Consider the following 41,773-nt stretch of genomic DNA (forward strand, 5'->3'; position numbering starts at 1 on the left):
GATGTTAATTTCCCGCTTTCACCGACTACAAGATCACCGTCAGTTGTAAGTTCACCTTCATGCTGTCCATCAATCCGAATAGTCCCTTGGGACGTAATATTGCCTTTAAAAGAAGTTTCCTTTCCAATAATAGTGGCTACTTGATCACCAATGGGGGCGGCTTGTTTCTTGCTGCAAAACATTAGCTCTTACCTCCTACAAAAAACTGGATGGATTAACAGCCGTACCGTTAACACGGATTTCATAATGCAAGTGTGGCCCGGTACTATAACCAGTACTTCCCATACGGGCAATTAATTGTCCTTTTTTAACCTGCTGCCCGGGAGTAACAAGATTTTGGGAATTATGACCATAAATAGTTACAATACCATTACCATGATCAATTTCTACCATATTGCCATAACCTCCATACCAACTGCTGTTTACAACTGTTCCATCAGCGGCGGCGGTAATCGGTGTACCTATATCATTCGCAATATCAATTCCAGGATGCCAATCGCCGCTCCCTGAACCCCAAGGTGAGCTACGCCAGCCAAAACGTGAGGTCACTTCACCATTTGTCGGCCAAATAGAAGGAGTCGAGGCTAAACGTTCTTTTTTTTCGGTTAAAGAACTCTTCAGGTTAATCAAACTATTTTCTCGTTCATTGGCTGCTGCTTTAAGCTCTTTGACTAAGTTCTTCAAATCAGCAGCATTTGGTTGTATACCAGGACCGCCTTGACCATTATAGTTTGTTAGTCTAGGCGGAGCCGAACGGGATGTGTCTACAATCTCCTCACTACTCACAATGCGACGAAGGTCATTATCCAATTGATTAAGACGATTCATGTCCTGCTGAAGATCTGCTGTAGCTTTCGATAGTTCTTGCAACTCGGCATTCTGTTTGCTGTTGACTACCCGCAATTGATTCAACTCATATTTTTCCTGGGCGGCGATATTGGTTTGATAACGATAATTTAGCATTGTTCCGGAAAGTATTGTTAGACAAATACCCAGTGTCACAGCTGTATATTTGACAAATTTCATCGGTATACGAATACTGAATACAGATTTGCCATGGTGAGGCACAATCATCAAAGTATATTCGCGTCTGTCAGGTTTTGGCGTGCTTTGCTTCAAATGATCACCTTCTCTTATATTCTTACACGTTATATACGCCGAACTATGGTTATATTCGCCAAAACCTACAAAATTCCTGCCTATTTATGATTTTTTTCCAAAGATTTGCTTAAAGCTGCTTTTTCTTCCGCTGTAAGATGATAGGTAGACTGACCATCCAAAATAGGCTTAGCATATACCCTGGATTCATTGCGCCCATAAATGCTTGATAATACTACGCCATTCTTATTTTGGTCAAGCAATGCCAAGGCAAAACTAAGATCACTACCAGTATCTTCAAAGGCATTAAATCGCACTATTCCCAGGTTTTGAATAGCCGTTGTTGTAACAACATCCAGATGGCGACATTTTTCGTCCAGATTTTTTACCTTAGTTACAGCTTGACGAACCTCTTCGATATGTTTTAATAGCAGACTTTCGATATTTGCGTTTTCCATTCCAAACATCATTTTACGGTAGCGTTTATTAAGCCTGCTCATTTTAATACTAACACTAATAAATATAATTAATGCTATAAAAATCAATATTGTCAAAACTGCTAATATATATGGTAAATTAGCAGTAATAAATAATGTATACTGTGACAAGTCCATATCTGTCCTTGTACCACCTTTCATTTTTCACTTATAACAATATATATATAGTGCCGTCACTTTTCTTATGTCTAATATATATATGGGCTATATTGGCCAATAATAAGCAATTACAGCTGCTGCTGGTATTGCTGGCAATAAATTTGCCAGTTTAATATTCTTTATTTCCAGCATTAGTATGCTCACTCCGACAATAAGAATCCCACCAGTCGCCGTTAGCTCTGTAACTACCTGCTCAGACAACACAGCACTAAAAAATCCAGCAAGCTGCGTAATTAGTCCTTGATAGACCAATACACTTACACTGGAAAAGGCAACTCCAATCCCCATGCTTGAAGTAAATACTACTGAAATAATGCCATCTAACAAGGATTTCGCATACAAGATACTAGTATCACCTGTCAAGCCGTCTTGAATTGAGCCAACAACAGCCATAGCCCCAATGCAGTACACTAGACTAGCCGTAACAAAGCCGCGCCCTATATTACTTTTCCCAGTTTCATCTGGGCCGCTTAGCTTCTCAGACAGCCATTCACCAATTTTATTTAGTCCGCCGTCAATATTGAGCGCTTCGCCGATAATGGCACCGACAGCTATTCCCAAAATAACAATAAGCACATTTTGTGTCTTTAATGCCATTTGCAAGCCAATAACCCCTACAGCCAAGGACATGCCGTGGATAAGCGTATTTTGGTATTTTTCAGGAATCCCCTGTTTAAGGGCTAAACCTACTCCAGACCCTATGATAACTGCGGCTGCGTTCACTAGCGTTCCTTTCATTTCTTATCCTCCCTGAGCAACAAGTTCCCTGACTGCAATAATCGTCTGTCCAATTTCTTCTTCTGTATTGAAATAACCAGGACTAAGCCTTACTGTCCCTGTCTTTACTGTTCCAATTGTTTGATGAGCCCAGGGAGCGCAATGCAGCCCTGAACGACAGGCAATATTATAGTTTTTGTCAAGGAGATGCGCAATCTGACCACTATCTCTTCCAGCTAAGGTAAAAGACACGACAGAGGTACGGCCATGAGCAGTCTGCTGCCCATATACTGTTGCCTCCGGAATCTGTCTCAACCCCTCCAACAATAAGTTCGTTAATTCCATCTCTTTGGCTTGAATTTTACTGCGCCCAGTAGCCAAAATAAAATCCACTCCGGCTTTAATACCGGCAATACCAGGAGTATTGGGCGTCCCACTCTCCAATCTATCAGGCATAAATTCAGGTTGTATATCTGATTCAGACATACTGCCTGTACCGCCTACCCGTAGCGGCCTTATACTAATTGTCTCCTGTACATAAAGGCCGCCTGTGCCTTGCGGTCCCAGGAGGCCCTTATGGCCGCTAAAGGCCAGGATATTGATACCCATAGCCGTCACATCAATGTCTTCTACGCCTGCTGTTTGAGCCGCGTCAACCAGTAAGGTTACACCTAGTTTTTTAGTTAGTTTACCAACCTCTGTTACCGGCATAATTGTCCCTGTCACATTAGAAGCATGGGTCATAATAACGGCTTTGGGCTTCGCTCTAATGGCTGCTTCCATCTCTTCCATCGCTAGTTGACCTGTAGAGGTACAAGGTATAACTTTAACCGTTACGCCTTGGGACTGAGCAACACGAACAGCCCGGGCTACCGCGTTATGTTCCATCGCTGTCGTTACAATGGTATCTCCAGGACCCACTATTCCGAATACGGCCATGCTGATGGCGTCGGTCGCATTATGAGTAAACACTAATTGATTGGCATCGGCAATACCAAACAACTCTGCTAATGCCTCGCGCGTCTCATATACCAGCATACTAGCCGCCCGCGCCATACTATGGCCACCCCTTCCCGGGTTGGCTCCCATGGTACGCAAGCAGGTATCAACGGCCTGATAAACACACTCTGGTTTGGGCCAAGTCGTAGCCGCATTATCAAGATATATCACAATTAGTTCACCCTTATTCTTCAAGAATCATCTGTGCCAAAGGAAAAGGTGCCAGGGCCCGATACAAAATACCGTGAATTTGAGCAATCAAGAGTCCATAATTGACAATAGGTATCCCCGCTTCTCTAGCCATAGCCAGCCGATATAACATCTCTCGCCGGTTAAGCATACAGGCCCCACAATGCACAATCAATTTATATTTTGCCAAATCTGCCGGAAAAGTACCACCTGATACCCAGTCAAAGTCAAGTTCACCGCCTACTGCTTGCCTTAGCCAGCGGGGAATCTTCACTTTACCAATATCATCTGCCTGACGGTGATGTGTGCATCCCTCTGAAATCAGCACCTTATCACCTGGTTGCAGACTTTCAATAGCTTTAGCACCAGCTACCAAGGTTTCTAAATCTCCTTTATGACGTGCCAATAATATAGAAAATGATGTTAACATTACCCCTGGCGGAGTATCTGCTCCAACTTTCATAAATTCCTGCGAGTCGGTAACAACTAAGCGTGGTGGATTTTTTAAATTTTCTAAGGCTTCTTTTAACTCTCGTTCCTTGACTACAACTGCGCATACATCATTATCCAATAGATCGCGAATAGTCTGAACCTGCGGTAAAATCAGCCTGCCCTTAGGTGCCGCTAAATCAATTGGCACTACCAAAACAACGGTATCTCCTGGTGATACTAAATCACCAATTAGCTGAGGCCCTTCCCAATCATCCGGGGCCAACTTAATCATCATGCGTTTCAGTTCTTCAATGCCCTGCCCTGTTTTAGCACTAATCGTAAGTAGTGGCAAATCCAAGGCATCACTCCAGGCAGCAACTTTGTCAGGCGCTACTGCCATAAGATCGCTCTTATTGATTACTCCGGCAATAGGCACATTGCGCTTTCTTATTTCTTTAATGAGCTCTTCTTCAAAATTTGTCACACCATCTTCTGGCTCAATAACAATTACAGCTAAATCAGTTTTATTTAGCACCTGCATTGTCCGTTCGACCCTCAATGCACCCAAATCACCGACATCATCAATGCCTGCTGTATCAATGATCATAACAGGCCCTATCGGCAATATCTCCATAGCCTTATATACCGGATCAGTAGTAGTGCCAGGAACATTAGAAACCAATGCAATATCCTGACTTGTTAACGCATTAATCAAACTAGATTTGCCGGCATTTCGCCGCCCAAAAATAGCAATATGCAGCCGTGATCCCTTTGGCGTTTCTTCCATACCTTTCCTTCCTCCTATTTTGGCATTCCGGCAATTCCCGGTCGGGTCATTGCCCGAGGATTCAAAGCAGCGTCAATTCTCTCTTCCGGCAAAACAGACAGTTGCATTGCCGCCTCCCGTACGGTAATATTATGCTCCATAGCATTTCGTGCCACCTTGGATGCTAAATCATAACCAATGTGTGGCACTAAAGCGGTAACACTTACTTGGCTATGATTTAATAAAGCTGTACAACGCTCACTGTCTGCCATTATCCCTTGAATACAAAAATCATTTAAAATTTTGACCGCATTTGTTAAGACAGCTAAACTTTCCAATAAATGATGGGCAATTAACGGCATAAAAGCATTCAATTCCAGTTGTCCTGATTGTGCAGCCATAGCAATTGCCATATCAGAAGCCATGACATGAAAGGCCACTTGGTTAACCGCTTCTGGAATTATTGGATTAACCTTACCAGGCATAATTGAAGAACCCGCCTGGCGTTCAGGCAGTTGTATCTCACCAATACCGGCCCGTGGGCCAGACGACATAAGCCGCAAATCATGGGACATTTTTCCCAAATTTACGGCTAATGCCTTCAGTAACCCAGATACTTCAACAAAGACATCGGCATTTTGAATGACATCAATCATATTTTCCGCTCTAGCTAAGCCGATACCAGCATATTGTCGTACCCGGTCATTAACCATAAATATGTATTTCTTATCAGCATTCAAACCTGTGCCAATTGCGGTGCCCCCTAAGGCTGCCTGCCGCAAACGTTCTTCAACCTTATACAGTCGCCAGCGGTCACGGGCAATGGCTCCTGCATACGCACTAAATTCCTGACCAAGCATAATTGGCACAGCGTCCTGCATTTCTGTCCGTCCAACTTTTATTATTCCAGCGAATTCTGCTTCCTTTTCTTGCAAAGACTCTTGTAAAACTGCACATCCATCACTTAATGGTTTGAGCAGCCAAATAGCGGCAATCCGCAACGCTGTCGGATAAACATCATTAGTAGACTGGTGCATATTCACATGGTTAAGCGGATGCACCAGACTATATTCACCACGTTGTCCTGATAGCAACTCAATCGCCCGATTTGCCAGTACCTCGTTAACATTCATATTGGTAGAGGTTCCTGCCCCCCCTTGCAATGCATCAACAACAAACTGATCCCGCCATTTTCCGTCCATTATCTCATCTGCAGCAACCATTATGGCCTGGGCTAGTTCTTTTGGCAAATACCCTAATTCTGCATTGACCTCAGCAGCAGCTTTTTTAATTAGTGCAATTGCCTTAATAAGAACAGCCGACACCCGATAGCCTGAGAGAGGAAAATTTTCCAATGCCCGTAAGGTATGGATACCATAGTATACTTCTAACGGTACTTCTCGCTCACCCAACAAATCTTTTTCTATCCGCACTTTTCCTCACCTCTGTTACCAAAGAATCCCTGTCAAATGTTTCACGTGGAACATTTGCAAATTTAGACCACCAGTTGTCCCTGAAACTTAGAAGCAGCGTTCTGCTGCTCCCTCGACAACATTTCCATAATCCGTTCTAAATCTTCATTTGAATAGTATTCTATTTCAATCTTACTTTTTAATTTACCAGGTTTAATTCTAACCTGCGTACCTAATATTAGCTTTAGTCTATCTTCAAATTCATTCATGAAAAATTGATTGTCTTCCTCTATTATCTCAGGTTTTGCCTCAACCGGCTTGCTTGGTCGTTTGGATGACAGTCGCCGAACCAATTCTTCCGCATCACGGGCTGATAAATCTTCATCAATAATTTGATTAGCGGCACTAATTTGCATTTCAGGAGATTCTAAAACTAGTAATGGTCTTACCTGTCCCATCGTCAATGTTCCACGTGAAACAAAAGCTTGTACTTCAGGTTGAAGATTAAGCAACCGTACAATATTGGCAACCATGGAACGGCTACGACCAATTTTTTGAGAAACCTCCTCCTGGGTTAAGCCAAACTCCTCAATCAGCCGCCGAAAGGCTATAGCTTCTTCAATAATATTAAGGTTTTGCCGTTGCAAATTTTCAACTAGCGCTATCTCCATCATTTCTGCGTCAGTATATTCACGCACCACAGCCGGGATCTGCTTTAATCCCACTAATTTAGATGCACGCCACCGCCGTTCCCCAGCCACTAATTCGTAACAAGTAAGCGTCTTTCGGACAACAACCGGTTGTATAATTCCATGCTGTTTAATCGATTGAGCTAACTCAGCTAGCGCCTCTTCATCAAAATCACGACGCGGCTGATGTGGGTTAGGAATAATCTCCTGAATAGCAATTTCATTAATAGGTTCACTACTCTCAATAGCTTGCCCCGCATTTGGCTCACCAAACAAAGCATCTAGTCCTCGTCCTAAGCCACGTTTACTCATCACCAATCACCTCACGCGCTAAATCAAAATATACTTCTGTACCCTTAGATTTAGGATCATATTTTATAACAGGCTTCCCATGGCTAGGTGCTTCACTTAACCTAACATTCCTAGGAATAATAGTTTGGTACACTTTATGACGAAAATGATTTTTCACCTCATCCACTACCTGAATGGACAAATTAGTACGAGCATCAAACATGGTTAACACTACCCCTTCCAGAGTAAGAACTGGGTTAAGATTTCTTTGTACCAAATTAATCGTATTCATCAACTGTGTCAAACCTTCCAACGCATAAAACTCACATTGAATAGGCACAAGCACTGAATTCGCGGCTGTCAATGAATTGATAGTAAGTAATCCTAATGACGGCGGACAATCAATAAGAACAAACTCATAGCTGAATTTGGCCTTATCCAATGCACGCTTAAGTTTGCCCTCACGCGACATCATCGATACCAATTCAATTTCTGCCCCTGCCAATTGAATTGTAGCCGGCAAAAGCTTAAGATTTGGAATTTCAGTTTGTACAACAATTGATTCCACTGGAACATCATTAATTAACGCATCATAAACACAATGTTTAATTGTACCTTTATTACAGCCCAAGCCACTAGTCGAATTACCCTGTGGGTCGATATCAATCAGCAATACCTTTTTTCCTAACTCTGCCAAACAAGCTGCAAGGTTGACTGCAGTAGTCGTCTTCCCTACTCCTCCCTTTTGATTGGCAATAGCAATCACTTTAACCAAACTATTTTCACCTCAAAAATAAATTACTTCCATCTTTCCATTCCACATATCTATGTGATTTCCTGCCAAAAAATACAGAAAAATAGCTATGTTAACATAACTATTAATTAAATATAAAATATACATCTTAGCTTTAACTAATTAGAAAAATATACTATAATGCTAATAATACCTCACTTAATTAAGGAGGTTTCCTATAATGCCTTTTTATTATCCTCGCCTAACCATTGTTGACCTTGATGAAACCAGACGCTATGCTGGTCTAGGCCGTAAAGTAGACTTCTCAGCAACTTTGCTTAGCGAAGCATGTACACAGGCTCAATTACTATCCATCCCCAAAGGAGTTTGGCAGCTATACACCTATGACCAGGATGCACATACCATTCTGGCAAATGAACCTGTTGTGTTAACCGCTAACAGCATCATTAAGCATCTAACCGGAGCAGTCGAAGTAGCCGTAATGGCAGTAACTATTGGTCTGCCATTGGAAGAAGAAGTATCTACTTTGTTTTTGAAAAATCAATATACATCAGGACTGCTGTTAGATGCCGCTGGAACAACAGCAGTAGAAATGTCTTGCGCCGCAGTCTGTAGCGTAATTGCGCAGCAAGCTGGCCAAGCCGGTTTAGCAGCCGGCAGACGCTTTAGCCCCGGCTATGGCGACTGGCCGGTCGAGCTTCAGCCTGAGATATTGGAGTTGGCAACAGGAGCAAGTATCGGCCTTAGCGTCACCGATACCAAAATGCTCGTGCCACGCAAGTCGGTTACCGCTATTATTGGTTTATACCCTTATCACCATACATTGAACCTATCACATCAGCAAGAACTGCCTTGTGACAAATGCAATCAGATTGGCTGTCAAGCACGAAAGGAGACAAATGAGTAGATGATTTATCTATTTGACGGTGCTATGGGAACAATGTTGCACCAGGCCGGCCTGAAGCCAGGCCAATGTCCTGAGTTATGGAATATCGAGGAGCCTGCCAAAATAACAGCTATTCACAGCCAGTATGTGGCAGCAGGCGCCAATATCATTGAAACAAACACTTTTGGTGCTAACCGTATAAAGCTATCTCATTATGGCTTAGAAGCCAAAGTCGCTGCCTTAAATATAGCAGCCGTAACCGCTGCCCGCAAAGCCGCCGGTACTCATGCCAAGGTAGCCGGGTCAATTGGTCCAACAGGTAAATTTATTGCGCCGCTAGGGGAACTTACCTTTGATGTCGCTTATGAAGTTTTTTATGAACAGATCACAGCTCTTGACCAAGCCGGTATTGACTACATAATCATTGAAACAATTATTGATATCCAAGAAATGCGGGCCGCCCTCCTTGCAGCCAAGGCAGCCACATGTAAACCAATTATCTGCCAGCTATCCTTTGATGCTGACGGCCGGACTGTCACCGGCACTGATCCCCGCACAGCAGCCATCACCTTGGAAGCCTTAGGAGCCAACGTGATTGGCGCCAACTGCTCATTAGGGCCAGCACAACTCTTGCCAATAATTGAATCATTAGCACAAAATTGTTCCATCCCCCTTAGTGTGCAACCAAATGCCGGGATGCCACAATTGGTCAATGGACAAACCATTTTCCCCATGACAGCAACAGAAATGGCTGGCTGGATTCCAAAACTAGCAGCTGCCGGTGCTACCTATATTGGTGGCTGTTGCGGCACCACGCCATCCCATATTAAAGCTATTCGCCAAGCAATTGATGCCTTGCCCCAGATAAAGATACAACGAAATTCAGCTTTTACCGCTCTAACGAGCCGCACCCGGGCGATAAGTATCGGCGCACAATTTGCTCCTGTGATTATTGGTGAACGCATCAATCCCACTGGCCGTAAAGCATTAGCAGCCGACATAAAAGCTGGCAATTTTATTACCGTAAAAAAAGAAGCCCTAGCTCAGATAAAAGCCGGTGCCGGTATTTTAGATATAAATATGGGTGTACCAGGTATTGATCAGGCCACTGCCATGAAACAGGTTATTGAGGACTTATCCACTCTAGTTGATGTGCCGCTAGCCATTGATACCACCGACCCAATAACGCTTGAGGCCGGTCTAAAAGCCTATCCCGGTCGGGCACTTATTAACTCAGTCACTGCCGAACCCGAGCGTTTGGAATCCTTCCTCCCGCTTGCCAAAAAATACGGTGCCGCTGTATTATGCCTGCCAATAGCCGACAGCGGAGTGCCATTAACAGCAATAGAGAGGGTTGCAGTAGCTAAAAAATTAGTAGACCTTACTCAGGAATATGGTTTAAACCGTCATGATCTACTGCTGGATGCGCTGGTTATGACAGTGGCAACTGACGCTAAGGCTGCTGCAGAAACTCTGTTAACCCTCAAATTATATCGTGAACAACTCGGATGCCCTGCTGTCATGGGTCTTAGCAATGTCTCATTTGGTCTGCCGCGGCGCGATCTAATGAATGCATCCTTTTGCGCTATGGCTGTAGATGCCGGCCTTGACGCACCAATCCTGAATCCATTTGATCCATTAATGCAGGATGTTTGGTCCGCCGCAGTTACATTAAGTGGGCGCAACCCACAAGCCGTTGTTGAATACAGCAAAAAACATGTTGATCTGCCAGCCTTGACAACAAATATCACTACTGCTATTGATATATTATCTCAAATTCGCCAGAGCGTCATTAATGGTGAAACAACCGGAGTGGCACCACTAGTGCGCCAGGCACTAACCGAAAACCACACTCCACTGGCTATTACTGACCAGGCATTAACAACTGCCATGAATGAAGTGGGCCAGGCCTTTAGTCAGGGACGTTGCTTCCTGCCCCAGGTGCTGCTATCTGCTGAAACTATGCGTACGGCCTTTAACACAATTAAAGAAGTACTACCCGCCCATCAAACCCAAAGCCTTGGCACAATACTCCTCGCTACAGTAAAAGGAGATATTCATGATCTAGGGAAAAATATTGTGGCAGCCCTAATGGAAAACAACGGCTTTACTGTTATTGATCTGGGTAAAGATGTTGCCCCTGAAACCATTGTAGCAGCCGCCCAAAGACACCAACCACAGCTTATCGGCTTATGTGCACTAATGACTACCACTCTGCCGCAAATTGATAATACGATTGCAGCTCTCCGCGCGGATGGTTTTACTGGTAAAATCATCGTAGGCGGGGCTGTACTCACTGATAGCTATTCCCGGCAGGCGGGCGCAGACGCCTACGCTGACAATGGCGTAGCTGCCGTCAATATTGCCAAACACTTGCTTGCCACCGGTAAGTGAAACAGGCATTAACTAACAAATTACGATAACTATAAGAAAAGCCGCTAACGAGGTCCTTTGTCTTACGTTGAGTCATTGAAATACAAGGATAGGGGTTTTACTTTTGGCATTGCCCCGAAAGTAACAAAAGGTCTAGGCCCCAAGCCTCCAAAAGCTGAAAAGCCGGGCGATATTCCCAAAATCCGTAAACTCGCTACGCTCAAACAGTACGGATTTTTTAACGGAATACCACCCGGCTTTTCTCCTGCGGAACGCTTTTTCCGGCAAAGGCCGAGGGGTTACGGGAGTTACGAGGGTACTGGCCGCCTGTGCCGGGTTTTATACTTGACACCCCTTATTTTATAAGGCCACCATAACTCTCAAAAACATATACTTCTTATCTTATCAAAAAGGGGCTGTGGAAAACTTAGCGCTAAGTTTCCCACAGCCCCTTTACCGCAATAGTAACCTATTACTTGTGGCTATTCTTTACCTGGATACTGATATTGACATAATCGCCCTCAATATCTTGCTTTACTTTAATATCCATACCGCTTTTCTTCATTTGGGATACTACGCTATTAATCGTATTAATGAAAATACGAACATCTTTAATTATCTTAACTAGTGTCTGTTTGGGAGCAGGCTGCTTTTCCTGGGAAATATTATTGGAAAAGTTCTCAATCAAGTCTTCTGTCTCCCGGACATTCAACCCCTTTTCCTTCACATCAGCAAGTACTTCCAACTGGATTTGGGAATCTTCTATTTTTAAAAGCGCACGGGCATGACGCTCTGTCAAGCTCTGACCCACAAGTACCTTGCGCACTTCCGGTGCTAACTTCAATAGCCGCAGTTTATTCGCAATGGTCGATTGATTTTTCCCCACCCGTCGTGCTAACTCTTCCTGGGTAAAGCTAAAGCTGGCAAGCAAGTGTTGATATCCTTCGGCCTCCTCTAAAAAGTGTAGATCCTCCCGCTGTAAATTCTCAATCATGGCCAACTCAGCCATTTCTTTGTCATCTAGCTCTCGCACAATAACAGGAACTTCAGTGAGACCTGCTAAACGAGAAGCCCTAAGGCGACGTTCACCAGCGATTAGCTCATAAGCCTCACCTTGCCGACGTACCAACAGTGGTTGAATTACCCCAAACTCACGAATAGATTCAGCCAACTCTTGCAACGAATCATCATTAAAAGTTTTACGTGGCTGAAATGGGTTCGGTATAATGATTTCAGGCGAAACTCTATGTACTGATTGCAAATCAACAACATTGACTGCTTCTGTTGTATTAGAAGCAGTATTAGCTGCAATATTTTGTTCATTCGCAACAACAGAATTACTCTCCGTAATATCCGCGGGAATAGTTGGCGAAGCTTCTCCAATACCAAACAGCTTAGCCAAATTTCTCATGATTCCACCACCTACAAAACAATTAGGTTATCTATGCTAGTTCTTATATTCTGCAGATAATGGTATTTTCCTTTAAATCACAATGGCTTTTTTTCCGGAGTGCCAGCCTTACGCGGATAGGTTTGCGGCGTAACCGCAATTTTTTTTATATAAATTACCGCCCGCTTATCAGTAAGACCAGGCAAATTCACTGGCTTGATATTTTCGATTTTCCCGCCAAGCAAAGTAACAGCTTTAGCGGCTTCCCGCACCTCTTCTTCGTATTGGGCTCCCTTCAAAGCTATAAAACAGCCACCAACTTTAACAAACGGCAGACATAACTCGCATAATACATTAAGCCTGGCTACAGCCCTCGACACCGCAAGTTGATATTGCTCCCGGTATTGTTTGTTTTTTCCAGCTTCTTCGGCCCGGGCATGAACAGTATAAACCCCGTCAAGTGATAAATCATCAATAACCGCACGCAAAAAATTTAACCGCTTATTTAGCGAATCCATCAATGTCAGCTTAATATCCTGCTGAAAGATTTTAAGCGGAATACCCGGAAATCCAGCGCCTGTACCAACATCAATTATCCTCACACCAGGAGTAAACAGCTCCTCCTGATAACAAGATAGCGAATCAATCATATGTTTAACAGCCACCTCATACGGCTCAGTAATCGCAGTTAAATTGACCTTTTCATTCCACACTACTAGCTGCTGGTAGTAACTATCCATGGCGGCCAATTGCTCTGGCACAAGATTTAGCCCATATTCAGCGGCTGCTTTAGCTAATATATCCTGAAAATGATTCATAGCTAACCCCCTATATTATTGTCTACCCCGCCGCTGCTCCAAATGCACCATCAATATAGAGATATCTGCAGGTGAAACCCCGGAAATGCGAGCAGCCTGGCCTACTGACAGAGGCTGAATTTTAGTTAGCTTCTGGCGAGCTTCCAGTGATAGCCCGCTAATTTGGCTATAATCCATATCTTCAGGCAGACGTTTAGCCTCAAGTTTAGCCGAACGCTCTACTTGCTCAATCTGTTTTTGGATATATCCTTCATATTTAGCAGATATTTCCACTTGTTCACGTACTACTGATGGTATCTCAGGCAACGAAAACTGCAGGCGCATAGCCTCATAGCCAACCTCTGTACGTTTAAGTAAATCATATAAAGTAATGCCTGTCCGAAGTTCAGCCGTACCAAGAGCCATCATTTTTTCCTGTATTTCAGGCAATGGAGTAATTTGTATGCTTTTCAACAATTCTAACGTCTGCTCAATAGCCTCCCGCTTGCGAATAAAGCGCTCATACCGCTCATCAGTAACAAGGCCAATATCCCGCCCTTTCTCGGTCAGGCGCAGATCGGCATTATCTTGCCGCAAAATTAGACGGTATTCGGCTCTGGAAGTCATAATCCGGTAAGGTTCACTGGTTCCTTTAGTCACCAGATCATCAATCAATACACCAATGTAAGCGTCAGCACGAGATAATATAAAGGGTGGTCGCGCTTGTACCTGTAGCGCCGCATTAATCCCCGCTATTAAGCCCTGTGCAGCCGCCTCTTCATAACCGGAAGTGCCATTAGACTGACCGGCAGAAAATAATCCATATACCTTTTTTGTTTCCAATGTTGGTTTCAGCTCAGTAGGGTCAATACAATCATATTCAATCGCATAACCAGGACGCATAATCTCGACCTTTTCCAGACCGGGAATGGTTCGCAAAAAAGCTAACTGAACATCTACCGGCAGACTTGTAGACATCCCTTGAATATACATTTCCGTAGTATTGGTTCCCTCTGGTTCCACAAATACCTGATGCGCTAATTTATCAGCAAAGCGTACTACCTTATCCTCAATTGACGGACAGTAACGCGGTCCTGTCCCTTCAATAATCCCCATATATAAAGGTGCACGGTGCATATTCTCCCGAATAATAGTATGGGTTTGCTCATTAGTATAAGTCAACCAACAGGGAATTTGTTCACGAGTAACCGTATCACTAAGAAAAGAAAAATTATGAGCCACATCATCACCAGGCTGAATGGTCATTTTACTGGTGTCCACAGTCCGGGCATCCACTCGTGCGGGCGTGCCGGTTTTGAACCGCATCAGTGAAATTTCAAGTACCTTAAGCGCTGTCGACAACTTCTCTGCAGCCCGCTGACCTGCCGGACCACCAGGGTAATTAATTTCTCCCAGAATAATTTTCCCCCGTAAATACGTACCTGTCGCAATAATAACACAGCTAGCACTATATATCTCGCCCAGTTCAGTTACTACCCCGGTGACACGCCCATTTTCCACCAGGATATTATCAATTAATGCCTGTTTAACAGCCAGATTAGGCTGAATCTCCATGGTATGCTTCATGGTCGACTGATATAGGCGCTTATCAGCCTGAGCCCTGAGAGCATGCACTGCCGGGCCTTTACCAGTATTAAGCATTCGTATTTGAATACAGGTCTTGTCGGTATTGATACCCATTTGACCGCCAAGTGCATCAATCTCTCTCACCAGATGGCCCTTGGCCGGTCCACCAACTGCCGGATTACAAGGCATCATTGCAATATTATCCATATTAAGAGTAGTAATTAATGTCCGACACCCCAGTCGTGCTGCAGCCAGCGCTGCTTCACAGCCAGCATGCCCAGCACCAATTACTACAACATCATACTTATCTGCTTGAAACAAAATTATCACCTCATTGTACTACCGCTCTTCCAATTTTCTACTTACCAATACAAAATTGAGTAAATATCTGATCGATGATATCCTCACCTACCGTATCTCCTGTTATTTCGCCAAGCTTTTCCCATGCAGCCCGGAGATCGACAACAATACAATCTGTTGGCATTCCTGCCTCAATCGTTGCCAAAGCTTCAGCCAGCCTCCCCTGGGCCTGTCCCAGAGCATCAGCTTGGCGTACATTGCTAACAAATGCAGCTTCACCCTGACTAACCTGACCACTATACACCATATCAGCAATCATCTGCTCCAGCTCAGCCAAACCTTGACCAAGTTCTACCGAAATCCGTAATACCAACCGGCCATCTGTATATTTTTCTACTTCTTCAGATTCTAACTGGGCAGGTAGATCACTCTTATTGATTAATACAATGGCCTGTTTACCTGATAACAAGGCCAGCACCGCCTTATCTTCAGATGATAATGGCGCAGACGAATCTAGTAACACCAATATAAGATCAGCCTGACCTACTAACTCGCGCGCCCGCTCCACGCCGATTTTTTCCACCACATCGGCAGTTTCGCGAATACCTGCCGTATCAATAATTTTAAGCGGTATGCCGCGAATATTAACATATTCCTCAATGATATCTCTGGTTGTACCAGGAACATCAGTAACAATGGCCCGCTTCTCCCGGAGTAAAGCGTTAAGCAAACTCGATTTACCAACATTAGGCTTACCAATAATTACAGTTGCCAATCCCTCGCGTAAAATTCTGCCTGTTTGCGCAGTCGCCAATAAAGCACTAAGCTGTAGATCAGCCTCTTGTATTAATTTTGCAACATCAGTCGCCGCCACCGCTTCAATATCCTCTTCTGGAAAATCAATTGCAGCCTCTAGTTGAGCAATCATTCGCAAAATAGTGTGACGCAATTCTTTTACCTGCTCTGATAACTGGCCTGATAAATTGCCAATTGCCGCTTTAAGTGAGGTATCAGTCTTCGCCCTGATAATATCAATTACCGCCTCGGCCTGTGCTAAATCCAATCGCCCATTCAAAAAAGCCCGTTTGGTAAATTCACCCGGCTCAGCCAACCTTGCTCCCACTTTCATAGTAAGTGCCAGCACTCGTTGCAATGGGACTGGTCCACCGTGACAATGAACTTCCACAATATCTTCACAAGTATAAGAGCGGGGAGCACGCATGATAAGGAGCAATACTTCATCTACCTTTTCACCACTATCAGGATCAATAATATCACCATACAATACTTTATGAGACAGAACGTCAGCCACCCGTTTGCCTACTTTACTAACAAACAGCTTATCCGCAATAACTAGCGCTTTACTACCACTTACCCTTACAATACCAATACCACCTTCACCGATTGAGGTAGCAATTGCGCTAATAGTATCATCACTAGTCAACCCAATCAACAATATTCCACTCCTTACAAGGTTTTACTCGAGTGAACTTGTTTCAGCATAGCTGAAACATCGGCGGGTTCAGGTGGGGAGTCTACCTCACCTGAACAAACGTCGCCTGCAGAGACAGAAGTCTTAACTCGCCGCAAAAGATAAACTACACTTAGGACTGTAACTCAGCTAGTCAGTTTTTATTACTATGTAAATATATTAATATTCCCTGCCCTCTTCCATGTTCCTGCTTATCTTCATAAGCAATCGCTACCACATTTTCAACATACAGCTGCCTCTATCTGCTAGTATTTTAATGCAGAATAGTTATTATTTGCTGAATTAAGTAAAATTACTCAGAAATTTATTATTAAGCATGAACTTTTAGCAGGTAAACTAACCACAGCCTAGAAATAATAATTATTGATATTATTGAAAAAGAAAGAAGGGATGGCAATGTCTGAGAAGGGGATTTTGCTGGAATCCGGAACTAATGAGTTTGAAATAGTTGAATTTTCTATTGGTCCAGTTAGTTATGGCATTAATGTAGCAAAAGTAAGAGAAGTTATTAACCCCCTAACAATCACCAAAATGCCCAATGTTCATCCATGGGTTGATGGTATTTTTACTCTACGCGGACGGGTTATGCCTTTAGTCAACCTGCCCCGCTGCCTGGGTGCAGAGTCATCCACTACTTCACCCAAGGTAATTGTAAGCGAGCTCAATAACTACTTTGTTGCCTTTCTTGTTGATGAAGTATCACGTATTCACCGTATCTCCTGGACAGCCATGGAGCAACCTCCCAATATTGCCAACTCTGAAATGGTTGTCGGAATAATAAAAATGGCGGAAAAAATGGTAATTTTATTAGACTTTGAAAAAATAGTAGCTGACATTAACCCGGAAATGAACGAGAAATTTAATCAGATTACTTCCGCAGCCCCTAATGTTATGGATATTCGCAAAAATAAAACCATTTTAATAGCAGAAGATTCCAAACTACTGCGAGATCTATTGCTAGGTACACTGCACAATGCCGGTTATGCCAATATAATTTTAACTGAAAACGGGCAAGATGCCTGGGAAAAAATCGAGAAACTGGCTGCTAATGGTGAACCTATTGAAAATAAAGTGCAACTGGTAATCACCGATATTGAAATGCCACAAATGGACGGTCATCATCTTACAAAACGCATCAAGGAAAATGAAAAACTTAAACATTTGCCTGTTATACTCTTCTCCTCACTAATCAATGAAGAAATGCGTTTAAAAGGACAGTCTATTGGCGCTAACGGACAAGTTTCTAAGCCAGAAATTGCTGAGTTAATTGATCTAATTGATAAATTCATTCTTTAAAAGAAATACTACCCGCGGCGGGTAGTATTTCTTTTTCCCTGCCACTTCACGTTATCAATTCCTATAACTATTTACGTTATATATACCTTCCAAGAAATAGTACGCGATCAATTTTTCATTTTTCTTATTATTGTCAATAACCGCCAAGCATTGTACAATATTGATGAAAGTGAGGTGTTTGTATGAGCAGTGAGCATAAATATTATAGCGTTATTATAAAAGGATGCTATAATCAGGAAAACTTAGAACGTAGCCTGGAAAAAATTTTGCTGCGCGGGCGGTTAGCTATAAAAATGGCTTTGAATACTATGCCTTGTGTTATTATCTATAAAGGTAATGTAGACACTATTATTCCGATCTTTAAAGCTTTGATAACGGAATACGCAGCTATCACCATTCTTGCAGATGGTGTGCCTCCTACATTACCTATCGCCAAAAAATACCGGGATTTTTCACATATAAGCCCCGAGCTACAGGCACTACTCGTCGATGTCCCTGAAAACCTTTGGCTGGGCGAGGCCATCCATCGTATTATTCCAGCAAGCTTTTTAGATGAAACTGGTGCCTTAGTAGTGTCCAGCCATGCAATCTATTTCATTGATAAGCCTGCTGGCAATACCAAGTGTCGTTGGTTAATAATCCCTTATGAACAACTTAATGGCTCCCTTAATCTGGGTGAACAGGAAACTCAGTTAATCATACATCATCAAGATGCTGCTGGTCAGCAAAATGATGTCTTTACAATACCGCAAGAATTTGTAGCTTCTGCCAAAACATCAATAGAACAAGCAAAATTGGCCGAGAGGTATTTAATTAAAATCAAAACACATTGCATAACCTGTGGCTACAGATCAGAGAATACAATTGCGCATGCACCTACTGAACTACACTGCCAACATTGCGGCAAACCTTATCAACGTACCATAACCGTATAACAACAATAAAGTTTTTATTGGATACGCAATAGTAAAGCCGGGGATATCCCCGGCTTTACTATTTGCTACTATTTTTTAAGGCAATAACTACTTTGCGATAAGGCTCATCGCCTTCACTGTATGTAACAATTCGATAATCATTCTGCAATGCCATATGGATAATCTTACGCTCCTGCGGACTCATAGGTTCAAGTACCACCTTTTCGCCACGCCGTTTAACCTTATCTGCCAAGCGCATAGCCAATCTAGATAAGGTTTCTGCCCGCCGTTTACGATAATCCTCCACATCCAAAATAATCCGACTACGCTCAGTCGCCTCGCGATTGGCTGCCAAATTGGTCAGATATTGCAACGCATCCAGTGTCTGGCCATGTTTACCAATAAGCACACCCAAATCTTCGCCGTGAAGATTAATAACCACATGATCATCATGTGTTATCTTCTCCATGGTAACCGCAATATTCATAGCCTCAAATACTTTTACTAAAAACTGTCTAGCTTCCACTACCGGATCGATAGCACGAACAGTTACGCGTACTCTGGCAAGCTTAGAACCGATAAACCCGAACAATCCTTTACTAGGAACTTCCAACACCTCATAATCAATTCGATCTCGGGTTTCTTCAAGTTCAGCAAGGGCCAGTTCAATTGCTTCATCAATCGTTTTTCCTGTTTTTTCTACAGTATTAAGCTTACCATTCATCCTTAGCGTGCCTCCTCACCAGTAACTGACGGTTTATTTCGATACATAAACCACTGTTGAAAAATCTGAAATAAATTGCTTACTACCCAATAAAGCACTAATCCACCAGGAAATGACAAGCTAATATAACCAATAAACAACGGCATAAATATCATCATCATCTTAGTCTGCTGGGTCATCTCGGTAGTTGTCTGCTTTTGCTGAATATATGTGGTCAAAGCAGATAATATAGGCAATATATATGTAGGATCAGGCTGCGCCAAATCTGTCATCCACAAAAAGCTTGGTGGCTGTTGCAAATAATGGTAATCGCGTATAGCAAAGAAAATAGCAATCAAAAATGGCATTTGCACGATTAACGGCAAACAACCGGCCAAAGGATTAACTCCTGCCTCTTTATATAGCGATGCCAATTCCTTATTAAGCTTTTCCGGATTACCTTTATATTTTTCCTGCAATTGCTTCATCTTAGGCTGAATGTCCTGCATTGCTTTCATTGACTTTACCTGCTTGACAGTTAACGGATAGAGCACTGCCTTAATTGCGATGGTAAGAAGAATTATGGCAATACCATAATTCGCAAACCCCATAGTCATTGTCAAATCATAAAAGAAAGTCAATGCAGTTTGCATTATATTGCTTAAAAAACCAAAGTTCATAAAATCCAAAAAAATTCCCTCCTGCAAATGGTCGGATGTTTATTTAAACAGGATCATATCCACCAGGATGGAACGGATGACAGCGTAAAATACGCTTAACAGCCATTACCACGCCACGACATACCCCATACCTTTCAATAGCCATAAGCGCATACTCAGAACAAGTAGGCACAAACCGGCAGCTAGGCGGCTTCAACGGGGAAATAAACAGACGATAAAACTTAATACTACTAATAATAAGCAAAGTAATTATTCGCTTCATTATTTTTCCACCAATATTTTTGCTTTTGCACAAAGCTCGATAAAAGCTTTGACAATTTGATCTTGTCCTGCCTTTAACAGCGGCTGGCGGGCAACCATCACTAGATCAACACCAGTTATAATCTTCTCTTGATGATGTCTATAGGCTTCCCTTAGTAAACGTTTCAGACGATTACGCATAACAGCCGGGCCCAGCCGTTTACCAGCTGCAAAACCAATCCGGCGGTTGACAGACCGATTAGGCAAGACATATAGCACCAAATATTTATTGGCATATGACTTACCTGATCGATAAACAGCCTGAAAACTTCTATTTTGACAAAGTCTACCCATCTTGGGTAAAGTAAACCTTTTGACCATAATTGTTAATCATCCGGTTTCATAAATTTTTTTCGTCAATGGAAAAAATAGGCCACGAAAGCGGCCTACTATGCTGATAATTTTTTTCTGCCTCTAGCGCGTCTTCTCTTAAGTACAAGACGACCACCATTTGATGACATACGTTCGCGGAAACCATGAGTTCTTTTTTTCCACAACGTATTTGGTTGATAGGTACGTTTCATTATTACACCTCCTTATATATAAGGGAAAAAACTTTGAAATCTACAAAATTTCACTAGTATAGATTATAGACTAGCGTGAGGCCTAATGTCAAGAATATCTACCTATAACACCTAAGTATATATGTGGATAATTTAATACCTTTTTGGGTATAAGCAAAATATCTTGTTGATAACTGTCACGTGATTTGTTAATATAAACATACTTAGTTATCAACAGACCTCTTGATAACATTACGTAATATCTCTAATTTTATACTTATCCCCAAAGTTTTATACTTATTAACAACTTTATCCACAACGGTTAATAACTTGTCAATATACATTTCTCGAAATATTTTAACCATTGTTGTATTTTTTTTTCGCCTAAAACACTATCTGAATAAAAGTTATCAACATATGTTAATAACTTTGTGGATAACTTATGTTAATTACCCTCTCATTTTGTGGAAAAATATTATACGAGGAAGGACTGAACACTATCATGAGCGCGGATACCGCTTATATGGCAAGTATTTGGCAAACAGCTTTGATACATATGAAAAAAGCATTCATCAAACCTCTTTTTGAAACATGGATCAAATCGACAATGCCACTATCAATCAATGATAATATCATTGAAATTGGCACACCAAAACAATTCGTGAAAGAATGGCTGGAAAGCCGTTATGTGCCTGTTATTAAGGCTGCCTTAAAAGCTGCCGCCAATAAAGATTTTGAAGTTATTTTTATCAATATGGATATGGATATCGAAAATGTCGAAGAAGAAACTGCACTCCTAACCATTGAGGATCCGACAATTGAAGTTACTTCAGAACTTGAAATACTATCTGAAAAAATAGAGAGCCAACCAATTATTCCTAAAATCACAGAAAAACCTGTTTCTGATAATGATGCTCTTACGACTACTGATTATTTAAAATACCTTGACGATATTGGTGATATTCCAGAGGCTGCGGCAGCCCTCTCTACCGAAATTTCTCCACCAGAACCTGTAAATACAACAGATACTTCAAAAAGCAATATAAAAAAAGAAAAATACCCTAATCGTCCAAACATAAATCTCCCACCAATTGCGGAAGAATTTAATTTAAATCCCAAATATATTTTCTCTACTTTTGTAATTGGAAATTCTAACCGGTTAGCCCATGCCGCTTCATTAGCGGTTTCTGAAGCCCCAGCCCAAGTGTATAATCCCTTTTTCATTTATGGCGGCGTAGGTCTGGGGAAAACCCATCTTATGCACGCTATCGGTCACCGTATTAAAGAAAATAACCCCAATAGTAAAGTTGTCTATATATCAAGCGAAAAATTTACAAACGAACTTATTAACTCTATTATTAGCGGCAACCCGGAAAGTTTCCGCCAACGATATCGTAATATTGACGTTCTCTTAGTTGATGATATCCAATTTCTTTCTAAAAAAGAGCATACTCAAGAAGAATTCTTTCATACCTTTAACACATTGCATGATGCTAATAAACAAATCATTATCTCCAGTGACAGAGCACCGCGAGAAATCCAAACATTAGAAGACAGATTGCGTTCCCGCTTTGAATGGGGTCTCATAACTGACATCCAACCACCTGATTTAGAAACACGTATTGCTGTTCTACGAAAAAAAGCCATGATGGAAAGCCTTAACGTTCCTAATGAAGTGATTGTTTATATTGCCAGCCGGATTGAAAACAACATCCGCGAACTTGAAGGCGCGCTCATTCGCGTAATTGCCTATGCTTCCCTCAACAATCAGCCAATTGATATTGATTTAGCCACCGAAGCTCTTAAAGATATCTTCCCTGATGGTCGGCCAAAACAAATTACAACCGATCTTATAAAAGATATTGTTGCTGCTTATTTTAAACTTAAATTAGAAGACCTTTCTGCTAAAAAACGAACCCGTAATGTTGCATTTCCCAGACAAATTGCTATGTATTTATGCCGTGAATTAACCGAAACATCTTTACCAAAGATTGGTGAAATTTTTGGTGGCCGCGATCATACTACAGTAATCCATGCCCATGACAAGATACATAGAGAACGAAATTCGGATGTAAAACTAAATAACACAATAAAAGACCTAATTAAACGCATTGAGTCCTAAGTGTATAACTATGTTTATAACTACCAATATAAGTTGTACACAAAATGTTGATAACTTTAACCTACACTTTTTATGGTAAAATGTTGATAACTACTATATTACTTATCGACATTTTACCAACATACTTTTTCTATGAATAGCAAGCGTTCGACATATTTATCAACATATCAACAGCGCCTACTACTATTACGGCTATTTATTACTATATGCATTAACTATTAATAATAGAACCGTCTGTTTTCTTTAAATTTCCCTATTTTATAATTTCAAGGAGGTCTTTCAATGAAAATTACCTGTTCCAAAGATAAACTTCACCATGCAGTACAAACCGTGCAAAAAGCAGTTTCTGCTAAAGCTACATTTCTCCTCTTATCAGGTATTTATCTATCTGCTGAGAATAATAAATTACAACTACAAGCAACTGACTACGAAATTGGTATCAGTTGCACGATTGATGCTCAGGTAGATATTCCCGGAAAAATTGTTCTGTCTGGTCGCTATTTTCAAGAATTAGTAAAACGTCTTCCCGGTGAAACAGTAGAACTTGCTTCTTCTGAAGAAGACCATACAATAAAAATTTCAGCAGGCTCATCTCAATTCAACTTATTGAGCCTACCTGCTGAAGAATTTCCTGTATTACAATCATTATTTAAAAAAACAAATGGAGTAAATTCATTCACTGTCAAAGATAATGTTTTACGAGATATTATAAAAAGAACGACTTTCGCTTGTGCTACAGAAGAAAGTCGGCCAATATTTACCGGAGCCTTATTAGAATTAACAAACAATGATGTCAGAATGGTAGCAACTAATACTCATCGTTTAGCTTTAAAAAAGAGCACTATTGAAAATACAACGAATAGTGCTCTAAAAATTGTAATTCCTTCCAAAGTTCTAAACGAATTAGCCAGATTATTAACTTCAGAACTTCCAGTTGATGTTTCTATCTGCTGGGAAAAAAGCAAAGTAGCTTTTAGTTTTGATGATGTTTATCTCGAATCACGCTTAATTGAAGGACAATATCCTGAATATAACCGAGTTATACCACCAGAATTTGGAACTGTATCAACTATTAATACAGCGTTATTTATGGATGCTGTAGAACGTGTCTCGCTTATGGCTAAAGATGGTGAATATAATGTAATTAAATTCCAGTTTAATAGCAATGAAGTTATAATAACCTCTAATAACCCTGATGTTGGCAAAGCTTATGAAACCATTCCCGTAAATACTGAAGGTACTGAGATAGCTATTGCCTTTAATGCCAAGTACGTAACTGATATACTAAAAAATATTGGTACAACTGAACTTCAATTTTCGTTAAACACACCCTTGAGTCCAGCAAGGGTTAAACCGCAAAATGATGAAACCTATACCTATATCATAACCCCGGTTCGGACCAATTAACTGTATGAAAAGCAGGCATGTTTCACATACTAGCGTGACAAATCTTACTCTGTCATTATCCCCTATCAGAAAGTTTAAAATGGAGGAAAAACCGTGGAAGAAATCGAAATACATACTTCAGAAATTAATATTGACCAATTGCTAAAATGGGCAGGTATCATTGACAACGGAGCTCAAATTAAACCATTACTAGAAGATAAACTAATAAAACTAAATGGTACGACAGTTACAGAGCGCCGGAAAAAAGTTCGGATTAATGATGTCATTGCTATTGATGGAATTGGCTGTTGGAGAATAATTACAGGTGAAACATGAGAGTAAATCAACTTGTTTTACATAATTTTCGTAATTATGTAAATATAGATATAAGTTTTACAGCAAATATCAATGTCTTTATTGGTCCTAATGCCCAAGGTAAAACCAATCTTATTGAAGCTTTATATTTAGCTGCTATGGGGCGTTCACACCGGACTAATACTGACCAAGAATTAATACGCTGGGATCAGTCTGCAGCTAGTATTGAAGTTGTTTTTTTTCGTCAGGACGTCGAAAATTCATTAAAATTTAAATTTATAACTAGTCAAAACAAGGAGATACTATATAATAGTCACCCCTTACCTGTAAGGGAAATTATCGGCTCACTTAATGCTATATTATTTTCACCAGAAGATTTACTGTTGATAAAAGGAGCGCCGGTTTTACGTCGGCGCTTTTTGGATAATGAAATATCACAGGCAAATCCTATCTATTACCGGCAATTATTAAACTATAACCGGATACTGGGACAACGTAATAACTTATTGAAAAAGATCAGAGAAGGCAAAGCTGGTATTGATTTACTTTCCCCTTGGGACGAGCAATTGGCAAAGGTTGCTGCTACTATCACTGAAAAGCGCCTGGAATCTGTAAAAAAGCTTACCATGTTAGCGAATCTTCATCATCGTAAACTTACCAGTAATAGTGAAAATCTTACGGTAAATTATTATTTGAGCGGGGCAAAAAAAGATAAAATAGATAATCTACATAGATGGTATCATAGCCAGTTTGATCAACAACGTAAGCAAGATATCCTAAATGGCAGTACTGGTATTGGTCCTCACAGGGATGATCTTATAATTTTAGTTAATGGTAAAAATTTGCGTAATTTTGGCTCACAAGGACAACAACGGACTGGTGTGTTAGCTATGAAACTGGCAGAATTAGAATTTATTAAATCAGAAACAGGCGAATATCCTATTTTATTGCTTGATGATGTTATGAGTGAACTTGACGCCGCCCGCCGTTCTGAGTTACTCTTATTTATTAGAGAGCGTATCCAGACTTTTATCACCGCTGCTGATGAACAATATTTTTCCAAAATAAAATTTGGTAAATTTTACCACATACAAAATGGTATGGTAACGGAGTGATAGTATGTTTCGGATAAAGGATATAATGCCAAGTACTCTAAAATCGCTGGGTGTCACTAAGCAATATAATGCTCAGTCGGTTATTGTTCATTGGCAGGAGATCGCCGGGGAGGAAATTACAAGTCATGCATGGCCCATATCGATTCAACGTGGTATATTGCTATTAGCTGTAAATAATCCGGTTTGGAGTCATCACTTAATGATGCTAAAGTCTGGAATTATTAATAAAATCAATGCATTTCTCAATGAAAAAATGGTAATAGATATAAGGTTTCAAGCAGGAGATTTACGGAAATACCAGAATTGTGAAGAGGATAGGGAAAATACTCCCATATTACAACCTACTAAATTGGATGCCGAAGAATTAGCTACTGTGTGGCAGGCGACAGAAGCAATACAAGACAATAATTTAAGAAAAAAGTGTTACTATGTATTAATAAAGCAAACTGGGATTAATATAACCAAGAAAAAAGCAGGCTGGCAATCCTGCAAACATTGCAGTGTATTAGTACCACCAGGACAAAGCTATTGTAGTGTATGTAGTCTTGCATATAAGCAGGAAAGAAAATATGCAGTTACTAAGCTGCTAACAGAGGCTCCCTGGCTTACTTATCATGAATCTTGTCAGTTTGTTCCGTGTAGCCCGCGTGAATTCCACACAGGCAAAAAGCGATTAGTTCATAAACTAATTCATGCCTTGTTTGAACCTGGATGGGACAAGCTTAATGAGGCTACTTTAGTTATGTTAATGACAGGCGTTAAGCCAGATAGAATAAACGAAACAATGGTTAATACTGTAATTAGCAAGATAAAAGGGCGAATTGCGGAAAAAGTCAGGAGGAAAAGCTATGTTTCTGCATCTAGGCGCTGATACCGTTATTCCCTTGCGGAATGTAATTGCTATTTTTGATTTTAAAATTATTAATTCGGCGATTACTAATCAGTACATAAACAGTATAAAGGCAAATAACAAGATCGTTGATATTTCTGATAATAATGCTAAAAGTTTTATTATTACCAACGAGAATATTTATTTTTCAGCAATATCGTCGCACACATTAAAAAAAAGAGCTGGTTATATACCAGTTGCAGACGAGGAATAACGGGGGTTACACATAATGGAAGATATAAATAACATAAATGATATGGAAGATACAACAGTAAATGGTGACTATGGCGCGCAGCAAATTCAGGTTCTTGAAGGGTTAGAGGCTGTTCGTAAGCGCCCAGGTATGTATATAGGCAGCACCTCAGCCAGAGGATTGCATCACTTAGTTTATGAGGTAGTTGATAATAGTATTGATGAAGCTTTAGCTGGTTTTTGCAATAAAATTTATGTAAAAATTCGTAATGATAATAGTATTGTCGTTATTGATAATGGTCGTGGTATTCCGGTAGATATGCACGAAACAGGAAAACCGGCTGTGGAAGTTGTGCTTACCATCCTTCATGCTGGCGGTAAATTTGGTGGTGAAGGTTATAAAGTTTCCGGTGGTCTTCATGGGGTTGGTGTTTCAGTAGTTAATGCGTTGTCAGTGTGGATGGAAGTAGAGGTAAAACGCAATGGCAAGATTCATTTTATTCGCTTTGAACGTGGCAATACTGTACAAAGCCTCAAGATTATTGGTGAGACGGAAGAAACAGGTACAAAGGTTTCATTTAAGCCTGATCCCGAAATATTTGAAGAATTAGAATATAGTTTTGATACACTAAAAAGCCGTCTGAGGGAATTAGCGTTTCTTAACCGTAACCTGACCATCGTTATGGAAGATGAGCGTACCGAAGAAAAACAAGAGTTTTACTATGAAGGCGGTGTCGTATCCTTTGTTGAATATTTAAACAAAAATAAAGATGCTGTTCATCCTAATCCCATTTATCTAAATGGTGCTAAAGGTACTACGCTTGCTGAAATCGCATTACAATACAATGATGGTTATGCCGAAAATATACATGCATTTGTTAATAACATCAATACCCAAGAGGGCGGCACTCATTTAAGCGGTTTTAAAATTGCCTTAACCAGGGCTATTAATGATTTTGGCCGTAAACTTAATATAATCAAAGAAAACGATGAAAATTTAAGCGGCGAAGATGCACGTGAAGGTTTGACAGCCGTTATCAGCGTCAAACTTCAGGAACCTCAGTTTGAGGGACAAACCAAGACCAAACTTGGTAATAGCGAAGTCAGAGGCGTAATTGATAATATTGTTTCAGAGGGTCTTAATGAATTTTTTGAAGAAAACCCAGCTGTAACTAAGAAAATTATCGAAAAATCTATTATGGCCTCCCGTGCCCGGGAAGCCGCCCGCAAAGCCAGGGAATTAACTAGACGTAAAAGCGCTTTGGAATCCAGCTCACTACCAGGTAAATTGGCTGACTGCTCAATTAAAGACCCTGATCAGGCCGAAATATATCTGGTGGAAGGTGACAGCGCCGGTGGCAGTGCGAAACAGGGACGCGACCGCCGCTTTCAAGCTATATTGCCGCTTAGAGGAAAAATTCTTAATGTAGAAAAAGCCCGTATGGATAAAATCCTCAATAATGAAGAAATTAGAGCTATGATTACTGCATTTGGCAGTGGTATTGGTGAAGAATTTGACTTAGAAAAACGTCGTTATGGTAAAATTATTATTATGACAGATGCCGATGTTGATGGCTCACACATAAGAACATTGTTGCTAACTTTTTTTTATCGCCATATGCAGCCATTAATTCAAAATGGTCATGTCTATATTGCTCAGCCACCGCTGTATCTTGTTAAAAAAGGCAAGGAACAATGGTATCTTTATAGTGATGGCGAAATGGATACCCTACTTGATAAAATAGGACGGGACAATATTAATGTCCAGCGCTACAAAGGTCTCGGAGAAATGAATCCTGAACAACTATGGGAGACAACCATGAATCCTGAAACCAGAACTGTTCTTAGGGTTGATCTTAAGGATGCGATAGCAGCTGACGATATATTCTCAGTACTAATGGGCGACAAGGTAGAACCGCGGCGAAAATTTATTGAAGAGAATGCCAGTAAAGTTAGAAATTTGGATATATAAGCGATTAGGTTATTTAAAGAAAATGACTGGCGGTTTTTACGTCAGTCATTTTTTTTTGAAAGGAACTTTTTAATAATCTAAAGAATACTTGACTAAAATTAGCCAATAATGATAATATATTACAGTATCCAAAAAACGTCATATTTTGGCAAACTTATCGAAAGGTAAGGACGCAAAGCTATGGATCTAAGGGTTTTAACCTATGATTGCCAGGTTGCCATCGCGTAATAAGACTAAGCTTTGGCTTGGTCTTATTTTATTTTTGAGGTGAGAAATAAGTTGATTAAAGCTCGTAAGCTAGGCGACCCGGATTATATTTTAAAGATTAAAGAAAATATAGTAAAAAAGAATAATAGTAATAATGTGTTGGGAACATATGAAATATTAGCTAAAAGAGCTAGTGACATTATTTTATTTATAAAACCCAATGGTGATATTTTAGCTGTTAATGATGTGGCATTATATAAGTATGGTTATTCGCGTAAAGAATTATTAGCAATGAATGTTTTTGGACTAAGAATAGATGAACAATCTGTTGTAGCGGGTGATTTGAAAACTAGTGAGGAAAAAGGAATTTTGTATGAAACTGTTCACAGGAAAAAAGATGGCAGTTTGATAAACGTGCAAGTTAATTCTCAAGGTACAACAATTGCCGGAAAAAGAGTTATCATTAGTGTTATTAGAGATATTACTGAACGAAAGAATATGGAAGAACAGCTGCATTATGGGGTTAGGCACGATTATCTAACTGGGTTACCTAACCAGTATTACTTAATTGAATATATTTGTCAGATGCGTGAAAAATCAAGTATTAAAACGAGTGCTATTCTTTTGGCAAATATCGATAATTTCAAGATAGTTAACGATACCTATGGTTATAGTGCTGGAAATTCGATATTGATTCAGATTGTCAAGTGTTTTCAATCTTATTTAAGAGAAAATGATTTTTTTGTTCGTCTTGACAAAGATGAATTTGCTATTATATTGTCTGATATAGACAAAGGAGAAGCAACGCTATTAGCAAATAAACTAATAACAGTATTAAAGCAAGAAAATTTTATTTTGGGCGAAAATTTCTTTAAAGTCAGCGTGAGCATTGGAGTAGGATTTATTGAAACAATACAGGATATAGACAATGCATTTTCCTATGCTGATGCTGCCATGCGTGCTGCGAAGGAACAAGGAAAAAACAGAGTAGTAGTAATTCAAAAAATGGAAGATAGGATGAAAGTTATTGAGAATAACCGGATTTTAACTCAGGTTATTGATGCCATCAAAAAAAATAAATTTAAACTATTTTTGCAGCCTATATGTAAAATTGGAAATGATATTTTACATTACGAAGCGTTAATTAGGATGATTGACGATCAAGAAAAGATACTTATGCCAGCTGCGTTTATTCCTGTAGCTGAGAGATATGGTCTAATGTCTCAGATTGATCAATGGGTCATTGGGACAGCGATTAAGATGCTTGAAAGTCGCAAGGATTTAAACATTTTTGTTAATATTTCAGGTGAAAGTCTTGGTGATGATTCAATGCTACAGTGTATAGAATCTCACATTCATAACAGTATTATAAATCCATGTAGGATTGGATTTGAAATAACGGAAACAACAGCGATAAAGAATATTACAAAAGCTGAACAGTGGATTCATAGGTTAAAGGCTTTGGGATGCCGCTTTGCTCTTGATGATTTTGGAGTAGGGTTTTCGTCTTTCTCGCATCTACAGAAATTGCCAGTAGATTATTTAAAAATTGATGGGTCATTTATTAGAGATTTGGATTCTGACAATACCAAGCGGGCTTTAGTGCAAGCAATGAATGTTGTGGCACATACGCTAGGGAAAAAGACAATAGCTGAGTTTGTCGAGAATGCGAGCATTTGGAAAATTCTAAATGAATTAAGTATAGATTATGGGCAGGGGTATTATCTGGGTATGCCTAAGCCTATTTTTAAAGTCAATTTATTACGATAGTAGCCTCTTTTTTGCAAGGAACTTATGTATTTTATCGAACATATACTATACAAATAAGTGTAAACTTGCAAAAAGGAGATGAGGTACATGAACAATAAAAAACTTGATAATTGGGAAGGCTGCTGTCAGCTTAGATTTAATATACTGCCAACAAATAGGCCGCCGACTATTGATGCTGGGTTTTGGGTACAGGCGACGGCGAGCGGCGAGATATGCGGCAATGATAATGGTACCGGTAGTATTTGTTTATCAGCCGAGGGATTGCTCCCTCTAGGTGTATATACTGCTTGGTTTCTTACTGACAGAGGTCTAAAACCAGCTGCACCTACTGATGCTATATATACAGCAGATAGTTTTGATCCTAACCGATTAGTGGTAAACAGTGACGGAGTGTTGAATTATTATATTGCGCCACTTGATTTTAACCCTTTTCGTGGGATACCTTTGCCGGGAAGCAAGGCAAGGGCGGTAATTCAGGGAGTAGTAATTGGTTATCATAGTAATCGTATGACTAATGGTATTATTCCTGGCGAATTTAATGTAAATTTTTTTGAACAGCTAACAGCTGAAATTCGTTTTTCCCGCATAGCTGCTGTAGTGACTACTACTATGGAAGACTAAGCTTCAATAGAAACCGGGGTGCCAATAGCTACCATTCTTGACAATTCCAGCACATCCCGGTTATACATACGGATACAGCCTTTAGAAACAGCACCGCCAATAGCGGCAGGATTATTAGTGCCATGGATACCATAATGTGGTTGGCTAAGCCCAAGCCACATAACGCCAAACGGACCGCCCGGATTGGGAAGTTTGCTAACAATGTGGTACTTTCCGGTCGGGGTAGCAGTATGTGCTTTGCCAACACCGATAACATAAGTTCTAATTACTGTATTGTTTTTTAATAGAAGTAAGTGTCGTCTGGATAAAAAAATTTTAATTGAATATCCCATATTATCACCTCTGTTACCATACTATGACAGGGAACAATGAATGTGAGGCTGGAGAAGGTAATGTTATTATGATTGACATTACTTTTTTGGAAGATACAATAATTTTAAAACGAATAAGGCCACTGGATAATAGAGAAACAATAGGTGTTACCAAAACATCTATTGTTTTTTTTTATTGAGACAGGCCCAAAAATTCAATTGTCGTAATAAATTAGTAAAAAGGTGTAATTGCTTTTGGTGATGCTGTGTATATTTTTTATGAATATTTAAAAATAATTTAAGGTTAATCCCAAAAAAGCAAAAGGAGGCAAGTAAATATGGCTTATGATTTTGAAAAGCTCATTAAGCAAGATCGCAACGAGCATAAACAATATAAGTTTGATGGTACATTATTAAACTATTTGGCAATCGTAAAAGATAACCCGGGAATAGCAGTATTAGCCCATCAACGGATGCAGGAACTATTAATTAAGTCTGGTATCGAAATTATTAAGACAGAGGAAAATCCACGCCTAAAACGGGTGTATGGCAACGATATCATTAAGCGTTATAGCTTCTTTGTCAATAAATTTTTTGGCATTGATAAAAGCATTATGAAGATTATGCGCTATTTTCATTCGGCGGCAATGAAAGGGGAAGAATCCCGCCAGGTACTCTATCTGGTAGGACCAGTAGGCGCTGGTAAGTCTTCTATCATGGAAGCGTTAAAGCAGGTGCTGGAAATGAGCCCACCAATTTATATGTTGAAGGATTGTCCGATGCGCGAAGAACCATTGCATCTCATTCCCAAGCATCTTCGTCCTCAGTTTGAAGAATTACTAGGAGTAACTATCGAAGGAGATTTATGTCCGATATGTCGTTACCGGCTAAAACATGATTTTAATGGTGAATTTGAACGGTTTCCGGTTACAACCTCAGAGTTTTCTATCCGCTCACGCAAAGGTATTGGCGTTGTTCCGCCAGTTGATCCTAATAACCAGGATACCTCTGTGTTATCAGGCTCTGTCGATATTTCCAAATTGGATCTTTATCCGGAAGATGACCCCCGGGTACTGTCTTTAAATGGCGCTTTTAACGTTGGGAATCGCGGCATAGTAGAATTTATTGAGGTATTTAAAAATGATGTAGAGTATCTTCATACAATGATCACGGCTACCCAAGAAAAGTCAATTCCCTCACCAGGTAAAGGAGCTATGATTTATTTTGATGGCATTATTCTGGCTCACTCTAATGAGGCCGAGTGGAACAAGTTCAAATCAGATCATACCAATGAAGCTATTCTGGACCGGATCGTAAAAGTTGAGGTTCCTTATTGTTTGGAACTTGATGAAGAAGTTAAGATATACCGCAAGGTTTTGAAAAATAGCAGTTTTAACGCGCATATTGCTCCCCATACAATTGAAGTAGCCTCTATGTTTGCTATTTTGACCCGCCTGACACCTTCCTCAAAGGTTGACCCGTTGACTAAATTAAAGATATATAATGGCGAAGAAATCGTGGAAAAAGGATCGACAAAACGAATGGATATTGTTGAACTGCGTGACGAAGCGCCTCGTGAAGGTATGACCGGTATATCTACCCGTTTTATTATGAAAGTCCTTGATAACACATTATCTGAATCTGAATTTAATTGCATTAACCCAATTGCTGTTATTGAAACTATGGTTAAGGCAACCAAAGAGCTAGCCATTGCCGATGATGAAAAGAAACGCTATCTTGGTTTTTTGCAAGATACAATAAAAAAAGAATACAACAAAATATTAGAAAAAGAAGTAACCAAAGCGTTTATTCATGGCTACCGAGAACAGGCCGAAAGTTTATTTAACAATTATCTTGATCATGCTGAGGCCTATGTCAATGAGACTAAGCTAAAAGATGTAAATACAGGCGAAGAATTAGAACCTGACATCAAGTTTATGCAGTCTATTGAAGAGCAAATTGGTATTACCAGCACAGCAGCCCAGGGATTCCGCCAAGATGTTACCTCCTACATGTTTTCAATTATGCGTAGTGGCGGAAAAATTGAATATAAGAGCTATGAACCGTTAAAGGAAGCTATTGAAAAGAAGTTAACAGCTTCAGTTAAAGAGCTTTCGCGGATTATTACCCAGGCAAGAGTACGTGACAAAGAACAGGATACTAAGTATAACACCATGGTAGAGGCCATGAAGGACAATGGATACTGCCAGCATTGTTGTAATATTGTGCTAAAATATGCCGCCAATAATTTATGGAAAGACTAAGGTAATAGCGGAGGTAACCTATGGCAATTTTTAAAGAAGGTCGTACAGGAGAGTCTGATCGCTCGCAATATGACCGTAAGCGCCACCGTGAATTGGTGGAAGATGCCATCAAGCGTAATTTGGGTGATATTATTGCTGACGAAAGTATTATTGGCCAAAGTAAGAATAAAAAAATAAAGATACCTATCCGCGGTATCAAAGAGTATCAGTTTATTTATGGCAATAATAACAGTGGTACAGCTAGTGGTAATGGCAAAGAAGCACGTGGTCAGGTTATCGGCCGAACTAACAGTCAGCAGGAACAAGGGATGGGGCAGGCCGGTAGTGAACAAGGGGAAGAAATTTATGAAACAGAAATTACCATGGATGAAATCGTCAATTATATGTTTGAGGAGGCAAAGCTACCTGACTTAGAGCGTAAAAAATTTGCGGCGCAAGAGACTGAGTATATATTCAAACGCTCTGGATATCAGCGAAAAGGCATTCCTCCCCGACTGGCTAAAAAACGGACATTAGTGGAAAAGTTCAAACGACAGCAGGGAATGGTTAGAGAAAAACTTTGTAAACAAGTTCATTTTGAAGACGGCCAGCAGGTACGGGAGCGGATACCGTTTCGTGAAGATGATTTGAGATACTTTCGGGTTAAAGAAGATATTCGTCGTCATTCTAATGCGGTAGTTTTTTGCATCATGGACGTATCAGGCTCAATGGATCAGAGTAAAAAATATTTGGCGCGTACCTTCTATTTCTTACTATATCAATTCTTACGCTGGAAGTATGAACAGGTAGAGGTAGTATTTATTGCCCATACCACCGAAGCAAAAGAGGTAAATGAGCGGGAATTTTTCCACCATGGTGAGTCTGGCGGCACAATGATTTCCAGTGGTTATGCTAAAACTTTAGAAATCATTGAGCAACGTTATAATCCTAATGTATGGAATATTTATGCCTTTCATTGTACCGATGGCGACAACTGGACGGAAGATAATGCACGAACCATTGAGAAGGCCAACGAATTGGTTTGTATCAGCAACCTAGTAGGCTATATCGAGATCCTGTCTAATTATAGTTATGGTGTGACCATTCACCGTCAATTGGAGCAAAACGTTAAGGCTGAAAACTTCATTATTGCGTCTATGGGGCGAAAAGAAGATGTTTGGCCGGCCCTCAAGCGAATATTGGAAAAAGAAGCAGAACCGGTAATTCATGCAACAGAAGGGGGAGGTGATGGACAGTGACGGCAGATTATGGCATGCATGAGTTGGAAAAATGGAATGATAAAATTGAAGCACTAATTGCCGGAGCCGGTCTAAATTGCTATGAACAGCAGTTCGAAATTTGCAGCTACGAAGACATGCTATGTTATGAATCGTATGTCGGTATGCCATCCCACTACCCTCACTGGAGTTACGGTAAAGCCTATGAACGGCAAAAAACCTACTACACGTATAACTTAACTGGTTTGCCATATGAGATGGTGATTAACTCTGATCCTTGCATCGCCTATCTCATGCGGGATAATACCTTGCTGTTGCAGATACTGACAATTGCGCATGTGTACGGGCATAATGACTTTTTTAAAAATAATCGGCTGTTTAAAGAAAACACCCGGGCGGAATTGACTGTTGAAATGTTTAAAAGCCACGCCAGCCGGGTGAGGGAATATATTGCTGATCCTAGTATTGGACCAAAACAAGTGGAGAGAATATTGGATGCTGCTCATGCACTCCGATTCCAGGTGAGACGGCAGGGAGAAGGTAAGCTTCTTACTAAGAGTGAACTGGCTAAGGAAGTACCAGATGAGGTGCCAGACCGTTTAAAGCCGGATCTGCTAGGATTTTTAAGTGAGCGGGGTAAGCTGTCTTACTGGGAGCGGGATTTAATCAGCATTGTCAGAGAGGAAACTTTTTACTTTTTACCCCAACTGGAAACCAAGATTATGAATGAGGGCTGGGCCAGTTACTGGCATTATCGCCTGCTCCAAGAACTTACACTGCCGCAAGGCTTACATTTTGAATTTCTGCAGCGCCATAATCTTGTTGTCCGGCCGTATGAGCGGCAAATTAATCCCTATTTTATCGGTTTTAAAATGTTTGAGTATCTGGATAAAAATAGTGGGCGGGATGAAATATTTAAAATTCGCCAACAAGAACGGGATCAGTCGTTTCTACGGCGGTTTTTGAACCAAGAGCTGTGTGAAGAACTGTGTTTATTTAACTACAAAATGCGTGGAATAGATGTTGTGGTGACAGAGGTAGCTGATGATGAAGGATGGAAAATTATTCGTGATGAATTAGCTAATATGGTTGGTTTGGGAATGGTGCCGGAAATTCGCCCACAGAATGTGGATAATGGGGTATTAGTACTTGAACATGTCTATGATGGGCGAGAGTTAGAGATGAATTATGCCAAAGAGACAATTAAATATATCGCTGAGTTATGGGGAGACAGGGTAGATATAAAGACAAAGCTTAATAATAAAGATAAAATTGTGCGTTGTAACAAAGATAAGTTTGTAGCTGTGTGGGATGTATAGTGAATAGAAAAAATAGGTTGAGAGATTTCGTCTCAACCTATTTTTTCTATTCAGGGGTATATTCTTTTGCTGTTTCTTCGCCAATAAGCACCCGGTAGGCTCCTTCGGCGAGTGCTTGTAGTTCATTTTCTCCAGGTAGGATAACAACTGGGGCAATAAAGCTGACGTATTCTGTGAGCTTGGCTGTAAGCTGCTCTGAATAAGTCATACCACCAGTGAGCATAATATAATCTACTTTACCGCAGACCGGTATGGCGGCCGCACCAATACTTTTGGCGATGGTATAGATCATTGCTTGATAAACAAGTTCGGCCTGCTTATCACCTGTAGCTATGCGGCGTTCAACCTCCCGCACATCATTTGTTCCTAGATAGGCAGCCAAACCACCTTTACCAGCTATTAGTAAGGCGATTGTGTTTATATCCAGTTTCTCAGAGATAATCTTTTCAGCAAATTGTTTAGCAGGTATCGTACCAGCTCGTTCGGGTGAAAATGGTCCTTCTCCGTCAAAGGAATTATTAACATCGACAGCCTCACCAAAGGTGTGACAAGCAATAGAAATGCCGCTACCGAGATGGGCTATAATTAGGTTGAGACTATCATAAGGTCGATTAATAGTTTTAGCAAAACGCTTGGCTACTGCCTTGTGATTCAATGCATGAAAAATGCTTTTGCGAGTAATTTCTGGTCGGCCGCTAAACCGGGCCACTGGTGCCAGCTCATCAACAACTACGGGATCGACAATATAGCCGGGGCAGTCACCCTCCTTAGCTAGCAGATCAGCAAGAACACCACCAAGATTGTAGGCATGAGCACCATAGCGATTATGCTTTAAATCATCCAGCATGGCTGCAGTTATGTGATAGGTACCGCTAAACATTGGTTTTAATAATCCACCGCGGGCGACAACGGCGGATAAATCGCTGGCTTTTATATTTTGAATAGATAAAAAAGCAGTTATAGTTTCTAAACGGTATTCAAATTGGTCAGTAACTGAGGCAAACTTCGCAATATTCTCGGTGCTATGGCTAATAGTTTCCACAAAAACTTCGGTAGTATTGTGGTATAGACCAATCTTTGTGGAGGTAGATTCAGGATTAATGGTCAAGATTTTATACACCATAGAATAGCCCCCTATAATGGTTTTGCAGGAGATAAAGTTAGTATATAGTTTATCAGTTTAGGGACTAGGCGTCCAGTCTAACCAAGCCGGAGGATACCAAGCAATATCAGAAGTGCACCCGGCAGATAGGGAAACCGTTTTTTCATTCTTTCGGAAATCAATTTCTGAGATGAATAAAAACCAGTGGCAATGCAAAGCATGTGAATTACGCCAATGGCCAAAGGGGTATAGAAGGGGAGTGGGCCCATGAGGGCGGCAGCAAAGGTGCCAACCATAGCATCGGCGCCAACTGCAAATCCAAGAAACACAGCTTCCAGTGGGCTTATAATACCAAGTTTATCGACATCGGCGGTTTCTGGTTTTGCCATGATACTGATAACTAACCGGCCTAGTGAAAAAGTTAGTTTGCGTGCAGTAATTTCGCCAGCCATTTCATAGGAGGCAATATCTTTGGTTATGTATTGCTGGAAAAGGCTCCAAAGACCAAGCATAATTAGGAGTAATGCTCCCATGGCAATAGCAACGTCTGTATTGATGAACTGGCCAACAAGATAGGCCATAACCATGGCTATAGCGGTGCAAATACCAGCTACAACCCCGACAATGCTCAAAGAGGTAAAGGGCATGCAGATATTTTTTAAGCCATAAGCGATGCCGGCTACAAAACCGTCAATACTGACAGCTAAACCGAGCAGTAAAACATAAAAAATGCTCATGAATAGTACGCCTCCTGTTATGATGATAAAACTATCTTTTCATGTTTAGTATATGGCTAAAGAATAATATGGGTTACAGGCAGCGTGTTCAGATACTTTTACGCTTTTATTTAACGTTTGCAGGATTTCTTTGCATATGTGAGGAAAATATAGTAGAATGTCGAATTATTGAGGTGGTTTTGTGCAAGATGGTTTGGATTTTGGATTAGGTAAGGTTTTACCAATCAAAATTGAAGACGAAATGAAAAATTCATATATCGACTATGCTATGAGCGTAATTGTAATGAGGGCATTACCTGATGTCCGCGATGGTCTGAAACCAGTTCATCGCCGGATACTTTACGCCATGCACGAGGCTGGGATGGCGGCTAATAAGCCTTACAAAAAATCGGCGCGTATCGTCGGTGAAGTTTTGGGTAAATATCATCCCCATGGTGATAGTTCGGTATATGATGCCATTGTTAGAATGGCGCAGAATTTTTCTACCCGCTACATGCAGGTAGACGGACACGGCAACTTTGGTTCAGTGGATGGCGACTCGGCGGCAGCCATGCGTTACACGGAAGTGCGAATGTCGCGAATTGCCGAAGAGATGTTGGCCGATATTGAAAAAAACACGGTTGATTTTGTTCCTAACTATGATGAATCGTTAAAAGAGCCGGCAGTATTGCCGTCTAAGGTACCTAACTTATTAATTAATGGTTCGTCCGGTATCGCTGTTGGTATGGCTACTAACATTCCCCCGCACAATTTAGGGGAAGTAGTTGATGGCCTCATCATGCTGATTGATAATCCGGATGTGACGATTAATGAATTAATGCTGGCTATTAAAGGGCCAGATTTCCCGACAGGGGCCTTAATACTTGGGCGTGAGGGAATCTGGCAGGCTTATACTACTGGACGAGGCAGTGTCAAAATGCGGGCGCAGGCTAGAATTGAAAATATGTCTAGCGGCAAGCAACGAATAGTAGTTACTGAATTGCCTTACCAAGTCAATAAGGCCAGAATGATTGAAAATATCGCCGGACTTGTTAGGGATAAAACGATCGACGGTATTACTGATCTCAGAGATGAAAGTGATCGCAAAGGTATGCGAGTGGTCATTGAACTCAGACGGGATGCTAATGCAGATGTCGTCTTAAATCAGCTTTATAAACATACACAAATGCAGGATACTTTTGGAGTAAATATGCTAGCTTTGGTAAAAGGGCATCCAAAAGTACTCAACCTGCAGGAAGTTTTGCAGTATTACCTGGAACATCAAAAAGAAGTAATTATCCGCCGTACTAAGTTTGAACTAGATAAAGCACGGGCCAGGGCGCACATTTTAGAAGGTTTAAAAATTGCGCTTGACCACCTGGATGCTGTTATTAGTACAATTAGGCAATCGCAAACGCCAGAAATTGCAAAAAATGCATTAATGGATAAGTTTAGCTTAAGTGAGAAACAATCCCAGGCTATCTTGGATATGCGTCTCCAGCGATTGACTGGACTTGAACGCGCCAAAATCGAAAATGAATACAAGGACATCTTGGAGACTATCGAATGGTTGGAGGGCGTGCTGTCAGACGAAGGCAAAGTAATGAACATAATTAAAGAAGAACTTTTGGATGTAAAAAAACGCTTTGCTGACGAACGACGTACCGTTATTACCAGCGATGTGTCTAAGATGAATATGGAAGACCTTATTGCTGAAGAAGACATTGTAATTACCTTGACGCACCAAGGCTATATCAAACGTCTGCCTGTTGATACCTATCGCAGTCAGCGCCGGGGTGGCAGAGGTGTACACGGGATGGGTACCAAAGAAGAAGACTTTGTCGAGCATTTATTTGTGGCGACAACACACCACAATCTCTTGTTCTTCACCAGCAGGGGGCGGATGTACCGATTAAAAGGATACGAACTGCCGGAGGCCGGGCGCACAGCCAAAGGCACGGCTATCGTCAACTTGCTCCAAGTGGAAAAGGATGAAAAAATCACAGCAGTTATTCCGATTAAAGAGTTTAGCGCCAAACGCTATCTATTTATGGCTACGCAAAAAGGTACTGTCAAGAAATCCGAGTTACTCGAATTTGATACTGCTCGAAAAGGCGGTTTAATAGCTATCTCCTTGGATGAGGATGATGATTTGATTGGCGTTAAACTAACAAATGGTGAATATGATATCATCATGGGTACCAAGGATGGCAAGGCCATTGTTTTCCATGAAGCCGATGTTCGGATCATGGGTAGGACGGCACATGGCGTAAAGGGGATAACTCTAGACAAAGATGACCAGGTAATAGGTATGGATGTTGTGAAGAAAGACGGCGAAGTACTGACAATAACATCAGAAGGCTATGGTAAACGGACAAATGCGAACGATTATCGTATAACAGGACGCGGTGGCAAAGGTGTTATCAATATTAAACCCAATTCAGCGGAAAAAATTGGGTTTGTTATTGGTATAAAAATTGTCAAACCAGGGCAAGAATTGATGCTGATTACTAGTGAGGGTATTGTTATCCGGATGGAGATTGATACCATATCTGTTACTAGCCGTAGCACGCAGGGTGTAAAAGTTATGCGTACAGATGCGGAGGATCAAGTTGTTGCTTTGGCAGTTGTTGAGAATAGAGCTAATAATGATTAAACGCCAATAAAGAATAAAGCTAATAAAAGGATAAATAAACATGGCTTACGCTGTTGCCATAGATTCGGCGTAAGCCATGTTTATCTTTTGCGACGAGCTAAGAGTCCTGCCTCTGCAGGTGGGAGTAGCCCCCCAACTGACCCGCCGATGTTTCAACTATGCTGAAATAAGTTCACTCTATATTAGGAAAATTTCAATAAAAACAGTTATGTCATTAAAAATTATTGACATAAACAAGCAATGCGTGATAAGATAGGCAAGTCGGTTCAAGCAAGGCATTGTAGCTAAGCTAAGAATAATGACAGAAATAAATACCAAGAATAAAGATATTGACACGGTGAAATAAACGTGATAATATATAAAAGCTGTCGCCGC

General features: G+C 40.7%; 38 protein-coding genes and 1 riboswitch (1 of these 39 cut by a window edge). Of the genes, 17 read left to right on the top strand and 21 right to left on the bottom strand.

The genetic code is table 11. The features are described 5' to 3' along the window. The 9 genes from SALPA_RS12485 to SALPA_RS12525 all read right to left on the bottom strand — a co-directional run. Positions 1–182: the beginning of a polymer-forming cytoskeletal protein gene (locus SALPA_RS12485; RefSeq protein WP_145094337.1), read on the bottom strand. The gene continues 196 nt to the left of window position 1, outside the view; 182 of the gene's 378 nt are visible here — the first part of the coding sequence; its start codon is at positions 180–182; its stop codon lies beyond the left edge, outside the window. Between the two features lie 13 nt (positions 183–195). Continuing rightward, positions 196–1,119 carry a M23 family metallopeptidase gene (locus tag SALPA_RS12490; RefSeq protein ID WP_255451184.1) on the bottom strand — a complete coding sequence of 308 codons (924 nt, stop codon included), beginning with the start codon at positions 1,117–1,119 and terminating at the stop codon, positions 196–198. An 80-nt stretch (positions 1,120–1,199) separates the two neighbouring features. Beyond that, positions 1,200–1,736 carry a DUF4446 family protein gene (locus tag SALPA_RS12495; protein ID WP_255451185.1) on the bottom strand — a complete coding sequence of 179 codons (537 nt, stop codon included), beginning with the start codon at positions 1,734–1,736 and terminating at the stop codon, positions 1,200–1,202. A gap of 63 nt (positions 1,737–1,799) precedes the next feature. Next, a complete protein-coding gene (locus tag SALPA_RS12500) occupies positions 1,800–2,492 on the bottom strand; it encodes a DUF554 domain-containing protein (RefSeq protein WP_145094343.1) in 693 nt (230 codons plus the stop codon). A gap of 3 nt (positions 2,493–2,495) precedes the next feature. After that, positions 2,496–3,665: an aminotransferase class V-fold PLP-dependent enzyme gene (locus tag SALPA_RS12505; RefSeq protein ID WP_255451186.1), complete on the bottom strand. Its 1,170-nt coding sequence runs from the start codon at positions 3,663–3,665 to the stop codon at positions 2,496–2,498. Next, positions 3,655–4,878 carry a [FeFe] hydrogenase H-cluster maturation GTPase HydF gene (gene hydF, locus SALPA_RS12510; protein WP_145094348.1) on the bottom strand — a complete coding sequence of 408 codons (1,224 nt, stop codon included), beginning with the start codon at positions 4,876–4,878 and terminating at the stop codon, positions 3,655–3,657. Before hydF ends, SALPA_RS12505 begins: the two co-directional genes overlap by 11 nt. 14 nt (positions 4,879–4,892) lie before the next feature. After that, positions 4,893–6,290 carry an aspartate ammonia-lyase gene (locus SALPA_RS12515; RefSeq protein WP_145094351.1) on the bottom strand — a complete coding sequence of 466 codons (1,398 nt, stop codon included), beginning with the start codon at positions 6,288–6,290 and terminating at the stop codon, positions 4,893–4,895. Between the two features lie 62 nt (positions 6,291–6,352). Further along, positions 6,353–7,270 carry a ParB/RepB/Spo0J family partition protein gene (locus SALPA_RS12520; RefSeq protein ID WP_145094354.1) on the bottom strand — a complete coding sequence of 306 codons (918 nt, stop codon included), beginning with the start codon at positions 7,268–7,270 and terminating at the stop codon, positions 6,353–6,355. Then, a complete protein-coding gene (locus SALPA_RS12525) occupies positions 7,263–8,024 on the bottom strand; it encodes a ParA family protein (protein WP_145094357.1) in 762 nt (253 codons plus the stop codon). Before SALPA_RS12525 ends, SALPA_RS12520 begins: the two co-directional genes overlap by 8 nt. Positions 8,025–8,223: 199 nt before the next feature. Here SALPA_RS12525 and SALPA_RS12530 point away from each other — a divergent pair, with 199 nt between their 5' ends. After that, positions 8,224–8,910, top strand: a complete 687-nt coding sequence (locus SALPA_RS12530) for a methionine synthase (RefSeq protein WP_145094360.1) — start codon at positions 8,224–8,226, stop codon at positions 8,908–8,910. Then, a complete protein-coding gene (locus SALPA_RS12535) occupies positions 8,911–11,283 on the top strand; it encodes a homocysteine S-methyltransferase family protein (RefSeq protein ID WP_145094363.1) in 2,373 nt (790 codons plus the stop codon). It begins immediately after the preceding gene. 451 nt (positions 11,284–11,734) lie between these two features. Here the strand turns inward: SALPA_RS12535 and noc are convergent, their stop codons facing one another. From noc to mnmE, 4 genes are all read right to left on the bottom strand, one after another. Next, positions 11,735–12,673 (bottom strand): nucleoid occlusion protein, encoded by a 939-nt coding sequence (gene noc, locus SALPA_RS12540; RefSeq protein WP_145094366.1) that lies wholly within the window; start codon positions 12,671–12,673, stop codon positions 11,735–11,737. Between the two features lie 77 nt (positions 12,674–12,750). Then, entirely contained in the window at positions 12,751–13,470 is a 720-nt protein-coding gene (gene rsmG, locus SALPA_RS12545; RefSeq protein ID WP_145094369.1) for a 16S rRNA (guanine(527)-N(7))-methyltransferase RsmG, read from the bottom strand. Between the two features lie 15 nt (positions 13,471–13,485). Further along, on the bottom strand, positions 13,486–15,357 hold the full coding sequence (mnmG, locus tag SALPA_RS12550; RefSeq protein ID WP_145094372.1) for a tRNA uridine-5-carboxymethylaminomethyl(34) synthesis enzyme MnmG: 1,872 nt from the start codon (positions 15,355–15,357) through the stop codon (positions 13,486–13,488). Between the two features lie 37 nt (positions 15,358–15,394). Then, complete coding sequence (gene mnmE, locus SALPA_RS12555; protein WP_145101937.1) at positions 15,395–16,780, bottom strand: tRNA uridine-5-carboxymethylaminomethyl(34) synthesis GTPase MnmE; 1,386 nt, start codon at positions 16,778–16,780, stop codon at positions 15,395–15,397. 438 nt (positions 16,781–17,218) lie between these two features. Here mnmE and SALPA_RS12560 point away from each other — a divergent pair, with 438 nt between their 5' ends. Both SALPA_RS12560 and SALPA_RS12565 read left to right on the top strand, forming a co-directional pair. Beyond that, positions 17,219–18,124 (top strand): chemotaxis protein, encoded by a 906-nt coding sequence (locus tag SALPA_RS12560; protein ID WP_145094374.1) that lies wholly within the window; start codon positions 17,219–17,221, stop codon positions 18,122–18,124. Positions 18,125–18,306: 182 nt separating this feature from the next. After that, complete coding sequence (locus tag SALPA_RS12565) at positions 18,307–19,059, top strand: hypothetical protein (RefSeq protein ID WP_145094377.1); 753 nt, start codon at positions 18,307–18,309, stop codon at positions 19,057–19,059. Positions 19,060–19,117: 58 nt separating this feature from the next. Here the strand turns inward: SALPA_RS12565 and jag are convergent, their stop codons facing one another. From jag to rpmH, 5 genes are all read right to left on the bottom strand, one after another. Further along, positions 19,118–19,762: an RNA-binding cell elongation regulator Jag/EloR gene (jag, locus tag SALPA_RS12570; protein WP_145094379.1), complete on the bottom strand. Its 645-nt coding sequence runs from the start codon at positions 19,760–19,762 to the stop codon at positions 19,118–19,120. Between the two features lie 2 nt (positions 19,763–19,764). After that, a complete protein-coding gene (locus tag SALPA_RS12575; protein WP_145101939.1) occupies positions 19,765–20,421 on the bottom strand; it encodes a YidC/Oxa1 family membrane protein insertase in 657 nt (218 codons plus the stop codon). Positions 20,422–20,464: 43 nt separating this feature from the next. After that, positions 20,465–20,683: a membrane protein insertion efficiency factor YidD gene (yidD, locus tag SALPA_RS12580; RefSeq protein ID WP_145094382.1), complete on the bottom strand. Its 219-nt coding sequence runs from the start codon at positions 20,681–20,683 to the stop codon at positions 20,465–20,467. After that, on the bottom strand, positions 20,683–21,015 hold the full coding sequence (gene rnpA / locus SALPA_RS12585; RefSeq protein WP_255451187.1) for a ribonuclease P protein component: 333 nt from the start codon (positions 21,013–21,015) through the stop codon (positions 20,683–20,685). Before rnpA ends, yidD begins: the two co-directional genes overlap by 1 nt. A 95-nt stretch (positions 21,016–21,110) precedes the next feature. Further along, complete coding sequence (rpmH, locus tag SALPA_RS12590; RefSeq protein WP_021168312.1) at positions 21,111–21,245, bottom strand: 50S ribosomal protein L34; 135 nt, start codon at positions 21,243–21,245, stop codon at positions 21,111–21,113. Positions 21,246–21,726: 481 nt separating this feature from the next. Here rpmH and dnaA point away from each other — a divergent pair, with 481 nt between their 5' ends. The 9 genes from dnaA (at position 21,727) to SALPA_RS12635 (ending at position 31,813) form a co-directional block, all read left to right on the top strand. Then, positions 21,727–23,346 (top strand): chromosomal replication initiator protein DnaA, encoded by a 1,620-nt coding sequence (gene dnaA / locus SALPA_RS12595; protein WP_304624551.1) that lies wholly within the window; start codon positions 21,727–21,729, stop codon positions 23,344–23,346. 282 nt (positions 23,347–23,628) lie between these two features. Next, a complete protein-coding gene (dnaN, locus tag SALPA_RS12600) occupies positions 23,629–24,753 on the top strand; it encodes a DNA polymerase III subunit beta (protein WP_145094388.1) in 1,125 nt (374 codons plus the stop codon). 93 nt (positions 24,754–24,846) lie between these two features. Continuing rightward, positions 24,847–25,068: an RNA-binding S4 domain-containing protein gene (locus SALPA_RS12605; protein ID WP_145094391.1), complete on the top strand. Its 222-nt coding sequence runs from the start codon at positions 24,847–24,849 to the stop codon at positions 25,066–25,068. After that, the gene (gene recF / locus SALPA_RS12610; RefSeq protein ID WP_145094394.1) at positions 25,065–26,162 is read left to right on the top strand and encodes a DNA replication/repair protein RecF; all 1,098 of its coding nucleotides are present in this window, start codon (positions 25,065–25,067) and stop codon (positions 26,160–26,162) included. The genes SALPA_RS12605 and recF overlap by 4 nt, the downstream gene beginning before the upstream one ends. A gap of 25 nt (positions 26,163–26,187) precedes the next feature. After that, a complete protein-coding gene (locus SALPA_RS12615) occupies positions 26,188–27,033 on the top strand; it encodes a DciA family protein (protein WP_222427977.1) in 846 nt (281 codons plus the stop codon). Further along, positions 27,011–27,265: an extracellular matrix regulator RemB gene (gene remB, locus SALPA_RS12620; protein ID WP_145094400.1), complete on the top strand. Its 255-nt coding sequence runs from the start codon at positions 27,011–27,013 to the stop codon at positions 27,263–27,265. The genes SALPA_RS12615 and remB overlap by 23 nt, the downstream gene beginning before the upstream one ends. 15 nt (positions 27,266–27,280) lie before the next feature. Continuing rightward, entirely contained in the window at positions 27,281–29,215 is a 1,935-nt protein-coding gene (gene gyrB, locus SALPA_RS12625) for a DNA topoisomerase (ATP-hydrolyzing) subunit B (RefSeq protein ID WP_145094403.1), read from the top strand. A gap of 137 nt (positions 29,216–29,352) precedes the next feature. Then, positions 29,353–29,437: riboswitch (cyclic di-GMP riboswitch) on the top strand. A gap of 57 nt (positions 29,438–29,494) precedes the next feature. Beyond that, positions 29,495–31,192: a bifunctional diguanylate cyclase/phosphodiesterase gene (locus SALPA_RS12630; protein ID WP_186451057.1), complete on the top strand. Its 1,698-nt coding sequence runs from the start codon at positions 29,495–29,497 to the stop codon at positions 31,190–31,192. Between the two features lie 87 nt (positions 31,193–31,279). Next, positions 31,280–31,813, top strand: a complete 534-nt coding sequence (locus SALPA_RS12635) for a hypothetical protein (RefSeq protein ID WP_145094411.1) — start codon at positions 31,280–31,282, stop codon at positions 31,811–31,813. Here SALPA_RS12635 and SALPA_RS12640 read toward each other — a convergent pair. After that, complete coding sequence (locus tag SALPA_RS12640; protein WP_145094414.1) at positions 31,810–32,145, bottom strand: L,D-transpeptidase; 336 nt, start codon at positions 32,143–32,145, stop codon at positions 31,810–31,812. The two genes, SALPA_RS12635 and SALPA_RS12640, sit on opposite strands and share 4 nt — an antisense overlap. A 317-nt stretch (positions 32,146–32,462) precedes the next feature. On the opposite strand from SALPA_RS12640, the gene SALPA_RS12645 reads away from it, so the two are divergent. Genes SALPA_RS12645 through SALPA_RS12655 form a run of 3 tightly spaced genes read left to right on the top strand, consistent with a single transcriptional unit; the run spans position 32,463 to position 36,924 of the window. Beyond that, the gene (locus SALPA_RS12645) at positions 32,463–34,388 is read left to right on the top strand and encodes a PrkA family serine protein kinase (protein ID WP_145094417.1); all 1,926 of its coding nucleotides are present in this window, start codon (positions 32,463–32,465) and stop codon (positions 34,386–34,388) included. Between the two features lie 20 nt (positions 34,389–34,408). Beyond that, positions 34,409–35,626: a YeaH/YhbH family protein gene (locus tag SALPA_RS12650; protein ID WP_145094420.1), complete on the top strand. Its 1,218-nt coding sequence runs from the start codon at positions 34,409–34,411 to the stop codon at positions 35,624–35,626. Next, positions 35,623–36,924 carry a SpoVR family protein gene (locus SALPA_RS12655; protein WP_255451189.1) on the top strand — a complete coding sequence of 434 codons (1,302 nt, stop codon included), beginning with the start codon at positions 35,623–35,625 and terminating at the stop codon, positions 36,922–36,924. Before SALPA_RS12650 ends, SALPA_RS12655 begins: the two co-directional genes overlap by 4 nt. 46 nt (positions 36,925–36,970) lie before the next feature. On the opposite strand, the gene buk is transcribed toward SALPA_RS12655, so the two are convergent. Continuing rightward, positions 36,971–38,047 (bottom strand): butyrate kinase, encoded by a 1,077-nt coding sequence (buk, locus tag SALPA_RS12660; RefSeq protein ID WP_145094423.1) that lies wholly within the window; start codon positions 38,045–38,047, stop codon positions 36,971–36,973. Positions 38,048–38,124: 77 nt separating this feature from the next. Then, a complete protein-coding gene (locus tag SALPA_RS12665) occupies positions 38,125–38,763 on the bottom strand; it encodes a manganese efflux pump (RefSeq protein ID WP_145094426.1) in 639 nt (212 codons plus the stop codon). Positions 38,764–38,956: 193 nt separating this feature from the next. Here SALPA_RS12665 and gyrA point away from each other — a divergent pair, with 193 nt between their 5' ends. Continuing rightward, on the top strand, positions 38,957–41,398 hold the full coding sequence (gene gyrA / locus SALPA_RS12670) for a DNA gyrase subunit A (protein ID WP_145101944.1): 2,442 nt from the start codon (positions 38,957–38,959) through the stop codon (positions 41,396–41,398). The last annotated feature ends 375 nt before the right edge of the window (positions 41,399–41,773 follow it).

The sequence above is a fragment of the Sporomusa sp. KB1 genome, from assembly GCF_007830295.1.
In the GTDB taxonomy this organism is placed as follows: domain Bacteria; phylum Bacillota; class Negativicutes; order Sporomusales; family Sporomusaceae; genus Sporomusa.

Bases quoted from the DNA above. Each gene is read 5' to 3' on its own strand.
- SALPA_RS12495 (WP_255451185.1), bottom strand. From the start codon at position 1,736: ATGAAAGGTGGTACAAGGACAGATATGGACTTGTCACAGTATACATTA.
- SALPA_RS12500 (WP_145094343.1), bottom strand. From the start codon at position 2,492: ATGAAAGGAACGCTAGTGAACGCAGCCGCAGTTATCATAGGGTCTGGA.
- hydF (WP_145094348.1), bottom strand. From the start codon at position 4,878: ATGGAAGAAACGCCAAAGGGATCACGGCTGCATATTGCTATTTTTGGG.
- SALPA_RS12520 (WP_145094354.1), bottom strand. From the start codon at position 7,270: ATGAGTAAACGTGGCTTAGGACGAGGACTAGATGCTTTGTTTGGTGAG.
- SALPA_RS12530 (WP_145094360.1), top strand. From the start codon at position 8,224: ATGCCTTTTTATTATCCTCGCCTAACCATTGTTGACCTTGATGAAACC.
- SALPA_RS12535 (WP_145094363.1), top strand. From the start codon at position 8,911: ATGATTTATCTATTTGACGGTGCTATGGGAACAATGTTGCACCAGGCC.
- noc (WP_145094366.1), bottom strand. From the start codon at position 12,673: ATGAGAAATTTGGCTAAGCTGTTTGGTATTGGAGAAGCTTCGCCAACT.
- rsmG (WP_145094369.1), bottom strand. From the start codon at position 13,470: ATGAATCATTTTCAGGATATATTAGCTAAAGCAGCCGCTGAATATGGG.
- SALPA_RS12560 (WP_145094374.1), top strand. From the start codon at position 17,219: ATGGCAATGTCTGAGAAGGGGATTTTGCTGGAATCCGGAACTAATGAG.
- SALPA_RS12565 (WP_145094377.1), top strand. From the start codon at position 18,307: ATGAGCAGTGAGCATAAATATTATAGCGTTATTATAAAAGGATGCTAT.
- jag (WP_145094379.1), bottom strand. From the start codon at position 19,762: ATGAATGGTAAGCTTAATACTGTAGAAAAAACAGGAAAAACGATTGAT.
- SALPA_RS12575 (WP_145101939.1), bottom strand. From the start codon at position 20,421: ATGAACTTTGGTTTTTTAAGCAATATAATGCAAACTGCATTGACTTTC.
- yidD (WP_145094382.1), bottom strand. From the start codon at position 20,683: ATGAAGCGAATAATTACTTTGCTTATTATTAGTAGTATTAAGTTTTAT.
- rnpA (WP_255451187.1), bottom strand. From the start codon at position 21,015: ATGGGTAGACTTTGTCAAAATAGAAGTTTTCAGGCTGTTTATCGATCA.
- rpmH (WP_021168312.1), bottom strand. From the start codon at position 21,245: ATGAAACGTACCTATCAACCAAATACGTTGTGGAAAAAAAGAACTCAT.
- dnaA (WP_304624551.1), top strand. From the start codon at position 21,727: ATGAGCGCGGATACCGCTTATATGGCAAGTATTTGGCAAACAGCTTTG.
- dnaN (WP_145094388.1), top strand. From the start codon at position 23,629: ATGAAAATTACCTGTTCCAAAGATAAACTTCACCATGCAGTACAAACC.
- recF (WP_145094394.1), top strand. From the start codon at position 25,065: ATGAGAGTAAATCAACTTGTTTTACATAATTTTCGTAATTATGTAAAT.
- SALPA_RS12615 (WP_222427977.1), top strand. From the start codon at position 26,188: ATGCCAAGTACTCTAAAATCGCTGGGTGTCACTAAGCAATATAATGCT.
- remB (WP_145094400.1), top strand. From the start codon at position 27,011: ATGTTTCTGCATCTAGGCGCTGATACCGTTATTCCCTTGCGGAATGTA.
- gyrB (WP_145094403.1), top strand. From the start codon at position 27,281: ATGGAAGATATAAATAACATAAATGATATGGAAGATACAACAGTAAAT.
- SALPA_RS12635 (WP_145094411.1), top strand. From the start codon at position 31,280: ATGAACAATAAAAAACTTGATAATTGGGAAGGCTGCTGTCAGCTTAGA.
- SALPA_RS12640 (WP_145094414.1), bottom strand. From the start codon at position 32,145: ATGGGATATTCAATTAAAATTTTTTTATCCAGACGACACTTACTTCTA.
- SALPA_RS12645 (WP_145094417.1), top strand. From the start codon at position 32,463: ATGGCTTATGATTTTGAAAAGCTCATTAAGCAAGATCGCAACGAGCAT.
- SALPA_RS12650 (WP_145094420.1), top strand. From the start codon at position 34,409: ATGGCAATTTTTAAAGAAGGTCGTACAGGAGAGTCTGATCGCTCGCAA.
- buk (WP_145094423.1), bottom strand. From the start codon at position 38,047: ATGGTGTATAAAATCTTGACCATTAATCCTGAATCTACCTCCACAAAG.
- SALPA_RS12665 (WP_145094426.1), bottom strand. From the start codon at position 38,763: ATGAGCATTTTTTATGTTTTACTGCTCGGTTTAGCTGTCAGTATTGAC.